The organism is Colwellia polaris (assembly GCF_002104515.1).
GTDB lineage: Bacteria > Pseudomonadota > Gammaproteobacteria > Enterobacterales > Alteromonadaceae > Cognaticolwellia > Cognaticolwellia polaris.
The window spans coordinates 115,344-173,014 of record NZ_NBOE01000004.1; the positions used below are offsets into that span (position 1 = coordinate 115,344).

Consider the following 57,671-nt stretch of genomic DNA (forward strand, 5'->3'; position numbering starts at 1 on the left):
ATCAGACCGAGAAAAAAAGGTGCTAGTAGCCAACGACTAGAAAAAATAAGTGCTTCTAAATTTTTTTCAAACCAATTCATAAAGTTTCATCAAATAAATAAAATTAAGTGTAATTTTGAATAATACTTCTTTAATTAACAAGGGTAAACAAAGTCTCAGCGTATAAAAACTTTAAAATGATACTGATTCAAAATAAGGCTTATAAAGACTTTATATAAAAATCAAAAGAACTATATTGTCTGCGAGAGCTGGAGATATGTTTCCCGTTTTCATCTATCGCATGTACTTCAAATGTATAATAAAAGCCCGATGCTAATTTTTCACTTAAACCATTTAATTTTAGTGACGTGGATGTTGTTTTTGCTCTATTTGACCATTCAAAAAAGGTGTCACTAGTGGTGTAATCAGTAGGACCTTCTTTTCGATAAACTTGAATTAAATAGTGTGCTGCACCAGGGTAAGCTTCCCAACCAATTACCACCTCTTGATCAATGCTTACCTCACTTTTCGGGTTTAGCTTTATAACGGGTTTAACAAATGACAAACTCAAACCAACGCCATCTTTACCGTTACTTACTTTGAAAATATCACTTGAATGAATATTTCTTGGTGCATCAATTAAACCAGATAAATATTTGTTTGCCGTTTGAAAATCAATTTCATACCCATTTATTTGATATTCACCAGCAGGTACATTAACTTCATATCTCCCAGTATTATCGGTCGTTGCCCACTGACTCATCACCTCTCCATTCAAGCCTAATCTAAGCTCAATACCTTTAACTGGCTCACCTTCAGCATAGATAGTACCAATAATTTTTCCTACCCCCGGCGAGAGGGTTTTATTTTTATCGCTAGGAAAATCACCTGAAAATACAGCAGAGGAGCCTAAGAAACCTAACCTTGGTTTAGAAACACTACTGACCTCGGTAGATATTTCTTCGCCCTCTGTGTATGGAGTTCGAGCGTTAATCGAATCAATAAAGAAAAACTGAAAATAAACAACTAATATAACAATAAAAGAGAGCGCAAAGCCTGCACCAAAAACCACGCCATTTATAAATTTTTTGAACACAACTATCTCGCTTATAATTTAATTCACATACTAACGTTGAGTAACAATTTCTTGGATTAATTTTTTAGCATACTCTATGGAATATCCATTTTCATACTCTAAATAATCAAGTAGTGATTTTGCACACTCATTTCCTTCGCAATATGCCTCTAATTTTGCTCCGTGCTTTAACAAAAAAGCGGCATTGTCATGTTTTTTCATCAACATAGAAAACATGATAGGTGTATATCTAGTGCTACAAATATGCGTGGTTGATACTTTTTTATCAATTAAATATGACAATAGCTCTTTGGATTTAGTAGAAGCTAAATGAACGATATTACAATCTACACTGGTCTTAGCTGCGAGTAAGTTTTTGTCTCGTTCAATCAATGTTTTTACAATATTCAACTTATCCCAAGAGATAGCATCAAACAGCTTTATTTTATCAGACTTATCTGACGCTAAAATATCAGGTGAAAAGTCTATAACTTTATCAACATTTGCCGATTGTATGGTTAAGTAGTCACCTACAAGTGAGTAGTTTGGAATGAACAATGGTGAAGAAAACTCACTTACATTTTCCAATGGTCTACCATCTAAAGAGAATGAGATCCCGCTGCAAGGATCTACTAGCACATTGTCATCATAATCTGCCCTTATAGCACAACCACGAATAGGACTTACAGCCAGTAGAACGATGACTGGGTATTGATTAATCAGCTCATGCTTTTGATATGCATCTTTGGTTGAGTGGTAAAGCATAGTGGCTTTTTCATTCCCACTCGTTTTGGCGTAGCTTTGGAATGCACTATCTATATCTTGTGGTGTTATCTGAGTATTATTCTTTTTGATGAGCTGTAATTGTTCTTTTGTCGGCTTTAATACCATTGTTGGCATTCCTTGCCATTCAAAAACGACATGTTTTCCTTCGGGAAGGTTGGCGATATTTATGTTGATTTCATCGTTATCAACAGCATAACTAGAGAAGCTAAATATAAGTAAAAGTAAGAATGAAATTTTCATAAATCTATTTAAATTTTATAGTATAAACAACTTATTGTAGGTTACTTTATATATGCTTGCTAAGAAATTTAACATATAGTCATTATCACTTACTATTACATTTTCACTAATTAAAATGGACTTTATAAAGAAATTTAAAATAGGGTTTTTAATAGCAACTACCATTATTGCTGGCACTTATCACTTGTATAGTGATGATGAGTTGAACCCTGAGGCTAGTAAATGGATTGAATATTATTCAATACCAACGGCTCTAAACGAAAATGCTTTTATTGGATTAATTGCTTTATCGCCTTCTAACGATATATCTACTTCCCAGCTATAGACATATACGAAACTAAATTAGGTAAGTTTAAAAGACACTCATTTAAAATAAAACCTAACTGCATTTCATCGGTATTTAAATATTTCGCCAGCTGTGGCTTTTAAAAAAAACACTTTTAAGCATGTAGATGCTAAATTTATCAAAAAATAAACATAAAAAAACATCAATCACTACAATTGATGTTTTCTAATACCGAGAAGCTAAATTTATTTTAGACTATTTTTTAAATCGGCGAGATGCTAAACCCATAAGACCTAATGCAAAAATTGCAAGTGTAGAAGGTTCTGGTACAGCAGCCACCAAAGTAGTAGCACCTAATGGGTCGTTGAAATGGGTAAAAACTCTAGATGAGTCTGCAACTGAAAACTCTAATGATGCTTCGCCACCATTCTCAAAAAAGTACAACTCAACAGAATGACTGCCAACACCGAGTAATTTAGAACCTTCGAAACGAGTTTCTGGATGTTCGTTCGGATCATTAATAACAAGTTCACCATCTATAAATACAAATACACCATCATCATTAAAAGTTTGAAAGAAATAAGTGTCTGCGGTATTTGTGAAAAACTCGCCAGTAATGCGAGCGAAAAAGGTGTTATTAAGTGGATGAGAATTACCTAGATTTGCGCCGTTTGCCGAAGGCCATGGGCTGCTGCCAGGAATTGCTCCAGCGAATCCTGCAGGATCATCCGTAAAGTCAATAACTTCCGAAAGTGCAGACGAGCTAGCATTGTTAGTATTGGCGTAATTTATTAATAGATTTACGTCTGCTGACCAATAGTCGTCATATTGTTCAACGAGTAACAAGCCTGCATTTGCCGCGTTACACATGGTTATAAATAAACCAGTAATAACTATTTTAAATAATTTAAATCTCATGTTAATCCCTCTTTTAGTTTTAATCCGTGAATGTTAGTAGATAATTGTAATTATTGTGTATTTAAACAATTGTTAAGCAAGCATAAAATAAGCCAAATGAAAAATATTCTTTTTTTTCATTCGGTTATACTTTGAGGTAAGATCAGTTAAAAGCGTTATGTAAAATATCCTGACATACATAAGCTCTTAAATACTAAACCTTTTCATAGCGGATCATTGCGTTAAGAAAAAACTTCTCAACAAAGCGCCAGCTTTCTCTTTTGGTAATAAGTTAATTTCTTTGTTTAGCATAATGCCAACAGCGCATAGCTTTTCTGGCTCGTTTTTATAATCTGTTGGCGTGCCTAGTACATCACCATAAGAGGCATCAAAAGCGATCATTTTATTGATTACTTGGGTAATTAGTTCGTTTTGTTCTGTTGGATCAACTATATAATTATCGACTGATAGAGATTGAATAAGTGAGTTTAAAGCCAGGGTTTCTTTTTCATTAATTGTTGCCGGTACTATACGAGTAATATCATCAGCAATGCTAATATCGAATACCTCAGGGTAAGTATAGAAGGCACATTTGGCGGGATATTTTTCTTGTAAAAACTCCATTTGAGCAATTTGTGAATCCATATATTCTATTACTGCATTATCGCCACCTAACTGCATATAGTGATTTATTCTTTCAACATAAAGGTAATTATTAATAGTGGTTTGAATGGTATTTAAAGGCGTGCCATCTTGAATAAACGCGACCATTTTTTCGCGTACTGCGGCATAACCTTCTTTATCGAATACATTCATGCTTTTATAGATTTCGTGTTTTTGTAACTCTTGATCAATTGTTGTTGGGTTTTGCCAGTCGGTAACGCCACTCATCGCATAGTCTTGCGAGTCGACAATTTTATCTATTACGCGAGCTTTAATTAATTCTTCTTCAGTTGGAGCCCACATGTCATCGGCACTTACCTTAGATACTTTTTGAACAAACCAAGGGGCAACATTGGCTTGTTCAAGTTGCGTAAGTAACTCGTTGTTTAATTCTTTTAGTTCGCTACCAGATACGCCACCAAACGAGGCGCTATGAAAACCTAATTTAGCCCCTTCACCGAGTAGTTTTTCTTTTCCGGCTAGAAAAACAATAGGGCAGGCTGATAAGCACTGAATTTTAGTAAAAGTGACCAAATTTTTATTTTTGACGATAGTTGCGAGCTTATTTGCTTCAACTAAACGGCCACCAATACTGTTTAAATGAATAATTTGTACCTGCGGATTATCAGATAATACCTGTGATAATTGCGCTGCAGTACCAAACTCGAATCCGCCTTGCAGTTCTATTTCTGTGCCATTATTCATCAATCGAATGGTTACGGGGGGAAGTTCTGATTGGCCAACGGCAAGTTTACTGCTTGCTAGCATAAAAGGGATGCCAGTTTGATACATGTCGAAGCAGTAGCGAGTTACGCCAATAAACACCATTATTTTAGCTATCATTGCCCAGCCCTGAGTGCCGCCTCTTGCAGGGTGTTTATCAGCCGAACGATATAGCCCAACGAGTTGCCAAATAGAGATGCCTGTTATAATTATGTAGAAAACGATAATCGCCAAGCCTCTTAATTCAGAAGAGGCATTACTATCCGCTAAAAGTTGAAACAGTGGTGGGGTTATATATAAAAGGATCAGGCCAATGGCAAATACATTTATCCAATAGCTATTTTCTAGTGATAATAAGCCGCGCCAATGCAAGGCAAACCAATTGCCTTTAGGGGTAACGTAGTTTTCACCTGTGTTATTAGTTGCTTCATTACTTTCAATATCAACTAATCGAGAGGCGATTTCTTTTTTAATCTTTTCAGCTATTTCAGGGTAGGCACTTTGGTCGAGTTGCTTATAGCTTTCTTGCAGTTCTTCGAGCGTGTATTCTTGATAATTTGGCACTGTATTCACGTATAATTCCTTTTATAATAATTTTTGTTAGTGATTAATGCGTTTTGGTCGTTTGAGAAAATAGCTGCAATGTTAATTACACGCCATCTTCAATCATCTTCTTAATAATATGCGCTTTAACAAAGTGATCTAATTGATGTGTTTGTATCCACCAGGTTGCGGCTTCCATTAGTAATTCAGGCGTATCATTTTTATTGGCGAAAAAGGCATAAAATGAAAGCCCTACTTCATTGCCTTTACTGGCTATTTTTTTATCGCAGACAGTCATTATTTTTTCTCTTAATGCTTTTCTCATTTTTCACTTTACTTACAAAAGACTTATATTGTAATAATTAATATCACATAAACTTGAAGTTTTAGACATTATTAACTTATTGGAATTCTATATCGTTCTTGTGCAGCGTAATGGTGCAGGCTAGCTAAGAAAGTGTAACCATTATCGCTAGTACTTATCTCAAATAGTCGTTAACATGGTTTTAAAATAAAAATATTCAAATCAATAATAAATAATTTGAAGTAAATTTATGTATAAACTTTTCAAGTGTATTACATTCCTCATATTGCTTTTTCTAGCTTTCTTCACGAAAGCCGCTGATGTTGAAAGATGGCATTGGCACGATAAAATATTTAAAAACTATTCTGTAGCCCAAGGCCAGCCTCATGGCGCTATTAATACTATTTGCGAAGATAAACTCGGCTTTGTGTGGTTGGTAACTACGCATGGCTTAGTTCGCTTTGACGGTACAAACTTCGAAAATGTACCTACTACAGTTAACGATGAAAACTTCAGTATTAGCGGGATGGTGGCTGACCCTAACGGCATAATGTGGATGTCGACCAGTATAGGTTTAATGCGTTTTGACCCTTACACTAGAAATTTTAAATCGATCAAACTATTCGCAAACCAGCTTCCGGCTGTAGGTAAAATCTCCATAGAAACAAAAGATAATACCTCGTTTATTTGGATAGCGTCCGAAATAGGCGTGTTTAAATTTAATACGATGGACCAAACCAGTGAGTTGTATTTTGAAAAGCTATATTTAGCAAATCCAAACTTAAGAATTTTCAGTATATTAAACGCTAAAAACCATACCGTTTGGATTGGCACTAGCCAAGGGCTTTATTATAAACAAGTAGATGAAGCTACATTCTCGTCGTTCGATTTAACCGCCTTTTTACCAAACAGTTTACGTATTTCAGCACTTTTACAAACAAGTGATGAAAGCATTTTTGTTGCTACTCCCCAGAATGGACTTTTAAAAATAGATTCAACATTAGTGGTAACTCAGGCGTTTGCTACTAAAGAGTGGTTATATGCACTTGCCGAGATATCTCCTGGCGTTATTTGGTTAGGCAGTTTTGGGGGCGGGGTTGTTGAACTAGATTTAGCAAAAAATAGTAGCCAAAGAATGCGCCATAATAGATTAATTGATACCAGCTTAGCGAATGATGAAATTTGGCAAATATACCCCGCGAGAAATGGCTTAATATGGCTTGCTACTAATAAAGGCTTAAGTTCGTATAACCCGAAAAAACGCGCGCTTAAAACAATATACGGTGATGTAGGCCATGTTAATGGTTTATCAGATATGAATGTAAATTCAGTCGTAGAAGATAACACAGGTAACATTTGGCTTGGTCTTAGAGAAAAGGGTGTTGATGTTATTAATGCTCAAACGGGGCTTCTAACAAATATTGGTGTTGATGCTGAAAATCCTAATAATGCTTTACCTGGTGGTGCGGTTGAAGTTTTGTCGGTAAAAACTTCAAATAACAATTTTATTGGCAGTAATTGGGGGATTTACCAATATTGGCAGTCAAAGTTACAAAAGTTAGATACTGGAGAGCGAAATAATAGCATTTATACCGGCGCCTTATATTTTAACGATAGTTATTTATGGGCTGGCGGAACAGATGGCCTGTGGCGCTTTAGGGTAGATAAAAATCAACTAACACAATCAAAAAAAATTAATACCTCGACAAATAAATTAACCGATCAGCGTATTTCTGTTATTGGTGAAGGGCGTAATAACGAAATATTAGTTGGCACTTGGCGAGGTATTAATTGGCTTGATGAAACAGGTAAAGTTATTTACCAACTGCCACAAGCAGAGCAATCAAACATAAGGTTTGATCATTTTATTTCGTCATTTTTTTATGATCAACATGACCGATTATGGATTGGCACCGAAGGTGATGGTATTTTTGTATCACAAGACAAAGATCACCCCGTGAACTTTATACAAATAGATATAAAACAAGGCCTTTCAAGTAATGTTGTTCGTGCAATGCAATCGGATAAATATGGCCGAGTATGGGTTAGCAGTGTTGCAGGCATAGACGTAATTGATATTGATAACTTTGCGGTAACGCCTTTATCTGCTCATGATGGCAAACTGTTTGCGCCTTATTACGGTCAAGCGGCCATTGAAACTTCAGCATCTGAGATAGTTTTTGGCGGTAGTGGTGGAATAACCATTATCGAACCAAGCCTTTGGCAGCCAGACAATAGTTTTGCACCTTTAGTGATTATACATAGTGTTGTTGGGGGGCAAACCTACAGCGGCGCACTTTTAACACAAGATAATGCATCACCTTTAATAGTACCAGCCGAAAACAACAAAATTACCATTGAATTCACCTCGCTTGATTTCATTAATAGCCAATTAATAAATTATCGCTATCGTTTACTTGGATTAAGTTCACAGTGGATAATGACAGATGCAGAGCACAAAATAGCTGCCTATACCACGTTACCTCCTGGTAATTACCAACTTGAAATACAAAACACTAATCATTTGGGCCATTGGAACGAACAGTCAAAAATATTGCATTTTGAGGTGTTAGCATTTTGGTATCAAACCCTGATCGCTAAGATCTTACTGGGTGTAGTTATATTAGTTTTAATAGGCTTGTTTATTCGTCTACGGACATCAAGTTTACATAAACGAAAAGTATTTCTTGAAGAGCAAGTGAAGCGACGTACTTTAGTACTTGAACAAACTACTAAAGCATTAGAAATAAAAACACAGGCGCTTGAGCAAGTCAGCGTAACAGATCCACTAACAGGCATTAATAATCGCCGATTTTTAGATCGTAATATGCCTGCGGAAATAGCTTTAACGCATCGAAAATATCATAACTTACCGGCTGAGAAACTCGCGCTTGAAGGAGCTGATTTAATCTTTTTCTTAATTGATATTGATTACTTTAAAAAAGTTAATGATCAATATGGGCATCAAGCTGGCGATGCTGTACTGATTGAATTTACCCAGCGCTTGAAAAAAATAGCGCGTGAAAGTGATTACTTAATTCGTTGGGGCGGAGAGGAGTTTTTGTTTGTGGTAAGAGAAACATCACGAGACTTAGCGACAAAGCTAGCCGCGCGTATTTGTCAGCAAATTAAACAAAAACCTTTTATTATTAACCAAAATATTGAAATTTCATTATCGTGCTCAGTAGGTTTTGTACCATTTCCTTTTTGTGGCCATAATCCAGAAGAAGTTTCTTGGTTAGACTGCATTGATATTGCCGATAAAGCACTTTATACCGCAAAAAATGCCGGCAGAGACACTTGGGTAGGTACAACATTAAAACAGCCATTATCGGCAAAAAGCACTGCAATTGATGTATTAAATTTGCCGTTGAGTATTATTGATTTAGAAAGTAATTTATCGCAATCACAAGTTAATGATACGTGGGAGAAAATACATAAATCTAATGGTTAATTGTTCGGCAATAATAAGTTAATCAGCGTTATTTTTGCTTTCAATTTTGCTTGCATTCTCTGTTGCTATTTTTGCTTCATTCTGCGACTTAGACTTAGTTTTCACTATAGGGAGATATTTATAGCCACTGAACATGGCAGAAACTAGTGCGCTTTTTTCTCGTCTTTCAGCAATAATAACCCCTAAAATATGCAAAGGAATAAGCAATAAAAAACAGTAAAAAGCATATACATGCGCAGTAATAAAAGGTTTTCTTACATCTCGCATGGCTTGAAAAGATTCGGCATCTACATTCTCTTTCGAGTAAGGCTTTATTGCGGCTAAATTATCTTTATCAATGGCAATGCTTTCAGCGAAATAATGCCCAAAAGGTGGGTAGTAAATATCTGTACCGGCAATAACAAGACCTGAAATCATTTGTATTGTCATCACTGAAAGTAGTGCGAATACCATTAATTTACCGGCTGGGTTATGTCCTTTGTAAGTGAGATTTTTACCGTGCTTGAACGTAGCAAGTTCAGTTTTGAAGCCGCGATTGAAGGGCAGGGTTTTATGCCAGCGCTCGTAGCTTTTTCCAATGAACCCAATAACTAAACGAAAGATTAAATTACATCCAAAAACGTAACCTACAATTACATGCACTGTTTTTAACAACACTTTTCCATCGCCAGTGATACCAAAATTTTTGCTAAAAAAAATCATGGTACCTAACGCAATGAGTAAACTAATAGCAACGACATTAATCCAGTGAAAAAGTCTAATATTTCTACTCCAAACGAACACTTGCTCTCTTGCTACACTCATTTTAACTCCAGTATTCAATAGACATATTGTGGTTATATTATAGCGCTGCTAAACGTTAAATTGTAATTTAGCAGGGCGGCAAAGTGACTAATATTTGTGTTAACTTGTTCTATGTCAGTAAAACTGTGGTATTTTTAAAAATAGAAAATGTGAAAGTTAATGCGTGCTTTATGTTCGCGTATCTACAATAGATATTCACATTCCAATATATATCGAATTATCTTACACTCTAACTATCTGACATTACTTAAAATTTTACTATGGCTGCTGATCGCTTTATTCCTTATAGAAAACAAGATATTGTTGAAATGTGTGTGCGTGAGCTTAAGCTTGATGACTCATTATCATTTCGACAATTTTGTGACCTGCTGTCGAACTCATTGCATGTTGAATATCATAAAACCTTAGAGTCGTTAAAAAACGATTACGCACCCTTTGATCCTAATGCCGATACTAAACAGCTAGAACCTTATACCACAGAGCAAAAAGCGCAATGTCAGGCGAACTTTGCCAATAATTTTGCCGATGTTCTTAACGCGGCTAATTTTGAAAAAATTACCGAACAAGACCTACAAGATGCGTTAACAGAAGAGTCACTATTTAAGGTGAGGCTGGAAGTTGAATTTGACGACTTTGAACAAGTGGTTTTCTACCGTCGAGGCGAGTCACAAGTAACTGAAACCATAACTTCATTATTTGGCTTACGAAAACAAACGCTTAACTTTACTAACTACGATCGCGTAGCAATATTTATTACCTTTAAAGACCAAGCGCATTTCGATACGAAGAAAAAAACCTTAATGGGTTTTGAGCCAGGTTCAACCATAGTTAAGCTTTTTCAAAATGTGCCTAAAGCGGATTTAGAAATGTTATTTCCAAACAGCGAGGTGCGTATGCGACCCATTGATAAAGCTTTTATTGGTGCTTCAGCCGTGGTTGGTGGCGCTGTGGTGTTAGTCACTAAACTTGGCGCGTCAATTTTATTACTTGCTGCATTACTGGGATTTTGGATAGGCTGGCGCGAAGAAGCGGTAGAAATGACACAACAGCACTTTATTTCTTTTGCGCTTGGGCTAGGGGTTTTTGCTGGTTTTATATTTAAAGAGTGGAGTAAATTTAAGAACAGAAAAATTAAATTTATGAAGGCGCTTTCAGACAACCTTTATTTTAAAAATCTAGATAATAACGCCGGTGTTTTTCACACCTTAATTGATGCAGCAGAAGAAGAAGACTTTAAAGAAGCAATACTCGCTTATAGTTTTTTATTGAAAAGCCAAACTGGCCTAACGTCTCAAGCTTTAGATGAGGCGATAGAGTTATGGTTTAAAGATAAGTATCAATGTGAGCTAGATTTTGAAATTCCTGATGCATTGAATAAACTCGAGCGTATGCAATTGGTGGTATTAAAAAATGGTGTTTATCATGGTGTTGATTTAGTTCAGGCGAAAAAAACGTTAGATCATCATTGGGATAATATTTTTAACTACGCGTAACGCATGCCTTGAGTTAGCGAATAATGAGGCAGCTAAACGCTTTTTATCAATGAATTTATAGTGGTTTAGTTTTTGTAGATTATATTTTTATAGATGAGGTTTGAGTCGCTGAGTATTGCGCTAACATTAATGCACGTAGCCGAGATAAACCTTTACCTTTATTAACCGTTTTCCAGGCAAGAAATAAGTCAGTGTTTTGATGAACTTGCTCTGTTGTTAATGCCACTAATTCACCACTTATTAAATATGGTAGAACACGATCTTTTGGTAAAAACCCTACGCCAATACCCGCAACAATAGCTTCAATTTTATGCGCTACGCTAGCCACGTAAAAATGTCGGCTTTGGTCAATAATGTTTAATGACATAGGCACGGTATTTTTTGATGAGTCGTGTACGATGACAGTACGATAGTCAGCAATATCATTGTAGGTTATAGCCCGCGTAATATGGCTTAATTCATGTCCTTTAGCGGCAACTAAAACATTACTATGCTCGCTTATTTTTATCGCGCTAATACCTGCTTGAGTCGGCACAGGGCTTGGAGCTCCAATAAGCAGGTCGACTTTGTTTTCAACTAATGCTTCCCAAGAACCATTCATTACATGTTCGCATAGATCAATTTCTACATTCGGGTGCTCTTGAAGAAATAGTTGCAGGCATTGCATTATGGGCTCTATTGCCATAATGGAGTCAAAAGCGACTTTAATGCTGGGTTCCCAACCATGTGCAAGTGTTTGTGTTTGTTCGGTAATTTTACTCACTGCTTCGAGAACTTTTCTACCCTCTAATAGTAAATGTTGGCCAGCGGGTGTTAGTACTGAGCGCCTTCCTTGTCGAACGAATAAGGTTACTGAGAGTTGCTCTTCAAGTTTTTGAACTATGTAAGATAACGCTGAAGGTACTTTGTTTAATTGCTCGGCTGCTGCAGCAAAACTGCCCCTGTTATCAATCGCGTCGAGCACCAGCAAGGCTTCTAACGTTAACAGTGGTCCCTTCATATTTATAACCTTAAATAATTGTTCAAAATTTTTGAATGAATTAGACGAATTTTAGGGGTTATTCAATCTTATTACAACACATAGAATAGCCGCAACTTAAACAAATAAAGAGATTTATAAAGCCATGAACAGTTCAATTATTAAGAAAGTATTACAAACAAACCTCAGTACTTCTACCCTACCTTTACGCCTCATTGCAGGGGTTATTTTTTCGGCACATGGTGCACAGAAGTTATTTGCATGGTTTGGGGGTTACGGTCTCGAAGGCACTGGGCAATGGATGGACTCAATAGGGCTAGGACCAGGCTACTTAATGGCATTATTGGTTGGCAGCACGGAATTTTTTGGCGGTATACTTTTGATCTTAGGATTATTGACTCGACCTACGAGTGCGGTTTTGGCGATAACTATGGTGGTTGCTATTGTTAAAGTGCACTTAGCAAATGGTTTATTTATGTCGAACAATGGCTATGAGTTTGCTTTGGCTTTATTAGCGATGACCTTAGCATTAGCCATTTCAGGCGCTGGCAAGTACTCAGCAGATCAGCTTATTAGTAATCGACTTAAATAGCTCGGTTTTCGGTATTTAATGAAGAGTCCGTTGCTTAATTATCAACGGGCTATTGCCGTATAAAGGTGTAGAAAATGATTAAACATTATCCATTTCAACAGTTAGGTAAAGCTAAGTATGCTTGGTTAGATACGCATCATCATTTTAGTTTTGCACAATATTATAATCCCAGAAGAATGGGGTTTGGTCGTTTACGTGTAATTAATGATGACCGGATCGCAGCTTATAGTGGTTTTCCTGAACATCCGCACAAAAACATGGAAATTATTACCTTTGTACGTTCTGGGGCTATTTCTCATGAAGACAGTCGAGGAAACAAGGGCGTTACGGGGGCGGGTGAAGTACAAGTAATGAGTGCAGGTAAAGGCATTTGGCACTCAGAGTTTAATCAGGGCTCTCAAGCGGCAAGTATGTTTCAGATTTGGATCGAACCTAACAGTCATAATGTTGCGCCACGCTGGGACAGTATGGCATTTCCAAAAAAAGCAACGAATAGCCATTTACCTTTAGTTGTTTCGGGCTATGTGGAAGATCGCCAACAAGCATTATTTATTCAACAAGATGCACGTATATTTGCTGGAAAATTAGTAAAAGGCAGCGAGATAATTCATCAGATAACGCATCAAGCTTATGTTATTGCATCGCAAGGGCAATTTACTTTAGGCAATGGGCAGCAAATAGTTGAAATGGCAAAAGGTGATGGCGCAGAGGTAACTCAGCAAAAATTTGTTACTATTAAAGTTCAGCAAGACTGTGAAATTATTATTATTGATGTAGCTTAATTTTTAAGTTCAGCTACACCTTTAAAGAGTAAAATGGCGTTGCTGTGTAAATAATGATTTTTAGCTTAAGCAAATGTTGTCTTTGATACTTAACGAGGCAATACACTTTTAAAATATAACAGGCATAGATCGAAATAGGGCATGCCATATTTTAGATGAATTTAACGTAAGCTATACTAATACATTAATTTAACGTACTAAAAAACACATCATCAATATGATAGTATTTGTGGGTGTAACCTAACGTTCATTAACATGGAATTATTTTTTGACTTTACTTTTTATTTATTTAGCCGTTGCTATTGGCGTGTCATTTCTGTGCTCAGTGCTAGAAGCCGTATTATTATCAATAACGCCTAGCTTTGTTGAGCAATTGCAAACTAAGAAACCCAAACACGGTGCAGTTTTAGCAAAAGTAAAAACCCGGTTAGAAGAATCTCTTGCCAGTATTTTAATTCTTAACACCTTTGCTCATACCATGGGCGCGGCTGGTGTTGGTGCTCAGGCTATTGGTATATTTGGTGAGAAATGGGAAACCTTAATTGCCGTAATGCTGACCTTGGTTATTTTATATTTTTCAGAAATTATTCCTAAAACCTTAGGTGCCACTTTCTGGCGTAACTTAGCGGTACCTTCTGCCTATGTCATTACATGGTTAATCAGAATTGTTTACCCCTTGGTTTGGTTATCGACTCGCCTTACACGTTCGTTTAAAAAAGGTAAAGAAAACGAAATTACGCGCGAAGAAATTATTGCATTAGCGTCATTAGGTTATAAAGACGGTAGTTTGTTTTCTCAAGAAAATGAATACTTATCAAATATGCTAAATTTGCGAGAGTTGCGCACAGGCGATGTATTTACGCCTAGAACCGTTGTGCACATGTTGCATCAAGATATTACTGTTACCGATGCGCTTAACCACGAGCAAACAAAGCAGTTTACTCGCATACCTGTATACGGCAACACTATTGATGACATTACTGGCAAAGTCATTAAAGGTGATTTGTTTGAAGCTGAACGTAACGGTTTAGGCGGAGAAGCTATTAGTAAGTTTGTTTTACCGCTAAGCGCAGTATCAGAGAAACTACCCGTTCAGCAATTATTAGATTTGTTTATTAAAAATCGTATGCATATCTATGCTGTGGAAGATGAATATGGCCAAACTTCAGGCATTGTTACCTTAGAAGATGCCATTGAAACTTTACTAGGGCGAGAAATTGTTGACGAAAGCGATGCCGTGACTGACATGCAAGCACTGGCGCGCGATAAATATCGTGAAAGATTAAGAGAACTAAAACAAAATAATAATGAATAATCGGCTCCATTGTTCGATTAAAATATTAGTTTGAATACCCGTGCTAAAAATACCGAATTAGCGAGTTAATAACTTGGTATAAGTTAGACTTTATCGGGTATTTAAATTAAGAGTCGTTCACAAGTGAACCAAACTCATAACGATTACGTATAGCTCTTTATAATTTAAGGAGTAGTAAAAATGCGTTTTAAAATTTCTATATTGGTTTTACTTTTTTTATTAACTGGCTGTACTACTCAGTATGCTAATAAAGACATTACCGGTCAAACTTTCCCTGCTGTGGTTGGTACCACATTAGCGCAAAAGCCAGTGTCTATTCCTGGTGACTTTAATGATGAATTAACTTTGTTATTAATTGGTTATGTACAAAACTCTCAATTTGATATTGACCGCTGGTTAATTGCGTTAGATGTGACAAATACCAAGGTTAAGGTTTATGAAGTGCCAACGATTCAAGGCTTATTCCCTGAAATGTTTAGTACAGTTATCGATAATGGCATGCGAGCAGGAATACCAAAACCATTATGGCAAGGTGTGGTAACGATTTATGAAGACGGTGAAAAAATTCAAGCTTTTACAGGTAATGAAAATGCCGCAAATACGCGCGTAGTATTATTAAATAATAAAGGTGAAATATTATACTTTTACGATCAAGGTTTCGCTGTAGATGCCTTGAACGAATTAAGACTAGCGCTAGTGACTCAACAGTAAACCAACAAATAAGTGATAAGATAAAACCGCTACATGACGTTTATATAAAACATCATGTAGCGGTTTTTTTAATTCGATTATCGCATTAAAGAATAAAGTTAACGTAAAGCACTTATTACTATTTATAGGTAAAGGTAACTTTATCCATTTGTGCGATTAAGCCTTGTTGAGAAGGGGTAAAGGTTACTCGTTCAGTTTTGGCAATAGCATTACTGAGAATAATCTCCACATCTCCTTCCATTACGGTTTGACCATCTTTAAAAGATGCATGGCTAGATTTAGTCGATAGGTTTCCGTTGTTAAAGGCAATTCTGACATCGCCTGTATATGTACGAAGTTTACTGTCGGCTGATATTATTTGTGATTTAGCGGTTATTTCCATTTCATTAGCTGTTGAAATATTTGAAAAAGCACCGGATAAAATAAAGGTTGATAGCACTAGTTTTTTAAATAATTTCATCTTGATTCCCCTACCTAGATTCATTAAATACTGCTAAAGCTCAATAACACCATACTAAATTTTCGATGCATTGGTATAGTTAATTTGCAACATTCATAATAACTTCACAATAGCTATTTTAGTGATTGGCTTGTAATGCTTATTTTAAAAGCGCTATAGATATTTTGACGTGCTAAATTGTTTTTTTTACCTCAGAAAAATTTTAAAAATCGAACGCTGAATTAACGAAAGTATATGTGCTTAGCTCGATTGCGCAGTAAAGCCAATTCTAAATCCGCCCCAGTGCTTGCCATTAACATAAATTGGCGCAGAAACGTCATGCATTACTTCACCTGTGTCACGCTTGTATGTTTGTAGCAAAAATTTATTTGTGTGTGAGCCACAGCGGCTACCTGTACTGTCGTCAAATATGCGTTTTGTGCGATTATTCATAGTGTCGGTGGTAATATCACCGGTTAACGGCTTTGAGAAGCATTGATTGTGGGTTGGGAAATATCCGTTTATATCTACGGCTCCAGCGTAAACTATATCGGTGTTGTTTTGTAAAATAGACTCTTGAATGGCAGGTAAGTATTTGTCGGTAAAATCATCAAAACTACTATGGTATTTCTGCGGAGTAGTGTTGGCAATTTTTTGATAAGTAAAGTTAAAAAGATCTTGTTGATTGATGATATTCGCCTGTATTTTCTCAGCAAACATTTCGCCTACTTGCTGTGCTGCGGTTTGTGCTATTTGACAAGTTTTTTCGATATTAGAGCCAGTTTTAAACTCTGAAAGCTCAATAAATATTGACTCTGTACTTTGGCAAAGCTCAGCTGCTTTATCTGAAACAATATGAGTTTCTTGGCTTTTTTCGACTAAAAAATTATGCAAGTTTGTAATGGCTAAAGAAATTTCATTACTGGTAGTATTGTGCTCCTGAAGTGCGTCGCTTATATGATTACTCGCATCAGTCGACTCTTTCATTTGTTGGTTCACATCGCTCAATGAAGTGGCTAAAGGGCCCATGCTATTGACTATACGATGACTTTGCTCAACTACATGCGCCATTACATGGGTTGTTTGAGAGGTTTCTTCATTAATTTGGTTTAACATAGAGCCAATTTTTTCTGTTGCTTCAGCAGTTTTTGAGGCTAACGCTCTGACTTCATCAGCAACAACGGCAAAGCCACGGCCTTGTTCTCCAGCTCTTGCTGCTTCTATCGCGGCATTTAAAGCAAGTAAATTAGTTTGCCCTGAAATAGCATCTATTACATTTGTGATATTTTGAATTTCAGCGGCATTTTGAGACAGTGATTTAATTTTTTCGGCGGCATTATTCACGTCAGCATTTAATTGGTTTATAACTTCTACATTGTCATTCAGTTGCTCAGAGCTTGCCGAAGCTTCGGTCATAGCTTGGCTTGATTGCTTTGATGCGATGATCGAATTTTCGTTCATTACTTTAATGCTTATCGACATTTGATGTGCAGAACTTGCAAGGCGTTCAACATCTTTACTCGATAATTCAATAGCATTACTGAGTTGATCAAGAAAATAGCTGACCTCGGCAGAGTTAATGGCAAGTTTACTGGCTTTGTTATCGATATTTTTACCCGCCAGGCGTGTTTTATTGGCTTGCTGACTAAGGACACTCTGTAATGTGTCGTTAGCTGAAAGATCTAATTGTAAACTTGATATGAGGGTGTTTTGTTGCGCTTGGAGTGTCTTTTTTACACAAAAATTTATACTGAACAGGAGAATAAAAAAACTCACTATTGATATAGCCGCTATTAACAAACTTATGTTTTCGATAACCTCAGTTAATACGAACATGAGTAACGCAATTATAAAGGCGTTTATAAGTGCTAATGACGTGGCTAGGTGTCGAGCTGTAAACATATTATTCACCGCATATTTTTTTGATATATACCTTATTATAGTCTTAAGATAAAAATTGCCATTAGTACAAGCAATTATACTTTAGTCTGGAAAAAATTTATGCGTGAAAAGGAATAATTGGGGCTAGCTAATGTTCAAACTTACCTTGTTTTAGGTAATGGAGAACTTGCTCGATTACCGCGTCATTACGCATCATGAAAACATGGGTAGTGGGCATTTCAATATGATCATTCATGCCCTCGACCTTAGTACTCTCAACTGAAACTTTACCGTCATCTGTATCTGGGATAAGCGATGAGAGAATTAAATTTATACTTTGCGTGCCGGCAATTATGCCAACATCAAAATTAGCTTTACCTAACTGATTAGGTACGCTCAATGCGCCTGTACCTAATTGCATGCCGGCGTCGCCATTAACTAGATGAAACCCAGGTATATTACTCAGTTTATCAACAATCTCGGTGCCTTTATTGGGCGGACCTAACATCACGACTTTATTTAAGTTTTTAACCGTATGATTACTTAAAAATTGTCGCACTAGAATGCCACCCATTGAATGCGTAACAAAGCTTACAGGCATACCCTCGCACTGTAGTAATGCGTCTGAAATGGTTTTTTCTGCCAGTTGCTCAATAGAGTATGAGCGTGAAGGATAATCAATGTTCAACACTTTATATCCTTGAGCGGTTAAGCGTTCTGCCATTTTATCCATGGAATGTGCTGAGCGAGCTAAACCATGCAATAAAATTACACATTCATTCTCTAAGCTGTTTTTATCGTTCACGGGGTGTTCCAATTTCATTGCCATAAGCATGCTAATTCAGCAGGACTACGGCTAAAATATAAATAACAATTTTACAAAACCAACATTAAAATGCCATGTTGGTTTTGCTTAGGAAACTAAAGCGCTAATTCAATTGAAATAGGGCAGTGGTCACTCAAGGTTTGGCTAAGTTCGCGGGTATATTTTTGTTCAAATACTAGCTGTTCAAATGAATTTACCACGTATTGTGCTTTGGCTTTTGGATCAAAAATTATATGGTCGATATAGTCTTTATAATAACCACCCCAACATTTTGATTCAGCCGCAATCGTAGGTGCCCAAAGGGTTTCTGCACCTTCGTCATTAATGGTTTGCCATAGGCCTTGTATTTCACTGAAGTTTAATGAAATATCTTTAACAAAACGACGATTAAAATCGCCTAATAAAATAAAAGGTACACCTTCTTTAGCGCGCGCATCAACCCATGCTTCTAAAGGAATAGCTTGTTTGGCAAGTTCTGCACAAGCGGTTTTGGCATAAACTTCTTTTTCATTGCTGTTTGGCATGCTTGCAATGCTTGTTTGGTCTAGCGCTTTATCAAAACAGCCTGATTTCATGTGTACTGCTAATAACCGCACACTTTTACCATCTTTAGTTAAGGTAACGTCCATACCTCGACGTGCTAATCCTTGATCTAGTTCTTTATATTCAATCGCTGTGGCTTTATAGCCACTGCTTTTTCTAACCGCAACACCTACACGTTGCACCCAGTCTTTAGTGGTAAAGAAATAGTCGTATTCATCACCAAACACTTTTGCCGCCCACTTTGCACTTTCAACTTCTTGCAGGGCAATAACATCAGCATCTAACTCACGAGCATAGCGGGCTAGTTTCTGATAATCAGTGTCTTTACGCTGATTATATTCATGCGAGCCTAACCAAGCGATATTCCATGAGGCTACTTTTAAAGTCTCAGCAAAGCTATTAATACTTACTATCGAGAGTACTAGCACAAATAGGCTAATTAATTTTGTCATGTCATTATTCTAAACGTTACATTGGGCAGCTATAGTAACCGCAGCGCAGTTAAATTCAAATTAACCAATTAAAAAAATTGTAATATTATTTTTCGCTGCAAATTGTTGTCGATAATCTACTTTTATCTAGTTTGAAATTAATTAATTTATTTTAACCCCATTTGTACAAGTTAATCGTTTTACTCATAAGTTAGATACTGGCCACTGACTTAGCGTGTGTTCACACCTCTTTAATTTATATCACTTTAAAATTATCAAATATTGGGGTAAAACGATGAAAAATATAATAACGATAACAGCGCTTGCGGGTGCAACAACCTTTGGTTTATTTGCTTTTATGGCATACTTGGTCAATAACGATCAAGTATTACCACCTGAAGCACAACCGAGCTTAATTGTTGAGGTGGCTCAATTGCCTGAGGAACGTCCGGCTGAAGTTAAGCCTGTATTTAAAAATAATCCTCCGCCAGCACCTAAACCTATGCCAAAAACTTTTGAGCCCGTAATAGAAACAAGTGTTATAGGAGATTATAAGTATGATAATCAGGGGATTAAAGTAGCAAGCTCTAATACTAGCTTGCTACTAAATAATAATAAGCGCGATAGTGATGCTCGACCTATTGTACGCATTAATCCAAAATATCCCCCTGTTGCGGCAAGAGAAGGTATTGAAGGCTGGGTTAAGTTGCGATTTGATATTGATGCCTTAGGCGGTGTTACTAATATTGAAGTTATTGACGCAGAACCAAAGCGTGTGTTTAATCAAGCCGCTAAACAAGCGTTAAGAAAGTGGAAGTATCGCGCAAAATCAGAAGCTGGAGAAACCACTATTCAGCAAGGCTTAACAGTACAGCTAGCGTTTAATATGGAACAACAAAGTTAGGATCATAATTTGCAGTTACCTTCGATGATAAAAGGTTGGTACAACCCAAAATCTAGCCCTGAAAAGTTGCTGGCAAGTTATTTGGCAACCGGTAAAAACAAATATTTGTCTTTGCTGGTTGCACAATTTCATCTGTCGTTATATCACTATGTGTTGAGTCAATCTAATAAAGAGTTAGCTGAAGATATAGTGCAAACAACTTGGCTAAAAGTTATGCAAACACAGGGGCGTAACAAAGCTCAAACCAATGTAAAAAGTTGGTTGTTCACCATTGCAAGAAATAGCCTAATTGATGAGTTTCGTCGTCAAAAAAAATGGCAGGTTCAATTGTTAGATGAAAATAAAGTGCTAACAGAAAACCTGGAGAAATCTATTCAAGCTGCTGATAGATTAACGCAATTTAATGCTGCACTAGAACAATTGCCTTTTTTACAAAAGGAGGCTTTTATCTTTCAGCAAGAGGGCTTTTCAGTGTTAGAAATATCAATGTTAACCGACGATAGCTTTGAAACTATTAAAAGCCGTTTACGTTATGCACGCAATAATTTACACCACTTAATAGGAAGTCAGTCATGAGTGCCGATAGCTTCGATAAAGAGCTTTCTGGGCTTTATCAACAAAGAAAAGATCAAATTAAAGCCCCAGAACTCGTGGGAGATAGCACTAAAAAAATGCATGTAAAGCGCTCCCCTTGGCACACGTTAGCCTTGCTTTTAACTGGTGGGGCAGCGTCTTTTGGTATTATGGCGATAGTCACTCATTTTGCCGCACCACCTGCGCACAATAGTGCTAAGCATTACCAACCACACTCTGTTCGAATAATTGAATTAGGCGAGGTTAAACCTCAAGCTGAAGCATTATTACCCGTTACTCCTAGGTTACCGCCTCAACCAGAGAGTTTGCCACCAAAAACGTTAGGAAATAGCCTTGTTAAGCAAGAACAAATTGTGTTGTTAAAAGCAGAATTACCCGCTCAAAAAGTGTTTAACCCGTTGGTTAAAATACCCAAGATTAATGCAAAATTAGTTGCGATTAACCCGATACATAAAGTGATGCCTGAATATCCTAAATCAGCACTTCATGAACAAAAGTCAGGCACGGTAAAATTGCAATATATTATTTCAGATGAGGGCAAAGCCGTTGATATTACAAATTTAAATAAGCAAGTCGATCGCGTGCTAGTTCGTTCAGCAAAAAAAGCATTAACACAGTGGCGCTACGCTAAAGAAAATAGCAGTAGCCAAATACTTGAGGTTGAATTCGAATTTAATCTTGAAAAATAGCCATTAATTTACCTTAATTAAATCAGTGGCATAGGTTCGTATAAGTAGAGATAGGTATAAAAAACGATAATTTCGTAACATTCACAGTGTTTTATTTTTTAGGCCTTCTATTTTTACTATTTCTTAAAGCGATAATTCCCTTTTCGTAATAAATGTATTGTCCAAATAAGTCCCGTTAAGGTTAGCCACAAGGTGATAAAAGCGAACAACTTAATTTGAACCGTGTTGAAGTTGCCCGCGCTACCGTAATCCATAAAATGTAACATATAGAAAAAATCTGCAAAGCGTTTATCGCTGTTACTATGTCCAATAACACGCCCTGAGCCTTGTTCAACGTAGACACTGGTAGCTAATTTGTCATTAAAATTAACTTGCCAGCTGGGATTTTTGTGCTTAATAAAATCGGCGATAGGTGGGGTGATTAACGTAGCTGAAGTTATGTCACCTGGGCCATTATAACTTGCCTTGGCAATCGCAATAGCTAATGGCTTATCCACTAAGGTTAACTGGCCTGTGACGGCGTTCACGATATGGTAATTATTGCTAAAGTGACGATATAAACCTTGTTGTTGAGTTAACAAGTAATAAGGCTGTGAGAGAATACTGGTTTGATTAAGCTCAATAGTGTTTGGATAAGCGTTTAATAAATGTTCAACCGGTATTAAATTTACGTTTAGGCTAACTGTTGGCGTTAAAGCTTGACGATAAGTATTACCACGGGCTTTTTGATGATCGATTACATTGAATACTAAACCGCTAACGACCCAAATAATAACTTGTAAGCCAACGAGCAAAGAGGCCCATTTATGAATCTTTCTTATCCAGATAATCATGACTTACCTCCAACAGAAGAGCGACTGCTAGGTCTTTTTTTCTTGGATTTACCTAAGGTTTTTCGAGTATTTAATCTTGGTTTTATTGCTTTAAAGTAAGTTAATACTAAGCCACTGAATACGGCAAAAATCGCAAGTATGGCGATAAAAAATAACAGCCAATTGCCAGCGTTTTCTTCGTCACCATAATCCATAATATGTAGGCGAAACATCCAATCAAAAATATACCAAAATCGATGTCGTTTACTGACCACTTTGCCGTTATTAGCTGAAATGAATAATGCAGGCGCAGAGAAGTGATCAAAGTCGACTTGCCAAACCGGTAGGTGCCGCGCCGATAAGCCAAACTCTGGGTTTGCTAAAATGAGTTTGGCATTAAGTACATCTTCCTTACCCGCGTAATGATATTTTGCTACTTCAATTGCAGTACTTTTATTTAACGGGGATAGCTTTTCACCGTTACTTGCATCAATAATAAATTGCTGTTTTGCTATCTTGAAGCGATACACTTCTCGGTCAACCAACAAGCCAACACTTAAATTTTTAGCATCGGGGTATTTTTTAAATAGCTTAGCGGTAGCGTATGTTAAGTTTTCTGGCTTTATGGCCTTTTGATGCGCAACTACCAAGCTATCGCCATGGATATAGTCAATATCAAAAAACACCATATATGCGCCAGTAACGGACCATATAACAAACTGAACACCAATAAATAGCATCAACCATTTGTGAATCTTATGACTCAAATTAAATAACTTAAATGGTCTTTTTATAGATTTAGTTTGGGATTTATTTGTTTTATTAATATTTTTATCCACTACAATTCCATTAAAAGGTGGTTTTGAACTTATATTTCTAATTAGATTTTGTTCACTAAACGGCTATTTACAACAGTCTATCGCTTGTTAATATTGGTTGTAAGTCTATTGTCATCATGATTAAAAAGTGCAATAAATCAGCCACAATAAAATTATAAACAGCTGATTACAAGGTAAACTATATAAAAGTTTGGTTGTTTTTCCGGCGCTTACGTTTACGATAATATAACAACCGCGGTAATTATCCTGAAAACTCGTTATTATATAAATCACTATTTTTATTAGAGCTCTAATACCCATGGATATTATGAATGAAACATTGCCAATTTCTATTAAAGTAAGTGATGCTTTAGCGACAGAAGTGCAAAATATACTCTCTATTACGAATAAACTATCCGCGCAGTTAAATTTTCACACCATGACCGCAAATTGGTATGGCGATGAAGCGAATATTATGTCGATAAATTTTTATCTTGTCGCTCTGGCTGAGCTTACTCACTTAAGCACTGAAAATGAAAAACTTACAGTAGAGAAACTTGCTGATGACGTAATGCTTAGAGCAAACAACAATATATTTGATTGCCATGTTGCCATCACCGAAGCTGAATTAGCCTTGATAACAAAGCAACCGAAGTTATTATCTGGTTACCTCGCGAAAAAACTCACCAAAGTACTTAATTTAATTGCTGACAAACAACAACTCATTCATATTTAACGTTATTGAAAATAATTAATAGATTGTTTTTGTTGGTAAAAATAAAGTTTATATCAAAGATTTAAGAATTTACTTTAAATAAAACTTAAATTAATTGAACTAAATTAGAGTTAAGGGCTCTTACTTAGCAAGAGATTCTCCCCCTCGATTTAGTTTTTATTGTTGTTTTATATTAGTGTTTTTATATTGTAAGCGCACCTCGACTGAGGGGCGCTTTTTTTTGCTTAAAATAATTAACCTGAACTCCGGATAAGCAGCACTGATGGTATCTATTTCTGATGTTCACCTTGCTATAGTAGTTACTTTATCACCTAAGATTATGATTTACTTGAGTATCAAGCACGCATTATCCAGAGTTCAGGTTAAGTAAACAAATGCAGCACACTTAACTTCAACTAAATGCATTAAATAGTTAAGTTAAATTAATTTGAACTTAATCATAAATACAAGCTCTTACTTAGCAAGAGATTTCCCCCCTCGATTTTGTTTTTATTATTTTTTTGTATTAGTGTTTTATGACAAGCGCCCCTCATTTGAAGGGCGCTTTTTTTTGTCTTTAATACTTAAAAACCAGTAACCTCTATCTCTAACTTATCAATAATATTTCAAGACAGGGATAGTCACATATATACATGCATATACATTTTAATAGGTTTTACCTATTGATGTTATAAATTCAAACGATTGTTCCTATTTAAAATTACGACGTATCATTCTCCCAACTTAACAAGAACTCATTTTTTTAAACAAGTGGAGATACACATGTACCAATCAATTATCAATTCAACTATTCAACCATTTAACGCAACAGCATTTAGCAATGGCGATTTTATTGAAGTTTCTGAAGCTGATGTAGCTGGCAAGTGGTCAGTATTTTTCTTCTACCCAGCTGACTTTACTTTTGTATGTCCGACTGAGTTAGGCGATATGGCTGATCACTACGCACAGTTACAAGAAATGGGCGTTGAAGTTTACTCAGTATCAACTGATACACATTTTACTCATAAAGCATGGCACGCTAGTTCAGACACTATTGGTAAGATTCAATATCCAATGATTGGTGACCCAACAGGTAAAATTACTCGTAATTTTGGTGTCATGATCGAAGAAGATGGTTTAGCACTACGTGGTACGTTTGTTGTTAACCCTGAAGGCGAAATTAAAATTGCTGAAATACATGACTTAGGTATTGGTCGTTCTGCAAAAGAATTGGTTCGTAAAATTCAAGCAGCACAATATGTAGCTGAACATGACGGAGAAGTTTGTCCAGCAGCATGGCAGCCAGGTGCAGATACATTAACACCTTCTTTAGACTTAGTTGGCAAAATCTAAACTAAGCATAATATTGCCGCGATATACAGATGTCGCGGCTAAATTTAACGTAAAAGCAAAATACCTTAAATCATATTCATCACAATTTTCGAAGGAATAAACCATGTTAGATACAAACTTAAAACAACAACTAACAACCTATTTGCAAAATTTAACATCGGCTGTTGAATTGTCAGTATTTTTAGGTGACGACGTAAAATCAAAAGAATTAAATTCCTTGGTGACAGAAATTGCACAAATGTCGCCATTAGTGTCTGTTGTTGAAGCAGATGCAAGCAATGAACGTGTGCCATCAATGTTAGTAAAATCTGTTAAAACAGGTGGCGAAATGCGTTTTGCCGGTGTACCTATGGGGCACGAATTTACCTCACTTGTGTTAGCTCTTTTGCACAGTGGCGGACATCCAATAAAACTTGATAAAGCTGTTATCGAACAAGTGGCAGCATTAGAAGGAAACTACAGCTTTGAAACCTATATTTCTTTAAGTTGCCAAAATTGCCCAGACGTAGTGCAAGCGTTGAACATGATGGCCGCCATTAACCCACAGATTCAACATGTAATGATCGATGGCGCTTTATTCCAAGAAGAAGTGTACAAACGTGATATTTTATCAGTACCTGCGGTTTACCTTAATGGACAAGCGTTTGGTCAAGGCCGAATGACAGTAACCGAAATTTTAAATAAAGTAGATACTAATGCCGGTGCAAGACAAGCGAAAGCAATAAACAATAAAGAAGCTTTTGACTTATTAGTTATAGGTGGCGGCCCTGCAGGAGCAGCCTCTGCAATATATAGTGCTCGCAAAGGTATTCGTACCGGTATTGTTGCTGATAAGTTTGGTGGCCAAGTGCAAGACACTATGGCGATTGAAAACTTTATTTCTGTAAGTGCTACCGAAGGTCCAAAACTGGTGGCGAGCTTAGAGAATCATGTAAACGACTACGATGTTGATATTATGAATAATCAACGTGTAAAAAATATTATTGAAAGTGATGTTGAAGGTGGTTTAATCACTGTTGAATTAGAAAATGGTGCAACATTACAAACACGCTCAACCATTATTGCCACTGGTGCGAGATGGAGAGAAATGAATGTAACCGGTGAGCAAGAATACCGCGGTAAAGGTGTTGCTTATTGTCCTCATTGTGATGGCCCTTTGTTTAAAGGCAAGTCAGTTGCAGTAATTGGTGGTGGTAATTCAGGTATTGAGGCAGCCATTGATTTAGCAGGCTTGGTTGAGCATGTTACTGTTTTAGAGTTCGATAGTACTTTACGTGCTGATGCTATATTGCAAAACAAAGCACGTTCTTTGCCGAATATTGACATTATTGTTAATGCACAAACGACTGAAGTGTTAGGCAATGGAAAACATGTAACCGGGCTTAATTACTTGAATCGTGCGACCAATGAGCAAGAAACAATAGAGCTTGCCGGTATATTTGTACAAATTGGTTTGGTGCCTAATAGCCAATTTTTAACCGACACGGTAGCGTTAACAGAGCGTGGCGAAGTTGTGGTTAATCAAAAAGGTGAAACAAATATGGCTGGCGTTTATGCGGCTGGCGATGTTACCAATACACCGTTTAAGCAAATTATTATTGCCATGGGTAGTGGTGCAACGGCGGCGTTAGGTGCCTTTGATTATTTAATCAGAACACCTAATCCACTAGATAACACTGAAAAATTGAGTGAAGCTGCGGCATAATATTCAATAAACTCTTGAATCTTTAAACGTTATTGTGAAAACAATAGCGTTTTTTATTTTTAAAATTACTCAAGTACGAGCACGTTAAGTTAAATGATACATTAAGTGACTATGTGCTAATCGAACAAACCTGTTACGGCTTGGCGAATATGGGTCACTATCGCTCTAACACTTTCCATGCGAGCGTAACCACTTCGACATAACAATACAATTTCACGAATCGGTTGAGGCTCTTGAAAAGGAATATAATGAATATGCTTTTGTGGTGCATAATTCATCGTTGCTAATTGTGGTAATAAGGTAATACCCATATTGCTTGCTACCATGTAACGTAAAGTTTCAAGACTAGTAGCGCGAAAACTATGATCTTCTTCCGCACCGGCACTAAAACAATAACCCATGGCCTGATCTCTTAAGCAATGACCATCTTCTAAGGTGAGAATTTTTTGATTATGTAAATCATCAAAGGTTACAAATGAACGCTCTGCCATTGCATGAGATGCAGATGTAGCCATTACCAGAGGCTCGTTAAATAAATCGTAGCGTTCAAAACGTGCCATTTCGGGTAGCCAAGGCAGAATCAAAACATCAAGTTTGCCAGTTTCTAATTCTTGCAGTAAATCTTGCGTTCTGTTTTCATGAAGGTAAAAGCTTATTTTTGTGAGGTTGTTATTCAGCTCAGGCATAATGTGCGGCAATATATAAGGTGCCAGCGTGGGAATTAAGCCTATATGCAAATCTCCTGAAAGCGGATCTAATAAAGCTTTTGCGGCTTCTTCAAAATTATTTGCCGCATTCAATACTTGTTGAGCTTGCTGTACTAATTTTTCGCCTGCTGGCGTTAACATAACATTGCGAGGTTGCCGCTCTATTAATGTTAATTTAAGTCGTTGTTCTAGCTTTTGAATTTGCCCACTTAATGTAGGCTGGCTGACAAAACAAGCATCTGCCGCATGGCCGAAATGTTTATACTGAGCTATAGCAGCTAGGTATTCTAGATCCCTAATTTTTATCATAGTTAATATCTATCGCAAAAAGTACTTTAATAGTTAGTTGATTTTAACTTACACCTTTAAGTTTGGCTAGATTGAACTAAAACACAGAATAAACTATCGTGCTTTAGTCATTTTTCACATAACAGTGCATGAAGCATGACAAATGTGAAGTTTAGAAAGTAATAACTTTTGTAGTCAGTTTATAGATTTGAATTTACTAAATATGATGACTAGATATTTTGCCTATTTAAAATAAAGCGAGGTTTGCATGGACATAGCCATTAAAATACATCTACTGGTAGTGATCCCGGCTATTTTATTGGGTCTATTAAATTTAGTGTTAAGCAAAGGCACACGATTTCACAAAATAAATGGCAAAATTTGGGCTTGCTTAATGTTATTGACTTCGCTTAGTTCATTTTTCATTATGCCAACAGGTAGTCTCTCTTGGCTGCATTTGTTTGCTATTGTCGTTATTGTTAGTGTTTCAGTTGGAGTTGTTGCGATCCGAAAACGTCGCAAGCGTTTACATATTCGCTGTATGCTAGGTGCTTACATTGGTACTATTATTTCTGCTGTATTTGCCGCAGCTATACCCGGGCGGCTTTTACATGAAGTAGTCAGTAAAAATATATTCTAAGTCTTTTTAACGCTTTAGGCGTTCGAGCGCAGGAATATTAATATAACTATCATCCCCTTTTTCAATTGCCTGTTTTAAGTTAGCTTTTCGTTTTTTACGTGCAGCAATGCTTTCGTTAAACACCTCGAAATGAGCTTCTTCCATTAAGTCAGCAGCATTTTTATGTGAAATAATACCTAATACTTTACCCGCTTGAATAAACCCTTCAGTACGAAATTTTTGCTGATCATCTTTTTGATGATTCTTAGCGAGCTTAAAAATTGTAAGTAACTGAGTTTTACAACTTGCTAAATACTCTTCTTTATTCATTAAATCCACTCAACTTGATAATCCATTAATAAAACCAAAAAAATTAATCATTCATTTATACACTTAAACCCATAAGTTATTTTGAGCGGTAAGATCAGTTGTTTCACCGCCGGTATTTACCACACCTTTAGGCTCAATAATCATAATTTTACATTCTGTAGCCGCAACCGGCTTGTGTTCAATACCTTTTGGGACTACAAATAATTCACCTGAAGACAAGGTAACAACACCCTCTCTAAATTCAATGTTGAGTTCGCCTTCAATAACAATAAATACTTCATCAGTATCTGGGTGGTCATGCCAAACAAACTCACCTTCAACTTTAACCAATTTAAACTGGTAATCATTCATCTCAGCAATTACCCGAGGAGACCATTGCTCGGAAAACTTAGTGAATTTGTCTTTAAAATTAATAGCTTTAGATTGCATTGTGGCTCCGAAGGAATTTTAAAATAGGTAACCTGAACTCTGGATAAGCGGCACTTGCTCAATGCTCCCTTTAAACCCGTTATCTGGGTTAAAACGTCAATAAATAGCGCACTATTCATAAACGTTTGCCTTGGAAATGGCATAAAATGAAGCATTGATGGTGACTATTCGTGATGTTCACCTTGCTATAGCATTTACTTTAGCACCTAAGCTTTTGATGCACTTGAGTATCAAGCACTCATTATCCAGCACTCATTATCCAGAGTTCAGCTTAGGTAACATTATATTATTCAATAATCTTAAAACCATAAATAGCTAATTCAATCTTTTTATCACCGACCCAATTATCTTATTGGCGGTCTTTTTAGTTCTTAAAGCGCTAGCTTTTGTAGTTTCCAATTAAGCTGTAAAATTATAAATGAATAAAAACAACAGCTTAAAATCTCTTTCCATTTAGGGATTATCGGTTTTTCCAGTTAAGGGTGGGTCTATAGCCCAAAATTCTAGTTAAGCTTTTCAACCAAAAACGGGCAGGAAAAATGAAGTCACTTCGTTATTATTTAACGTAGCACAAGTTTTTAATTAGGAATAGTTATACAGGGTAGATCAGAAGGGAGGTTTTAAAATTACAAACAAAAAGCGGCGAGCTTTTGAGGCTCACCGCTGGTTAAAATTAAGAATCTATTTAAAGCTTTTTTGAGGTTTTCAGTGTTCTCATATAAGACGATATTATATTCATTCACCAGTAAGTTGCGTTCGAGATCTGGCTGAGAATCTAAATATTTAACTAGCGCCTTTAGCTTCACATCATGAATTTTTATCCACCGATTTAAAAGGATATATTTTGTAAAAAAAGCTGTTAACTTTTCCTGTGATACATAGCTATATTTATATTTAACTTCAATGTCAGACAAATCAAATTTTGTTTTCAAAGCATGATATTGATCTGGTTTAAGAAAACACATTTGTCTAATTTTTGCGTTCGAGACTTGTTCATTAAAACTAGGAATGAACTGCTCTTCTAATAATGTCGTGATGTCATCTCTATCAACATATAGTTGATTAAATGATATCGTAACAACAGGTGAGCAATAATAAAGCTGTACAGAATTATCGATCAGAATTGATATTAATTTCGCCAAGTCCGTATTAAAAAACTTTAAACCTTTTCTTAACTTTTCCATAGAAATAAGGTTGTCAACATCACCAACATGGCTTTTAACTATGACCGATTTTGTGAGCATCTTTATAAATAAATCAATCTCATATAAGTGGACAAAAGCGCCATTTAAACTACCTGTTTGTTTTGTGAATTTGACTTTTTTTGAGTCTATTAAGTAGTCAATCGCTTTAATATCTAGCTCAAGTAAAGTCGAAACCGTATCTTTAGACACTTGGTAACAGTATTCTGTGCCATCAATAAGAAACCGTTCTCTAGCTTTATTAATGTACTTGTTATCCACTATGGGTGAACACTTCCCATTTGGCACTATATTTTGCACATGTCTTGGTACCGGAATACTTGGCAATAAAGCTAATCTATTTACCTGTTTGTTCGTGAGAAAAAGTAACTTTTCGTCAGCTAACAATCTAGCTTTTCTAATATCATTCAATTCACTGCGAAACCGTTTTGATATTAACAAGTCAAATGCTTGACTGAGTTGGTGCACAATATCAACGTCACTATCGGGCATTCTACGTAAAGGCTCAAATGCACAATCGTAAGGTCTGGATACTATGACTAGTGCCTTATACAAAGCAGATATATATTCCTCTTTTTCTGCATTAGAAAGTGACTTGAATGCTAATTGATAATTAGGAATATCTGTTGGTATTGCAGAGTAATCCTCCCACTGTAGTCCACACTTTGAACAACCACAGAGTATTGTGGCATTAGAATGTAGTGGGAACTGGCAACAGGGACACTTTTCAATGAGTCTTACCTTATGAATTTCGCAATGCGTGTGGTGTGCTAAGTGCCAGTCCTGTTTGATATATCGACTTTCTTCATGACTACAGCATGTAGTACACACTCTAGGAACTGGTCGTACTATTTTTTTGATGAATCTGTTGTTATCAAAAATAGGTAAAGGAAATGGTTTAAAAAACGCATCTAATTGCTCCGTCTCCAACCTGACACTTTTACTTAAGTTCTTAGCTATGTTTTTATAACGTGGACTGGCGACTTCGTATATCGAATCAGCTAAATTGACACCTAAAACGCTCGCAATGCGACTTCGAGTATCTCGACCATTTAATAGCCCTAATCTCAGTAAATAACCATCAATACTTTCGTTATCTAAAGGTCGGGGACGCACCGGAAATTCCAACGCTATTTTATTATTTTTCATATAAACCTCTCTTTTTTAATTGTTTAATTACAGTACGCATACTCGTATATTCATCGAAAGGGTTTGCGTGTTCTATTCCGTTAATTGAATAATTATATGCTGTTTCTAACACCTCCATATCTACGACTTCATCTTCTTGGGTTTGATAAATGCACTCTGTTAATAAATCAGACGTTAATCGCAATTTCCCTTTGGTTGCTAGGCATAAACGAAGTAACAACCCTCGGTTCTTTTTAACTAACGAAAGCTCGGGTTTTCCTTTTTCATTCGTTGATTTTTTGACAAAATTCATACCTTTCACTTTTCTCGGAAATTTCGATAGCATGCTCTCGATTAAGGCTCCAAAATTTAATATCCCTTTAGCTCCTACGCAGTTAAAAATTGGCAAGGTTTGGAAGGGTAAGCACCTATCTTTAAGTTGTTCATCTATAAAGATGTCTTGAGAATCCTCTGTCCCTAAAATTAAAAAAGGGATCTTCCATTGATTGAGACAACTTTTGAAAAAAAGGTAGACTTCAGACTTAGGGGTGACACCTGATTTAGGTATCCAATCTTGTATTTCATCAAGAATAATTAACTCAACTTTCATCGTTTTCATTAGCGTGCTTACCTCTAGCATGCGTTTGGCAATTGTGCCGCTATTAGGTGTAGGAGCACCTAATTGACTCAATAGTGAAGTTAAAACACTACCAATTGTTGAAGCCAATGAAACATCTACATATGCAACCGGGAGGATTGAAATGGTGTCACTGATAACGGGTGGGCGAGTTGCGCGAACTTGCTCTGAAACGAAAGTTTTACCCGCGCCCGTGGAGCCTTGAACAAGAATTAGTTTAGGCTTTATTCCACGATAGCGTTCAAGTTGCTCGATTGCATTCCATGCTTTTACATAGGCAGGGTGCTTACAAACGACTTTGCTAAATGCTACTGCTTGTTCATGAATTACGTTATTGCTCATTATATTTCCTCATTTAAGCTTATGTAGTTTGGTGTTTATTCTGTGTCAAAAAAGTCGACTGGTCTCTCCCAGTCATCATGAGATCGGCGTTCAGTAACTATTGACTTATCAGTATGATTTTGACCAAATCGGCTTTTATTTTTGTCAATATGTTCACCCATACCACTCGGTTCCTGTGATGCTAACGCAGCTTTTTCTTTTTTCTTCGCCTCAGCTTTTCTGAGTTCAGCAGCCTCACGTTTCTCTCTCATTAACCTATCTTTTCGTTCATTTGGTCCAGTCAGGACTTTATTAAAGGGAGTAAAGGGAAAGTGCATATTTTTTGTGATTTTCTCTGGTAACCCACTTTTAAATTCCTTTAAACTCATACCGCCGCGAACGTTTTGGTTTTTAGCGCTGACTTGAAACATCGTGGCGTCAAGATCATTAATGACGGTAATTTCTGAAATGTCGTTTTTATCATAAAAATAGGTAACCTTAGGGCTGCGAGATTTTTTGGTTGTTGCTAATTCACGTCCCAGTTTTTGCAATTGAGGTGATGAATAAAAAACACCGTTTTTTTGAATGCCTTTGCTCGGTTGAATAGCGCCTTCATCTTCAGAGCCTTTTATGACTTTTAGCATACTCATATCCTGTATCATTTTTGGGGCAAAATTCTCTAATGCTTTTTCGCAATAGTTTGCTGGGGTATCACCATATAGTCCCGAATGAGGGTTTTGGTGATAGTGATCTAAAATAAAGACATCCAATGCATCAATAAATTCTGTTATTGTTACTGTCGCCATATTTTGGATAGTTTGATCATAATTTTTTTCTTCATCGTGTCTCATATACCCCGGCATTGAATCGCAAAACTGACCACGAATAGTTCTATTAAATGACTCTACAAAAGGTTTTTTCCACGGTGATTTGGTCTCAGTGGTGATGTAATGTGTATTCAATTGAGCCATCAGTAATGTAACTTCTTTTGCAACGAACGCGCTGCCAGCGTCACCAAAGATGGCGTAAGGAATGCCTGTTAGCGGCCAGTCATTCATTGCTTTGGGGGATTTAGATTTAGGGCTGACACATTTTTTGATCAGCTCTGTTACCGCAGACGACAGTTCGCTCGGTGACTCACCATAAGAAATGACGTATGCAATGATGCAGCGCGTATAAGTATCAATAGCAATGTAGATGATTGGTACACCAATGAACTTAAGCGTACCGTCGCACAAAAGCCCAACTTTAGTATGAACAGCATCAATCTCAACGCGTTGAAGTGGAAAATCAAGTACGTATTTTCCGCCAGATTCACGGGCCAAACGTCTTGCAGCATCATGGCCTTGGCGACATCGGATCACTTCTAAAGGATCGAGCTTCTTTATCATGTTGTAAAATTGTGAGGAACTGATGCATTTATCAGATAACCCGGCATTGGCACATTCGCTAATGATTGTTTTCAAAACCTGAGAAGCTTTTAACCCGTTTCGTTGCAAATAAAGGTCATAGATGCACTTTTCAGTGATTTTAATTACTGATTTATCTAATCGAGGTGCACGAGCTTTTATTGGCATCTTAATGACTGCGGCGATATCGAGCTCTTGTTCGACATAAACTTTATATTTTCTGCGAAGAGTGGTTCCGCTTGGTGCATCATCAGGAGATATATTATTTTTCTTACATACTCTAGCTATCACTTTTAGAGCAGTCGCCAGAGAGTTTTTGTGGGCTTGATTATGTAACTCGATTAAAAAGGGTTCGAGTAATTCAGCTGCTTTGATGTCTTCTGGCAACGTTAATCCTTGCATTAGGACGGCATTTTCACGCTTTTTAACAATAAGCTGCCCAATTTTAAATGCATGATTTAACTGTTTGGGTGTAAGCATTGTGGCTGCTTTATTTTCAAATGTGATCACTGCAAATTCTGGCTTTATTGCTTCTATTTGAGCATTTTCGCCAAAGTATTTGATACGCATGCCTTCACTGAAAATCATTTGAGAGTTATTCATTATTAAGCTCCTATACGGCTATAATTAATAGAAATTAAAGTCGATTTTGTTAGCATATTTTCGTAATCGAAATTAAAGTAACCATGAGCAATAAGCGCCCAAGCGTAATGAGGGGTTTGGTTGAATCTACTGCATACATCTTCTAGTGTTTTAACGGTGCTTTCTTCAGGCAACGCTTTCACAATCTTTTCAGAGGTATTGAAATCAAGCGGTACTCTTAAAAAGCAGTACAGTTGTTGAAGGTTTTGAATGAGCTTTCCTACACGAATATCTTTTTCAGTTAAAATTTTAAAAGGTACATTCAGTTCCTTTTCAAAATATTCTTTAATCTGCTGAAACTTTTTCTTTTGACTTTCATCTTCTTGAATTTTGTAGGCAGGCTTCACCTCTAAAAAGAAGTAATCGCCATTTGTATCTTCGACTAGGGCGTCTGGGGTGTAGCGAGTTTTTCGATTATTTATTTTTAGTGAAAATGTACAAGGCTGCGTTAAATAACGCTTTACCGTAGGTTCAAATTCTAATCGTAGGTATGCGTCAGATTCTAGAATGCTTTCCGCATACTGGAGTGCTTTTAACTTGTGTGAATAATAGTTAATACTGGGTTTAACTCGGCTAGTTTTAGCGAGTTTTCTAGTCAGCGTCAGTTGTTCAGCTTGTAAAAACTTCTCTTTATCCTTCTTTGAGCTGATATTTTCTATAAAGTTTCTTAAAGTATAATTCACATTCGCCTCGATGTTTGTTTTTCGTGTAACTAGTTTGTTAGTTATTGTTGTAAAAATGACCGTTGTCAAGTAGGTGTAGTTGACAGTGAAATTAATTAATACATTGTTTATTAAGGTTTTATATACCATCTATTAATTCAATTTTGTAAGCTTTTGAACTTTAAGATATTTCAAAGTTGTATTTATCCCTTGTTGTGTTTCCTTTTTTTCTGAAACTGTTAAAACTGTGTTTTTATACAAGTAAAAAAGTTTTATTTTTATTCCTGTAATCCATTCAAAATTGCTGGTTCCAGTCATCTCTTAAGTGTTTCTTCATCAACCCTGTCATATTTTTTGCCATTAATAGTGCTTTCACTCCTTAAGGGCTTAAGAGAGTACAAGCCTTATATCTTATTGTTTTATATGATTTATAATCATTTTGTACATTGAGCATTCTGTAAGCGACTACTCATTAATAATTTGTTAACCCCATACCCTATTAGGGCTTTGAGGAGTACATCATTGTTTTGTAACGTCTTTTTGTGACATCAATAACTAACGAGCGCTAATGCCATGACGAAACGACGACCAATTAATAATTGTTTACCTCATACCCTATTAAGGCTATGAGGAGTACATCATTGTTTTGTATGGTTTTTTATTTAATAACTAATGAGCTTTAATGCCGTAACGAAACGACGACTCACCAATAATTATTTACCTCACACCCTATTAGGGCTTTGAGGAGTACATCCTGTTTTGTATCGTCTTTTCTGTGTCATTAATAACTAACGAGCGCTAATGCCATGATGAAACGACGACTCTTTAATAATTGTTTACCTCATACCCTATTAGGGCTTTGAGAAGTACATCATTGTTTTTAATGTGTTTTCTGTGTTATTGATAACTCACGGACTCAAATGCCGTAACGAAACGACTACAAGACAAAAATTCTCACCGTATACCCCTTTAAGGCTAGTGAGAGTACAAAATTGTTTTATAAGGGTTTATATTGCTTGGTAATTTTCGAGGTTTAAGTGCTTAGGTTAAGTGCTGAGCAAGGAATAGGTGTTTTCCCTGTTTTAAAGGGTAAGAGGGATGTGGCTTTGTTCTAGTGAAGATTGGTCAATGCAGGCACTGTATTAATGAGTAAAAATAGAAGTGAAAGAGGTTGAAGTGAATAATAAAATGACAAAGGAATCTGATTTATTCCTTAGGGCGCTGGTTAAAATAACCCGCGAGGAACATGTAAAAAGCATGATTGAGAGAGAAATACAAAAGCGCTTAAGTAGCTACCCTTTTCTCAAAGACTTACAGTCGAGGCGATTAGACTGTGTTTCACAGTGGAGTGAACTAAATGGCTTCCAATTTCAATCACCTTTAGGGTTGCGTGCCAAGGAAAAATTAAAAAAATGGGAACAATATGGTGATGCATATCTTTTTAGGTACTGGCGCAATGCGACGATTAGTTATTGTCGAAGAATTCTTAAAGGAGGGATGAAAATAGCGGAAGATACAAATACAAACGTGAATGATGAAAGTGAAATAAACCGAGTTAATCAACTCACGAAAAAACGCGAAAAATTAGAATCTTATTTAGACCTCAAGGTGCATAGTGAAAATAAAATTCAGTGTTTTTTAGACAGGTTAGACGGGATGACCTTCTCTGCGATGATTCAAAAATATGAACCAGAGAATTTTTATAAGGACAAAAAAGGTCAGAAATATATTCGACGATTCGCGAGGTTTGTTAACGACGAGCTAGATATTAAAGACGAGGTTAAAGAGTATTTTGATTTGTTAAAGCAAAAGTGAGCACATCAACGATACAACCTATAAATTATGCGAAACATCAAAAATGATGAGGATTTTTAATCAAATTCTTGGGGGTTTTAGTTAGATTAGGAGGCATTGGTAGATACCTAATCCTAATCTTAGTTTCAAGCTTATTGCGACATAAAGCATTCACTAAAAGCCATATGAAATAAGGTCAGCAATGATACGAAAGCGGACATTCCTATATCTATTTTAATCTATCTTGTAGGCTAGTTTTGGGGAGTCACTACACAGCGGATAATAAATATTTTGGCTAATATCACTCTAAATATAATCAATAAAGCACAAAAGCTAATGTCGACTATTAGCTATTGTTTCAAATCGGACAATAGTTCTAATTCAATATGGACTTAAAGTAAGTAACATACTTCTCACCCCACGTTCAAGCAGCTATTCCAAATTAATGAAGGTTCATCGCATTTGTAAATATATTTAAATAGTTTTTATTTTAAAATATATTAAAATATATTTTATTTTGTTAGGATAATATTATTGTTTGAATCAGTAAGGCTATCGAGATGGGCTCAGAGGCAGTTTTTATAAAGCTAAAAGAGGAAAAATTCACGCTGTGTTTTGATTTAATGAATATAAATCGTGATTATAAGCATCATTGGTTGAAGCTGGCTAGTTCAGTTGTAGATATGCTTAATGAGATTTGTAGTAAAACAGATTCATACTTGGGTGATGTTTATTTCGTCCATCGGAAATATAACAATTACAGTTCATTGGACTTTAATCATATTACTGTATTTTGTGAGAGTGGGTGCTTCGAAGTCGATAGAGCGTTTCTTGGTTGGGGGTATGGTGAACCAGTGTTAAGTGATTCAAACTATGAAAATCATACAGTAATTTACAGACTGTTGCAGAAAATTAAATTTGTAAACTTTATTACATAAGGTGCTATTTTGGGTAGAAAAATGTCATTTACTGAGCTGGATATTATTGAAGCTTGCAATCAATTAGAATTAGAAAATAAGACAATAAACGGCACTAACTTGAGACTGCAAATTGGAAGTGGAAGCCCAAAAGTATTATATGATACATATAATACTTTACTTGCAAAAGGCCGAATTAAGTTAATAGCTGATAGTCGAGTAGAAGAACTGGAACTTCAATTAGAAGCCCAACTTGAGGCTCTCCACAAGCAAGAAGAAACTAACAGGGTATTAAAGTCCGCATTAGAATTAGCGCTTGCATCAGCAATGGACTCAGCTGATTACCTTGAGAGATTTGTTGATGCTTCATGGCCACTTAATCCTTTCGAGGAAATGAAAGAAGAACTAAACCGGGGTATAAAGGGGGCGGGGCTTTCATATAAGGATGTTCATGAAAGTGGATTAATAACTTATAAAAAATCATTAGTTGAGAAACAAATTGGATTACTTGCGTCGGTGACAGGAAATGCTGATGAAGAGCTTTGTATTCTTAAGCAACGTTTAGCAGCAGCTATGTTTGTTAACGAAACGAAAACGAGTATTGATTATAGTGATGATATAATACAAATAAAAAATAAAATTGAATTAAGGACTTCTTACTTAGAAAATATTAAGAAAACCGAGAGTATCGAGCGTAACAAAGCTATAGAAATCAAAATACTTAAAAAAAGTGAAAAAGATAGAACAAAAGAAGAAAAAATATTTTTGTTAAAACTTGCCGCATGTGGGTATGAAATGGAATTAGGGTTAGAGTTACTTTTGATTGAATCAGGTATGAGTAATAAATGAATGTGCGGTTTGAAGATAATTATTCATCAAATGCCTAGTAGATGAAACCTACAATTAACGGATTTAATTTAATAATAAAAGGGAGAAATTAGATAATGTCACAAGCACCGGAACGTGTAATTACTATTGCTATAGAGTTTGCAAAAAATGTAAATGAAATTCATCCATTGAGACTTGCCGAAATCAATGAAATCTTTGCCTCAAAAGACGCGTCAATTACAGCGAGGCAAAGCACTTCTGATTCAATAGATACCGGTTTTTTATTTTTAATTCAATGTGTGAGATTTAGGCTCAAGGGAATACTTAATAAATCAACAGATTTTCAGGTAGCTAAAGAAAATTTTCGTGAAGTTGAGTTTTTATTTGAACTGGTACAGCACTTTGGAAGAACCTTTGTTTTAGCTGAAGATTTTGACATTAAAAGGTTTTTTGATTTAGCAGACGCTATTATAGAATTTAACAGTCTGATAGATGACTATCGCCTATTTATGTCAAAATTGGATAAATATGAGGTCGAGAAGGGTGGCGTAGATTGGTTTACACTATTTTTCCGTTATGAGTTAGCTATGAGAAACTTAGTTAAAGATCCTGAGGGGGCATTTAAAGAATTACAATATACAGCTAATAAATCATGGCCTAAGAGTTTTTATAACGTAGGTTATTGCTACTCTATTGGGCGTGGAATTACTCAAGATACAGCCAAAGCTATAAACTTTTATCAACTAGCTTGGGCAGCTACTAAGAACGATGTATCGGCATTTAATATGGCAGTAAATATGTGTGAGCTTGATGATCAACTTAACGCTATGCGTATTTTTGAAATGATTGCTGATTCTGATACTCAGATAGATTTTATAAGGCTAGAGTCAATAAAGCATTGTTATCACTACTTTCATAATCGAGCATTAAATAATCTTCGAGGGGAAGACATGCTTAAAGCTAACAGATTTGAAGCCTTAGCAAAAAAGCATAGCTTAGAAATTGAATATGATTAAAACCCAATTTACTTAATTTACGTTACAATTTGAACACTAAACCATCCATATCGAATGGTCTTTTTATTTCGTTCTAAATAGATGGCTTAGCTTGTTCCTTCGTAACTATATTTCAACGAACTTTCGTTTTAGAACAATTGTTTTCTTTTGAGCTGTTATGTACCAAAGGCTAATATTAAAAAACTCAATGTTTAGAGACTATATCGGAGAAGCCTTAGATAGGTTTAAAGCCTGTATAATCGCAGTGGTGGCAAAGTGTTGGTTATACAGATAAATTCAGGTCTAAATTAGATGGTTTTTTTGACATAGAGTGACGCGTTTCATTTTATTTATGACGCGATATAATTTTGTTATTAATTTTACAATTTTTATCACAAAAGTTCTTAAATTACACTTTTGACTATTTACTTCTGTTATTTGAATGAGGAGAATATGCGTTAAAGGAATTGACAGGAGAAGTATCGCCATGAATGGTGAATCCACATACAAACCAGATTTTATTACGGTTGAAAATGAGCAAACATTAGCATCAGATAATAAAGTAGAAGCAAATAATAACGAAAATCTAACGAACGACCTGCAAAACTCTAGTGCCGATCTAACTGATAGTGAAGTTAAATTGATACACAAACAACGTCAAAAACTTCGACTATTCGACCCAGAAGATGTTTATAACTTTAGACATATTGAGATTGGGTATTTTCAATCTTTCCTACATGTAATAAGTCTGTGCATTTCAATATTTTCAATCATCGGATTTTCTTACTTAATTATTAATAATTCCCAACAATTAGTTAAAGGCATTGGCATGATCAGCGATCTCAATGTGCTAGATAAGCTATGTATGTCCTTCATCGCACTTTATAGTCTGTTCAAAATAAAAAAAACGTTAACTACAAAGGCCACTAACTTTGATAAGCGGTATCGTATAGCAATATGTGCCAATTCTCTGAACCTCATTGTTCTGAACTATCTAAAACTATCATTATTATTTTTAGCACTGATGTTGACGTTCATACAAGTTGAGTACACAGATGAAACGGTAAGCTCTGCGGTTTATATTTTTGAAAATGGGGTGGTGGCTGACTCACTCTCAATTATAACTTGGTTTATATTTATCGTTATGGTGGTTAAAGCATTCAAATATTGTGGTAAAGGTGAAATAAAATGAAGTATTTAATTGGATTAATATTTTGCTTAATGATCCAAGTCAGTTTTGCAAAAGAATCGTTACCCAAGGATTGCTCACACCTGCAAACTGCTATGGAAGCAGATTTTGTATTACTGAGTAAAAAAGAGTTTATTGAACTTGGCGAGTGTTTAGCTGTTAATTTAATTAAGAAAAGAACCCCTTTAAATGTTGTCGAATCATGCAATGAAGTGGATGAGGATAGAAGAAACTTACTTGGCATCTTTTCACTTTCTAAGTTAGAAGCAATTTTGATTGGCCAATGTATGGGAACGATTAATTATATCTACGAACATTATGATAATGAGCCTGTATTAAGTTATAACTATCAAACCAAAATATATCAATGTACAAAGGGAGTTCAAGCAGTCGATATTCTTCGACAAAGCAGAGCTAAGTCATATAGTAGAACTGTCCTTAGAGATCTACTTTGTCGTGAGAGGTAAGTTATGTCTCTTGCTATAGAGCCTTTATCATTTTTAGAAATTGCTCGTCGCGAACTCAGTAATGACTTTAAGAGTACGGACCAATTACCGGACCCTATTAGGAACTGTTTAAATACTATTTTTACTAAAAAAGCGAATGCTAATTTATATCGGCCAAAAGTGATTAATGAAAAAGTTATCGATCAAAAGCAAAATAAGCATCCTCTAAAATTAGGAACAAAGCACTTTGTTTATAATGTGTTAGTGATTTGGTACTTGTTTAATAGTGAAACAGGTAAAACTAAAAGCCTTCTTCAAGAGTATGCGAAATTTGGTATATGTGATGGAACATTAAATGAGTTAATAGAGCTTACAAAAAAGCAATATTTAGAGTTCTTCTGTCTAGGGGTTATTAGAGAAAACGTACAACAGATAATTGAACTCTTAAAATCACATGACTTTGATCTGTTTACAAAGAAGCTACCTTCTCCATTTTCATCTAACAAAAGTAGTGATTACGATATTAGCCCTATGCTTGCAATTTACTCCGAAGATATTCCTTGGGAAAGTTATATGACTCAATATCAATTAGCTGAGGACTGCTTTGAGAATAAAGACTATGTAAAAGCAAAACAAACACTTGTAAATTTAGAAGCAATTGCAGTTATTAGGCTCCCTGTTATTGAGTCACTAAACAAAAAAATCAATGCCGTAGAGCTTGAAACTAAAGAGGCTTGGGATTATTTCCAAAATATTTTAAATTAACTGTTGTTTGTGCGCAGCACAAAATGATTATAGCTCCATTGAATTAATTGGAGCTATTTATGAAAACCATTCACTCACTGTTTAGCAACATTCCATCTTCAGATGTTGATAAATACATTAAAAAAGCATTACTTATTGAGCGTGGATTATGCTCAGGCCTAGAATACAAAAAACTAGGGGGAAGAAAGCTTCATTTAGCTAAACACCTTATACGCTTTAAGCTTGGTCACTACCGTCTAATTTTCAAATTCACCAGTTCTGGCTTTGCTCTTGAAGCCTTGATACAACGAAAAAGTCTTAACCGTTTCCTTAAACGAAGGTAATACAGAACTGTATTGCATTCACATTTATAACGTTAAGGAAATATATAGTGACTAAGAAAATTAAGCCATCTGACAACACTGCTAACCAGAAAAATCGAAACAAAGGTACAGCTGGTACTAACCTCCAATACGATCAAAAACATGGTAATCGCAGTAAACAAAAGCAGCAACAGCAAGGAGGAAATTAGTATGAACTTGTTAACTCATAAAGCTATAAGTACTGTACAAGGCAACTCTAGTAAACAGTTTAAATTAAGTGCATCTGATGAAATCAACTCATTAGTGAATACTATTAATTTTGACAAACTGAAATGGAAACTCACAAAATCAACAGAAGCCACTTGGACACAAGCAATATGCGAGTTTGCAGAACTTGAGTATAAAAAATTTCTAACACTGAAAATGCTTTACCCTAAAGTATCATTCGTACCAAGTAAGCTTGTAGATAAGTTTTGGCATGAACATATTTTAGATACTAAGTCTTACGCTGAAGATTGCAAAAAGCTATTTGGCTCGTTTGTCCATCACTACCCGTATTTCGGCATTTATGGTGATGAAGACCAAAAAGCTTTGCAAGCAGCATTCGAAGAGACAATTAAATTATACGAATCTCATTTTGGCTCATACCCAACTGATGAGTTATTTGGCCAGAAAAGTACTGAAGCGGCACGTTGTGGTGATCATGCTTGTCATGTGCCTACTAGTTGTCGTTGTCGAGTGCCGGGGGCATGTAACTAATAGTAGATTAAACGAAAATGGCCGTGAACCTAGACTTGTTAGCGGCCGCATAAACTAGTAGAAGACGTTAGATACATAGTAGATAACGTCTTCTTTGTGCGGTTATTCTTTCACTCTCTACTATAACAGCACAGGTTTTAGTGCATATTGTCAAACAAATCAATGAAGGGCTATACTCTATTAAGTTATATAACTTCATCATATAAAAATGTCAGAGCGTATTTAATGATCAAGCTAGAACAAAAACAGATGATAATTAAAAAAGTCAAAGAATGGGCTGGCGGAGAAGAGCAGGCATTGCACTGGTACAAAAACGAAATAATTCCAGCAATGCACCTAACCCCAGAGCAAGCGATTGAGCAAGGGCATTATGACACATTAATGGATTACCTAGAGTCAATTAGCTTGGGTGGTTACGCTTAATTAGCTATAAGTGGTAAAGACCTCTTACTCAAAATTTTTAAATTACCCCATCAAACTAAGCAATCAAAGAGCTTTCTCATTCACAAAGCGGTATGTTGTTTTTGCATTTTCGTAGCTAGGATGTGCTAATTTTTTTAAATTGGTAAACGGTTTATATTTACCGGGGCAAATATCCTTCATCTTAAAATTATTCCTAAAACTACTAAAGAAAACATAGCTATTAACTTGGCAAAAAGGAAAGTATTCTCCCATTGTGTGTCCGATAAGGTAGTTTAAATCACCAACAAATTGTATATCTCTGTCTTCGAATTTATGTTGCTTTACCGTATTAATTGGCTTAGTAACTAACTTTGCTGGCCAGTCAATAACCGATGAGTGACGTTTTCCCCCGATTTTAATAAGGGGAGATACATAGCCTTCCTTATTTAAAGGAAAGGGAAACGTAGAATAATAAAAGGGATCTGATTCTTTGTTATTTGTATTGTAATTTACTACATCCTTAGGGTAATAAAGGTGTAGCTTGGATTTTACTTGAGAAAGCTGTTTCACAAAACAATCCCCAGTTTTTGGTAATTTATCGATGTAATGCTTGGCCTCTATTAGGTATTTTATTTTTTTTGAAATACTTTTAACTCTCATTACTTGAGTGTGTTTTTTAGCATTTGATAAGCTTTTGTTTAGCTTGCTTAGGTCGTCACTTATTTTCTCAATACATTCATTTACGGACAGTACATTAGCCTTATATTTTGGTGTTAAATAAGGCTTTGTTACCACGTCGATTAGCTCAACTTCTTTGGTGTAAGGCTCTAGTCCATTAACTGTTAAAGCCATTAAAGGAGCTTTGTAAAAAGGAGAATGTACTTTTGAATTAAGGCATTGTAATTCATCGCTCATTTTCGCTAAGGATAATAAATCATTTTTTATATCACCTTGATAACCCAGAATAAGATGTTGTGACGTTGTAGAAATGCCTTTGAGTAGCTTGTAAGCTTGTTTTTGCTGCACCTTTAGTGGGGAAGATAATTGTAACCATTTATTCATTGCCGCCTGCTGTAAAAGGGCAGATTTATTGTTATCTACTTCGTTATTTATACACATGAGCTCTTTATACATTAGAAGCCCTTCTTCAGGCGAAAGGTACTCATTCCCTCGACTAAAAAGCTCTCTTAATATTTCTGGATTCTCTGCATTTCTTCTCGTCATTTCAAATACAACGTACGGGTCTATACCTTTATCAATATCCACAAACTTATTATCTATGATTCGTGACTGTTTTTTCAGTAAAGGTTTAGCCGTTAAAGTATCGTCTAGAAAGCATGTTTTCTTCCTTAGATTTTCAATTAATTGCTTTTGTTGAGTCAATAAATCTAAATTTTGCATATAAGAGGGGAATTTTTGTAGTAAGTCTTGATTTATATTGAATGAATAATTCATCTAAAACAATAGATTAAAATTAATTTTATTTAATTGACTTTTCTTAGATGGGTGCCAGTTTTATAGGTCGTAATCTATACCTACGCCGTGCACAGCGAATTAAACAATAACTTAAATTACTTTAGTAGGAAGAGAATAATGAACATAAACGTTGTATTGAAAAACAAATCAAACCTAATCAAAACTGTGCGCAGCTACGATGAATTGTCTCCATTTAACCCTAATTACTTAATTACCCAAAATGGGCAATATGAGTCTTTTTACGCACCATTCGATTACATAAATAAAGGTGCGAAACTCGTTATAGTCGGTATTACACCGGGTAGCACTCAGGCCCATCAGGCTTTAATGACATTTAAGTGCCTTCTACAGGAAGGTGTCGATATCGATAAAGCGTTAAAGCAATCCAAATCTGTTGCCTCCTTTAGTGGTGCGTTGAGAAAAAACTTAGTTAATATGCTAAATCATGTTCGTATAAACGACTTGTTAAATGTCAATGATTGTAGTGAGTTGTTTAATCAGAATAATGAGCAAGTACATTTTACTTCTGTATTAAGATACCCAGTATTAAAAAATGGCGTACCACTAAGCTCTGGTCAGGGGATATTAAACATCAAAGAATTAAATGAGATGTTTGAAAATAATTTTGTGCAAGAAGTGAATATATTGCCCGATGCTATCTATTTGCCGTTAGGTAACGGTGTATCAGAACTACTGCACGTTTTAGTTGGTAGAGGATTAATTAAACCTGAGCAGGTTCTGGATGGTTTAACACATCCTTCTGGTGCCAATAATGAAAGGATTAATTACTTTCTCGGACTAAAGTCAGCCAATGACTGTAGCGTAAAAACAAACCCTAAGCGTATTGATGAAGCGAAGCAACTTTTATTAGAAAACATCAATGTGCTACTAGCGAATAAGGAAATAGCATCATGAGTTATTCAATAGTGAGTGCAAAGGTCACTAGAAATGAATTTTTGCTCGGTGTTAGATTATGCTGGTGCCCCCTACTGTGTCGATATTATTCTAACGTCAAAAAGGGACGTTTATCTTTAATACCAATGCGTTATTTACACATGAAAATGCTTGGCAGGTTTTAACTAAGCACTATCCTTTTAGAGTTGTACTTGAAGTTAACTGTAATTTATTGAGAGGTTCGAGTTATATAAACATTTGTTGTGTCTATATAACTCAATAAAGTCTTAAATTAATTAAGATCTTTTTTTAAAAAACTGTATCACCTGTGTATTCAGTAGCCTGAAATATTCAACCAAATATTGTCATTTTCAGTAATTATAAGAAAAAGTTTTTGTTCAATATTTCAGAAAAAGTACATATTTAAACAAAAAATCGTGATCTTTTTATTTGATAGTGACTATCGAATAAATGTAAGTTTTTAACCGGGAGCATCTTGTTCAAGAGATAAATATAATATAGTCTTATTGTACAAATAAGATGTAATAGATTGTTTTGGAATACATTTTAATTCAAGGATGGCAATTGATACAATCATTAACAGTGTTTTTGTTAATTTCTTATTAAAATACTCTCCCCACTATTATATTTATTAGACTTTTCTTTTATTTGAGTTCAGTAGTTGAATAGACTGCTAGTAGGTTTTTTGAATGGATACGGATTTCAATAAGTTAAAAAAATACTTCGAAGGGATTGCTACAGGGATAAAAATCTCACCTCCTGCTTTTGACATTTCCCCTTATGCACGTTTAATCAAAGCAATCGAATATGATCCTGATCTAGAAGTACTGACGGTACAAGATCTATTAATTTTGATTAGGCATGCACTGCTATATTCTTTAGAAAAGGGGATAGACAATCCTAGTTTGACTATTCCTAATATAAAGGGGTGGCCAACCTATAGAGAACTTAAGCAGCATAGTTTAGTTATTGTTCGTAGTTATTCATTTGGACTTTTAATAAAAGCTGATAAATGGTTACCTACTTGGTTGAATGATAAAGACATATTTAAAAGGGCATTCAAAGAAGATAACTTTAGAGAGTTTAGTGATATTCCAATTGACCCTGTGCTTCAAAAAATAACAGGCTTTTCAACTTTTAGCTCTGAGGGACAAAAAACAGTTATTCGCAGAGTTATGAATATGAATTCAGGAGACACTTATTTAATTAACTTACCAACGGGTTCAGGAAAAAGTTTAGCTTTTTTTACTCCTGCTTTGCTGAATCCGATAGGTAGTCTTGTGGTTGTAGTAATTCCCACCATAGCTCTAGCGCTAGACCAAGAAAGGCAATTTCGGAGAAGTCTTCATAGATTAGAACCGCACAATAACTGGAATAGTAAACATTTTGCATGGCATTCAGGATTAATTGATGTAGATAAAGCAGCAATAAGGCAGTCAATAAATGCAGGAACGCAAAAAATATTATTTTGTTCACCGGAAAGTATTGTTGGAGCATTGCGTGGACAGCTTTTCGAATTAGCAAAAGATGGGCTTTTAAGCCACTTTGTCGTTGACGAAGTTCATTTACTATCCGGGTGGGGGGATGAGTTTAGGCCTGCATTCCAATCATTAACTTCTGTATGGAAGGGCTTGTTGTCTAACTCTCCAAAAAACTCACTGCCTAAAACATTATTATTGTCAGCAACAATAACATCAAATACATGCGATACAATTCAAAGCCTTTTTTCTCATCCTTCTAGCAAATTTGCCATGCTCTCTTCTGTATTTTTAAGGAAAGAGCCTGATTATTGGTTCCATAAATGTGAAAGTGAAAAACTTAGACTTGAGAGGGTTGTTGAATGTTTAATGCACTCGCCTAGGCCCGCCATAGTTTATGTAACAAAAGTTGCCGATGCAGAAATCTTATTAGATATCATCAAAAAATCAGGAATATCTCGTGCACAAAAGTTCACTGGTGCAACAAAAACGGACGAACGTGAATATATCATAAGTAAATGGAACAAAGATGAATTAGATGTAATTGTTGCTACTTCCGCATTTGGAGTGGGTATGGATAAGGAGAATGTTAGGACTATTATTCATGCTTGTATTCCAGAATCGATAGACCGATTTTATCAAGAAGTTGGTAGAGGTGGTCGTGATGGAAAAGGCTGTACATCTCTTGTTTTATTCTGTGAAGACGATTGGAGAGTTGCACAATCTTTAAATAGAACGACTTTAATCTCTATCGAAAAAGGCCATAAAAGGTGGAGTAAAATGTGGCACTCATCTCAACCGATTAAAAATATTGCCAACTACAAAAGTAATTTTTATAACGTCGATCTCAGAGTGGTCCCTTCTCATTTAGAAGGAGGGAGTGATTTATGTGAAGCGTGGAATATGAGGACCCTTTTATTAATGGCAAGGTCAGGTTTAATAAATCTACAGGCACCGAGTCCTCCAGATAAAGCGGATGAAAATGATATAGATAGCTTAGATATAGAAAATGTTAAAGCATATTATAGCCGCGTAGTTGTTGAAGTTTTGGAAGGTCATTTAGATAAAAATATTTGGCACGATAAGCTTGATAGTTACTCCAATAGATCTTTAGAAACTCAAAAGGGTGAATTAAAGCGCCTTCGAAATATCCTAGAGTCTACATCAGAGGTTGGTAAAGAATTAGCTTTTACCTATGGATTTAAAGCTCAAAACGGGTTATCTGGCTTTACAGTAGATAGTACTTGTGGTGGATGTCCTATATGCAGATTAAAAGAAAATGAGAATAAATTTATTCATTCAAAAGCGCCAAGAACTATAGCTTCTAACTCTATCGTTTTACCCAATTTAGAAAATAACCTTCGTAGCTCAATGGGTATATCACATTTTCATAATATTTGGGCTGTCCCGTTTGAAATTAAGGATAAACCTGATGAGTTGTTAGTGTTGCTAATATTAGCTTTAAAGCGCCGAAAGTTAATTAACAGAGTTGTTGTTCCAGACCATTGGATTTCCTTTCTTCAAAGCGAGGAAAAATTTGAATTTAGGTACTGCGGTTACCTATCGATAACTAGATTTACAGATTGGGAAAAAGAACATTGGGATTACCCTAGTGGAGAGGCAATACTTCTGATTCCATCAGATGAAGCTGATTTGCAGAAAGATGTACTTTCAAAGTTTCCCAAATTACTTTGGATGCTTTTATCCTCAAAAACAAAGCATTTAACTCACCCTGAGAGATTGTTTTTTGATGATTTCGAATTTCAGATAAGCATGAATGCATTACAAGCGAGATTAAATTAATGTCTATTTTAAATATAACAGCTGATGGGATACCTAATATTTATGAGATGGTTTTTCTGTATTTAGCTAAGCATGGCCCTATTTCAGAAGAAAAGCTAATGTCAAAATGCGCTCCTTCTACAATTTGTGATTCTAAGATGTTTAATAATGTTTTGAATCGCTGGTCGCAATTCGGAGTATTTATAAAAGATGAACAGGAATTGTGGAGTGTTGTTGAATCTGAAACATTATGTCCTAAAAAAAGGGCATTAAATGCAATATTTGATAATTCGAAGTGCCTTGATGTTTGGTCTTCTGAATATGCATGTGACTTTATTCGGGCATTGATTTGGATACTAGCGCAAGATGTCACTAAACTAAAATTCGATCTGGAAAGTATGCAGAATTTAGAAAGTGAACAATTTTCAATGGTAAAAGAAGGTAGTCCAATATACATGCTCCGAAATGATACACGCCTGAACGGATTTAAATTTTGGGCATCATTTTTAAATATATTGATTAAGTCAGGTGGAGATCAAGTTGATCCTACAGATTTAATTAGAATGTACTTGAAAGAGATTTTTAGTGGCTCTAAAGAATTAAGTGTTGACGCATTTTATGAGCGCTTGATAAACATTTTACCAATTTTTCCAAATGCCTACCTTTATGAACAAGTAACGTCGAAATTAAATGATGGACGTTGGCCTGCACCAAGAAAATCTCAAAATGAATTGCCTACATCATTATCTAGAGCAATATTGAGGTTGGAAATTGAAGGAGATATTGTAACAAATGACTTTAAAGGCGATGGCAATAAAATGAAATTAATGTACGCGAGTGACTTAGCTGGAAAAACTATTTCTCATATCAAGTTAGGGGCTAAATGATGCTTACTAATTTATTACCTTATTGGCCTGACTCCTCTCAAGTTAATGAGTGTATTCGAGGAATGGCGGAGAGTGATAACGACATTGTTTTATTGGCAGCGCATAAACAAATGTCAATATTAAGAAGCTCGCTTGGTAGAGATACAACAAAACCAAAAAAGTTGAAAGAAACAGATCTTTTAAAGGCATTTCTAGCTGAAACTCAAGATGGATTTTTACTTTTACCTATTACAGGTGAGTCTGGGCTAGGAAAGTCTCATATGATTCGCTGGTTAGAATCACATCTTCGATTTCTCCCTGCATGTGATGAAAAATATCATATTGTTAGAATTCCGAAAGGCGTGAGTATGCGTGAAGTGCTGAGTAGGATCTTAAAGGATATAGATGGGGTAGAATTTGTAAAATTAAGATCTGAAATTGATAATTTAATGGAAGAGCAAGATGAAGATACTGTTAAACAAATGCTTCGTGCGCATATTTTAACGCAGCTTATTCATTTTAATAAAAATCTAAAAGATAAAAGAAGCAGGTTGCACCACCTTTCAAATAAAGAACAACTTCAGCTTCAACTCTCATCAGCAGATCTTTTGCAAGCATATTTATCTGATAATGAACTCTCGGACATTTTTATGAATGATTCTGGATGTATCTCACAGCTAGCAATAAGTCATATGAGAGGGTCAAAATTAGATGAAATAAAAACGCAATTCTCAATCGAGGATTTGAAAATTGATGACATCGAACGTATTAAGTCATCTTCAAAGAGGACACAATTAGCCTTTGATGAGTTTAATAATAATAATAGATGGGCCGAAGCGGTAGAGTTGCTAAATTTAGTTATTGATAAGGCACTTAATCCATTAACTAATGTTGGTAATAAGTCAGCAGTAGATTTATTTATAGATATCAGAAAAGCACTTCTTAACTCAGGAAAGGAGTTAGTTTTACTTATTGAAGATTTCGCTGCGATGGCGGGCATTCAAGAGGTTATATTAGATGTAGCTATTAGGGAATCTGACCGTGGAGGTGAGGAAGCTGAGTTGTGTGTAATGCGGACAGCAGTTGCCATGACAAGTAATTATTTAACTAACAGGGATACAATAAATACGCGAGCACAATATGAGTATATTGTTGATTTTGCTTCAATTAATAAAGACTCTTCAGCATCAGATGCTTTTACAGAATTAAAAGATCAAGTGGTCGACTTTTGTGGCAGGTACATGAATGCCGCAAGGTATGGAATGGAGCAATTATCATGCAGAAAAGATGAAATTGTTAAAGGTCAATTAGTACCTTTTAATGCACCATCCTTATCAACTGAATGTGAAGATATTTTAAATACCTTCGGTAAGACAAGAGATGGATATCACTTATTTCCTTTGAATGAAGCTTCAATTGAAGAGCTTATTAAATATTACTTATTCGATGGTAAGTCATACAAATTTAATCCAAGAACTGTGATAAATAAAATATTGAGAGATATTCTTAAAGAGCAAAGAGATAGCTTTTTTGAAGGTACATTTCCTACATCAGCATTACCAGAGTCACGCTTTCCAGTAGAGATGGATAAAGAAATCTACAATATTTCTAAAGATGATCATAAAAGACTAAGTTTATTACTTTGGTTTTGGGGGGGAGCACCTCATGACCTATCTGATGTAAATATTTGTAAAGGAGTTTTTGACCATTTAAAGTTACCTTTTGTAGGAGCGGGATATTCTCCCGAGAAACACCAAGATTCTGTAAGCTATCCTCCTACCCATCCAGAGGAACCTAATCCAACATCCGAGCCTAATCCAGTGCCTGTGGATAAAAACGTAGAGGCATACTTATTATGGAAAAAAAAGTTAGATGAATGGTTAAAGCCCCGCGGTATTCTAGTTACAGCCCAAGATGCTAATACTATTCGTAAGTGGATATTAGATAGCTTAAAGGAGCAAATAGACTTTTCTCGTACCTCAACAGTATCACTCAGAGCACTAAAAAGTCAGTCAACTAATTTTATTATACTGCCAAATGCCAGAGGAAATACTGAAAAAGAATCAGAAAAAATCATCAATATTTTATCAATTGATGAGTTAAATGATGAAAACCCTGAAAAAAGACATAAATTTTATGATTTTATAATTGCAAAGGTGAGGTTTGAGTTATTAGGTGCTAAGTCATGGAGCTATGATAAAGGCCATATTGACTACCTTAATTTCACCTCGTTTGTATTTCAGTTAAAAATACCTTTTATAAATAGCTACCAAGCTTGGTTAAGCGATCAAATTGAAAATGTAGTTAAAGTGTTATTTAAAAATTCTCTGATATTAGGTCAAGTAAAGAATAAAAATACTGGTGCATTAATAGATGGGATGATGAATAGTAATAAAATAATAGTATTGGAAGAGCCAAATGAAACACAAAATTGGCAAACCATTAAGCACTCTAGCCTAAGAAACAGAAGCGAATTACAAAAAGTAGTCATGAAAATATTTGGTCGATATCAAGGCGAATCAGGTGATATTTGTTATGGCTTGGATACAGATTCGATTATTACTTATCTTGACAGCGATTTTAAAAAAACATTGGAAATGTCAGATATAACTATTTTTGACCATTTAACTCAAAATACACAGACTTTATATTTAAAAAAATATCAGATAGAAATAAGAGTTAAGCGGGAATTTAATATGGCTCTTAAGCAGAAAGTCACACAATTGAAAGGCATTCTAAATGAGTACGAAAAATTAGTTGGTACTCATACTAAACAAGAATTAATTGAGTTAATAAATGGGGTTATAAATAGATTTATCGAAAGTGGTTTGAAGGTGCAAGGACGTTCAAATGAACAAATTTCTAAAGAGGTGACAACCCTAAATAAACTTTCTATTGGAGAATGTTTAACAAATTTCCAGCCCTTAACAGCAGATGAAGATGTTTCTAAATCAGACTTAATAAGAGCAGTGTCTTTAATAAATGCAGATATATTAAACGCGGCTATTTCTTCACTTAATATAATATATAATTATTTCATGAGAGTTAGTGAAAGGATGTCTGAGGCAGACTCAGCACAAGATTCTGTTGATAATGTTGAGGAAAATATAAACAAGACAAGAGATGAATTGATTAACCATACAAACCTTATAATAAGAAACTCTGAAAAGTTTAAGGTGAAATTTTGATGAATTTAGCCAATTTAGCAACAGATTTAACTAGCAGAATTGAAAAGTACAATATTAATCAAAAGCTAGAACAGAGAGCAGAAGACCTTCAACCTATACAGTTAAGGTGGGATAGCTATAACGAGACTATAAGCATTGATTTACTAAAGCTCACGGTTCTATGTGACAGAGAAATAGCTTTTATTCCACAAACACTTCTTAATAAAGCACATTCAGTGTCGAAATTATTAGAAGAATCTAAATTAGTGGAATTAATTGATTTATCTAATGGTAGCAGTTTAAAAAAAATAAATAATGAGCTCCAACAATTGAGTAATAGTTTATCAGATGAGTTACAGAATTATTGGGGTGAGTTCAAAGAACAAATAATACCTATTTTACCCGATAATATACAAAGAGGCTTGGGGGATAATGACTCCCTTTTACATAGGTTTAAAAGAGCAGAATCAGATCTACATAAAGTTAGTCAAAACTTACCAAATGAAGCTGAAAAATTGATAAATGTTATAAATCAAATGCAAGAGATGTCTAGTAATATGATAACAATAGTTGGAAAGCTCCAAACTGATTGTCCAGACTACATGAATGCTTTTTTTAATACGGTTGCGAATGGCTTCAAGTTAAACCAACTTACACCAGAAATGTTGAAATGGTTAATACAGAATGGTGATGCAGAAAGTTTTGAAATCAAGAAAAAACGATATAGCGGGTATTAAATTTATGCTCAATGATAATGTTTTTTTAGAGAAAGTATTAGATTCACTTGAATCTTTAGAGTATCAACTACTTAGTTGGGGGGTTATAAATAGTTATTTTTCAGAGATAGAAATTTTAAACTTGATAGAGCAGCAATTGGACAAATTAGACCCTGAAGGTGATTTGCTAACCTTTAACTCTTCAGAGTCAGTTTTGCAAAAGTTATGTAATAAAAATTTAGTTTTTAAGCTACCTGATCAGAGTGAGTCGAAATATAGAACAAGGATGGCCGAGTCCGTTAGATTATACAAAGAACTTAGGCAAATGTTTCCAAAACATAAAGAAGGTAATGAATGGACTTCAGCTTCTACTTTGGTTTCTGATTTAAGGTTTTTGAGAAAAAAGAGGAGTTATCCTTTCAGGGATCAAAAGGCTGAATTTGTTCTTGAAAACTTATCCGATAAAATGGAAATTTCTGATAATGAGCGTTTAATTTTCTCTGAATTATTGAAATATGCAGGTGGTCTCTACAACCTGTCAGCTTTTCAACTTCGGTCTTGTATCAACATACTATCAGAAGCCAAAACACCTAAATCTTCGACTGCCACTATAGTTTGTGCAGGCACTGGTAGTGGGAAAACCTTAGCATTTTATCTACCAGTATTAACAAGTCTAGCTGAAAATATTTGTAATAATTATTCTGGGTTTGTACAGGCAGTTGCAATTTATCCCCGTAACGAGTTACTTAAAGATCAATTTATTGAGACTTGGTTGCAAGCGCGTAAGATCGACAGTTTCTTAAATCAGCAAAATAAACGAAAAATATTGATTGGGGCTTTTTTTGGGCCAAGTCCCAATGACCATAAAGAAAGTACATTGATTAAAAAGGAATCATGGAAGCGAAAAGGTGATGGTTTTATATGTAGTTATATAAGATGCCCAAAGAGTCATGGCAATGTTAGCTGTAAAGGGAACATGGTATGGAAAGATGAAGATAGATTAGGAAATATTGAAAGATTGGTGTGCGATTTTTGCGCCCAATCAATTGAGCATGATGAAGTAATCCTTACAAGACAGAGAATGCTAAAAGAGAAGCCTGATATCTTATTTTCAACTACAGAAATGTTGAACATGAATATGGGAACAACTGAAGTTGGAAAGTTATTTGGTATTGGACGATATCAAAAATCACCTTTATTTTTTCTTTTAGATGAAGTTCATACATACAATGGTATCAGTGGCGCTCATGTTGCGTTATTAATCAGAAGATGGCGTTATTTATCAGGATCAAAATGTCATTTTGTTGGGTTGTCTGCAACCTTAAAACAACCAGCAAAGTTTATGGCTTCTTTAACAGGTATTGATGAGTACAAAGTTCAAGAAATAGCCCCCTTTGATAGTGAAATGGAAGAAGATAGTGCAGAATATATGCTCGCATTAAGGGGAGACCCTGCATCTCAAACCAGTTTGCTTTCTACTACTATTCAAACATCGATGTTGACTAAAAGAATACTAGATAATTCGCTCTTACCTAAAAGTGGAGGGATATATGGCACTAAAAGCTTTGTTTTTACTGATGATGTAGATGTACTACAGAGGCTGTATTATCAACTCTTAGATGCAGAAGGAAGGTATTCTAACGGTAACTTTAATCCTAGGAAAGAACCACTTGCATCGATAAGGTATCCGGGTGGTTCACTACAACGAATCACTGGCGGTCAAAGTTGGGATATGTCGTTAAAAATAGGTCATTCACTCGACTCTAATGACCGTTCTGATATTAAGCGAACAGCAGCAATGGATTCAGGCGTTGATCAATCAGCAGATATTATTGTGGCTACGGCATCTTTAGAGGTTGGTTATAATGACCCTAATGTAGGAGCAGTTGTGCAACACAAAGCGCCTCGAGATAACGCACAGTTTTTACAAAGAAAAGGTCGAGCAGGTCGAAGTAGAAAAATGCGCCCATGGACCGTAGTTGTATTATCTGATTACGGAAGGGATAGAATGGCTTTTCAAAGTTATGAAACTCTATTTCTACCTGAATTGAAGGCACGCACCCTCCCTCTAACAAATGGATATGTTCAAAAAATTCAAGCTGCATTTTCCACTATGGATTGGTTATCTCAACAACCAGAAATTTTAAAAGTGAATATGCCTAAATGGAGTAAAAACAGCCTTTGGGAAGATTTAACAACTCCATTAGGCACTAATAACGCATGCTTATCTAAAAGGCAGAGTGGTTTACTAGCGAAAATTGAAAGTATTCTATCCTCACCAGATGAAACTAAACAGTTGAAAATACATCTAGAAAATTCTCTAATGATAAGTGAAGTGCAAGTAATGTCACTATTATGGGATTCTCCACGAGCGATAATGACAACATTTTTGCCTACGATTAAAAGGCGACTAAAAAGCCTCTGGTGTAGGAATGGGCAAATAAAAAAGGATAATATAAAAAAATATCATCCAATGCCAGATTTTGTTCCATCAGCCTTATTTAATGACCTCAGTCTGCCTGAGTTGGAAGTGTGTTTACCAGAGGAGCATTTTGACAATAAAATGATGCCAACACTTCAAGGAATGCGGGATTTTGCACCCGGTAGGATTAGTAAACGGTTTGCTTCTGAAAGTATTAAACAGAGACACTGGATTGTTCCGGATAGCTTTACTCCAGATGGGGGGTGTTTCAAATTCCCTATTACCGAATATTGTGAAGAAAATAACCTAGAGTTTTTAACCAAATGTAAAATTGTTAAACATGATGGCCAAATTCAAGAAATATCATGTTATCGACCACACTCTGTATTAGTGAAATCTCCTCTTGAAGAGTGGAATATTAGTGAAACTAGTAATGCTTATTTAAACTGGGATACAAATTTAATTACTCCTGATGTAGGGAATGTCGTTGATATTTATCAACATAAACCTTGGGATACTATTTTTGATAAAACTAAACCTATCGAGTTCTTTACACATCAAAATCATTGTCCATTAGAGATGATCAGATTTTCGACAGGTTCTAAAGGAGAGTTGAAGTATTCCTCTTCTAAAGAGTCAACAAAAATAGAATTTGAGTTTGAGTTAGAAAATAAAGTGACAGCACTTGGCTTTTCTTTATGGGTAGATGGAGTATCATTCCGTTTTAATAAGCCATCCCTGA

52 protein-coding genes (2 of these 52 cut by a window edge) are annotated in these 57,671 nt (G+C 35.6%); 30 read left to right on the forward strand and 22 right to left on the reverse strand.

The features are described 5' to 3' along the window. The 6 genes from B6A32_RS08875 to B6A32_RS08905 all read right to left on the reverse strand — a co-directional run. Positions 1–80, reverse strand: partial view of a TIGR00645 family protein gene (locus B6A32_RS08875; RefSeq protein WP_085303050.1) — the 5' end (the start) only. 433 nt of this gene lie to the left of the window's left edge; only the first 80 of its 513 coding nucleotides appear in the window; it begins with the start codon at positions 78–80; its stop codon lies beyond the left edge, outside the window. A gap of 119 nt (positions 81–199) precedes the next feature. Then, on the reverse strand, positions 200–1,075 hold the full coding sequence (locus tag B6A32_RS08880) for a flagellar hook assembly protein FlgD (protein ID WP_085303052.1): 876 nt from the start codon (positions 1,073–1,075) through the stop codon (positions 200–202). Positions 1,076–1,105: 30 nt separating this feature from the next. Continuing rightward, the gene (locus B6A32_RS08885; RefSeq protein WP_085303054.1) at positions 1,106–2,080 is read right to left on the reverse strand and encodes an ankyrin repeat domain-containing protein; all 975 of its coding nucleotides are present in this window, start codon (positions 2,078–2,080) and stop codon (positions 1,106–1,108) included. Between the two features lie 541 nt (positions 2,081–2,621). Next, a complete protein-coding gene (locus B6A32_RS19335; RefSeq protein WP_085303386.1) occupies positions 2,622–3,284 on the reverse strand; it encodes a PEP-CTERM sorting domain-containing protein in 663 nt (220 codons plus the stop codon). A gap of 213 nt (positions 3,285–3,497) precedes the next feature. Beyond that, entirely contained in the window at positions 3,498–5,222 is a 1,725-nt protein-coding gene (locus B6A32_RS08900) for a COG3904 family protein (RefSeq protein WP_085303058.1), read from the reverse strand. Positions 5,223–5,298: 76 nt separating this feature from the next. Next, entirely contained in the window at positions 5,299–5,517 is a 219-nt protein-coding gene (locus B6A32_RS08905) for a DUF6500 family protein (RefSeq protein WP_085303061.1), read from the reverse strand. Positions 5,518–5,746: 229 nt separating this feature from the next. On the opposite strand from B6A32_RS08905, the gene B6A32_RS08910 reads away from it, so the two are divergent. Next, positions 5,747–8,950, forward strand: coding sequence for a ligand-binding sensor domain-containing protein (locus B6A32_RS08910; RefSeq protein WP_085303063.1), 3,204 nt, complete (start codon positions 5,747–5,749; stop codon positions 8,948–8,950). Positions 8,951–8,968: 18 nt separating this feature from the next. Here the strand turns inward: B6A32_RS08910 and B6A32_RS08915 are convergent, their stop codons facing one another. Continuing rightward, positions 8,969–9,754 carry a cytochrome b/b6 domain-containing protein gene (locus B6A32_RS08915; RefSeq protein ID WP_085303065.1) on the reverse strand — a complete coding sequence of 262 codons (786 nt, stop codon included), beginning with the start codon at positions 9,752–9,754 and terminating at the stop codon, positions 8,969–8,971. Positions 9,755–10,014: 260 nt separating this feature from the next. Between B6A32_RS08915 and B6A32_RS08920 the strand changes: the two genes are divergently transcribed. Then, positions 10,015–11,247 (forward strand): TMEM143 family protein, encoded by a 1,233-nt coding sequence (locus tag B6A32_RS08920; RefSeq protein WP_085303067.1) that lies wholly within the window; start codon positions 10,015–10,017, stop codon positions 11,245–11,247. A gap of 79 nt (positions 11,248–11,326) precedes the next feature. Here B6A32_RS08920 and B6A32_RS08925 read toward each other — a convergent pair whose 3' ends face one another. Further along, the gene (locus B6A32_RS08925) at positions 11,327–12,247 is read right to left on the reverse strand and encodes a LysR substrate-binding domain-containing protein (RefSeq protein ID WP_085303069.1); all 921 of its coding nucleotides are present in this window, start codon (positions 12,245–12,247) and stop codon (positions 11,327–11,329) included. A gap of 124 nt (positions 12,248–12,371) precedes the next feature. On the opposite strand from B6A32_RS08925, the gene B6A32_RS08930 reads away from it, so the two are divergent. From B6A32_RS08930 to B6A32_RS08945, 4 genes are all read left to right on the forward strand, one after another. Next, positions 12,372–12,818: a DoxX family protein gene (locus tag B6A32_RS08930; protein WP_085303071.1), complete on the forward strand. Its 447-nt coding sequence runs from the start codon at positions 12,372–12,374 to the stop codon at positions 12,816–12,818. A 74-nt stretch (positions 12,819–12,892) separates the two neighbouring features. After that, a complete protein-coding gene (locus B6A32_RS08935; RefSeq protein ID WP_085303073.1) occupies positions 12,893–13,600 on the forward strand; it encodes a pirin family protein in 708 nt (235 codons plus the stop codon). A 268-nt stretch (positions 13,601–13,868) separates the two neighbouring features. Then, positions 13,869–14,915, forward strand: a complete 1,047-nt coding sequence (locus B6A32_RS08940) for a CNNM domain-containing protein (protein WP_085303075.1) — start codon at positions 13,869–13,871, stop codon at positions 14,913–14,915. A 180-nt stretch (positions 14,916–15,095) separates the two neighbouring features. Next, positions 15,096–15,626, forward strand: a complete 531-nt coding sequence (locus B6A32_RS08945) for a hypothetical protein (protein WP_085303077.1) — start codon at positions 15,096–15,098, stop codon at positions 15,624–15,626. Between the two features lie 118 nt (positions 15,627–15,744). Here the strand turns inward: B6A32_RS08945 and B6A32_RS08950 are convergent, their stop codons facing one another. From B6A32_RS08950 to B6A32_RS08965, 4 genes are all read right to left on the reverse strand, one after another. Beyond that, positions 15,745–16,086, reverse strand: a complete 342-nt coding sequence (locus B6A32_RS08950; protein WP_085303079.1) for a hypothetical protein — start codon at positions 16,084–16,086, stop codon at positions 15,745–15,747. 240 nt (positions 16,087–16,326) lie between these two features. Beyond that, entirely contained in the window at positions 16,327–17,967 is a 1,641-nt protein-coding gene (locus B6A32_RS08955) for a methyl-accepting chemotaxis protein (RefSeq protein WP_085303081.1), read from the reverse strand. Positions 17,968–18,094: 127 nt separating this feature from the next. Continuing rightward, entirely contained in the window at positions 18,095–18,751 is a 657-nt protein-coding gene (locus tag B6A32_RS08960; protein ID WP_233131360.1) for an esterase/lipase family protein, read from the reverse strand. A gap of 116 nt (positions 18,752–18,867) precedes the next feature. Continuing rightward, positions 18,868–19,767, reverse strand: a complete 900-nt coding sequence (locus tag B6A32_RS08965) for an endonuclease/exonuclease/phosphatase family protein (protein WP_085303085.1) — start codon at positions 19,765–19,767, stop codon at positions 18,868–18,870. A 274-nt stretch (positions 19,768–20,041) separates the two neighbouring features. Between B6A32_RS08965 and B6A32_RS08970 the strand changes: the two genes are divergently transcribed. Genes B6A32_RS08970 through B6A32_RS08980 form a run of 3 tightly spaced genes read left to right on the forward strand, consistent with a single transcriptional unit; the run spans position 20,042 to position 21,933 of the window. Further along, positions 20,042–20,650, forward strand: coding sequence for a TonB family protein (locus tag B6A32_RS08970; protein ID WP_085303087.1), 609 nt, complete (start codon positions 20,042–20,044; stop codon positions 20,648–20,650). A gap of 9 nt (positions 20,651–20,659) precedes the next feature. Further along, a complete protein-coding gene (locus B6A32_RS08975) occupies positions 20,660–21,226 on the forward strand; it encodes a sigma-70 family RNA polymerase sigma factor (RefSeq protein ID WP_233131361.1) in 567 nt (188 codons plus the stop codon). After that, entirely contained in the window at positions 21,223–21,933 is a 711-nt protein-coding gene (locus B6A32_RS08980; RefSeq protein ID WP_085303090.1) for an energy transducer TonB, read from the forward strand. Before B6A32_RS08975 ends, B6A32_RS08980 begins: the two co-directional genes overlap by 4 nt. 116 nt (positions 21,934–22,049) lie before the next feature. Here B6A32_RS08980 and B6A32_RS08985 read toward each other — a convergent pair whose 3' ends face one another. Together B6A32_RS08985 and B6A32_RS08990 are read right to left on the reverse strand one after the other, a co-directional pair. Next, positions 22,050–22,766, reverse strand: a complete 717-nt coding sequence (locus tag B6A32_RS08985) for a PepSY domain-containing protein (protein ID WP_085303092.1) — start codon at positions 22,764–22,766, stop codon at positions 22,050–22,052. Beyond that, positions 22,763–23,512, reverse strand: a complete 750-nt coding sequence (locus B6A32_RS08990; protein ID WP_233131362.1) for a PepSY-associated TM helix domain-containing protein — start codon at positions 23,510–23,512, stop codon at positions 22,763–22,765. The genes B6A32_RS08985 and B6A32_RS08990 overlap by 4 nt, the downstream gene beginning before the upstream one ends. A 370-nt stretch (positions 23,513–23,882) precedes the next feature. Between B6A32_RS08990 and B6A32_RS08995 the strand changes: the two genes are divergently transcribed. The 3 genes from B6A32_RS08995 to ahpF all read left to right on the forward strand — a co-directional run bounded on the left by B6A32_RS08995 (position 23,883) and on the right by ahpF (position 27,336). Then, the gene (locus tag B6A32_RS08995) at positions 23,883–24,299 is read left to right on the forward strand and encodes a hypothetical protein (protein WP_143327891.1); all 417 of its coding nucleotides are present in this window, start codon (positions 23,883–23,885) and stop codon (positions 24,297–24,299) included. A 762-nt stretch (positions 24,300–25,061) separates the two neighbouring features. Continuing rightward, the gene (gene ahpC / locus B6A32_RS09000; protein WP_085303096.1) at positions 25,062–25,631 is read left to right on the forward strand and encodes an alkyl hydroperoxide reductase subunit C; all 570 of its coding nucleotides are present in this window, start codon (positions 25,062–25,064) and stop codon (positions 25,629–25,631) included. Between the two features lie 103 nt (positions 25,632–25,734). Continuing rightward, positions 25,735–27,336: an alkyl hydroperoxide reductase subunit F gene (gene ahpF, locus B6A32_RS09005; protein WP_085303109.1), complete on the forward strand. Its 1,602-nt coding sequence runs from the start codon at positions 25,735–25,737 to the stop codon at positions 27,334–27,336. 116 nt (positions 27,337–27,452) lie between these two features. Here ahpF and oxyR read toward each other — a convergent pair whose 3' ends face one another. Further along, positions 27,453–28,352: a DNA-binding transcriptional regulator OxyR gene (gene oxyR, locus B6A32_RS09010; protein WP_085303111.1), complete on the reverse strand. Its 900-nt coding sequence runs from the start codon at positions 28,350–28,352 to the stop codon at positions 27,453–27,455. 247 nt (positions 28,353–28,599) lie between these two features. Between oxyR and B6A32_RS09015 the strand changes: the two genes are divergently transcribed. Next, positions 28,600–28,971 carry a DUF2306 domain-containing protein gene (locus B6A32_RS09015; RefSeq protein ID WP_085303114.1) on the forward strand — a complete coding sequence of 124 codons (372 nt, stop codon included), beginning with the start codon at positions 28,600–28,602 and terminating at the stop codon, positions 28,969–28,971. A gap of 6 nt (positions 28,972–28,977) precedes the next feature. On the opposite strand, the gene B6A32_RS09020 is transcribed toward B6A32_RS09015, so the two are convergent. The 6 genes from B6A32_RS09020 to B6A32_RS09045 all read right to left on the reverse strand — a co-directional run bounded on the left by B6A32_RS09020 (position 28,978) and on the right by B6A32_RS09045 (position 35,731). Beyond that, positions 28,978–29,280: a hypothetical protein gene (locus B6A32_RS09020; RefSeq protein ID WP_085303116.1), complete on the reverse strand. Its 303-nt coding sequence runs from the start codon at positions 29,278–29,280 to the stop codon at positions 28,978–28,980. A gap of 63 nt (positions 29,281–29,343) precedes the next feature. After that, on the reverse strand, positions 29,344–29,709 hold the full coding sequence (locus B6A32_RS09025; protein WP_085303118.1) for a cupin domain-containing protein: 366 nt from the start codon (positions 29,707–29,709) through the stop codon (positions 29,344–29,346). A gap of 626 nt (positions 29,710–30,335) precedes the next feature. Continuing rightward, positions 30,336–32,060: a TniQ family protein gene (locus B6A32_RS09030; protein WP_085303120.1), complete on the reverse strand. Its 1,725-nt coding sequence runs from the start codon at positions 32,058–32,060 to the stop codon at positions 30,336–30,338. Further along, complete coding sequence (locus B6A32_RS09035) at positions 32,050–33,018, reverse strand: TniB family NTP-binding protein (RefSeq protein WP_085303123.1); 969 nt, start codon at positions 33,016–33,018, stop codon at positions 32,050–32,052. The genes B6A32_RS09030 and B6A32_RS09035 overlap by 11 nt, the downstream gene beginning before the upstream one ends. 35 nt (positions 33,019–33,053) lie before the next feature. Beyond that, on the reverse strand, positions 33,054–35,009 hold the full coding sequence (locus tag B6A32_RS09040) for a DDE-type integrase/transposase/recombinase (protein ID WP_085303125.1): 1,956 nt from the start codon (positions 35,007–35,009) through the stop codon (positions 33,054–33,056). A gap of 2 nt (positions 35,010–35,011) precedes the next feature. Next, positions 35,012–35,731 (reverse strand): TnsA endonuclease N-terminal domain-containing protein, encoded by a 720-nt coding sequence (locus tag B6A32_RS09045; RefSeq protein ID WP_158088473.1) that lies wholly within the window; start codon positions 35,729–35,731, stop codon positions 35,012–35,014. 1,167 nt (positions 35,732–36,898) lie between these two features. On the opposite strand from B6A32_RS09045, the gene B6A32_RS09050 reads away from it, so the two are divergent. The 11 genes from B6A32_RS09050 to B6A32_RS09095 all read left to right on the forward strand — a co-directional run bounded on the left by B6A32_RS09050 (position 36,899) and on the right by B6A32_RS09095 (position 44,128). Then, positions 36,899–37,525 carry a hypothetical protein gene (locus B6A32_RS09050; RefSeq protein WP_085303130.1) on the forward strand — a complete coding sequence of 209 codons (627 nt, stop codon included), beginning with the start codon at positions 36,899–36,901 and terminating at the stop codon, positions 37,523–37,525. A gap of 539 nt (positions 37,526–38,064) precedes the next feature. Beyond that, positions 38,065–38,442 carry a hypothetical protein gene (locus tag B6A32_RS09055; RefSeq protein WP_085303132.1) on the forward strand — a complete coding sequence of 126 codons (378 nt, stop codon included), beginning with the start codon at positions 38,065–38,067 and terminating at the stop codon, positions 38,440–38,442. Between the two features lie 21 nt (positions 38,443–38,463). Next, positions 38,464–39,270: a hypothetical protein gene (locus tag B6A32_RS09060; RefSeq protein ID WP_085303134.1), complete on the forward strand. Its 807-nt coding sequence runs from the start codon at positions 38,464–38,466 to the stop codon at positions 39,268–39,270. Between the two features lie 95 nt (positions 39,271–39,365). Next, positions 39,366–40,265, forward strand: coding sequence for an SEL1-like repeat protein (locus B6A32_RS09065; RefSeq protein ID WP_085303136.1), 900 nt, complete (start codon positions 39,366–39,368; stop codon positions 40,263–40,265). Positions 40,266–40,731: 466 nt separating this feature from the next. Beyond that, the gene (locus tag B6A32_RS09070; protein ID WP_085303138.1) at positions 40,732–41,436 is read left to right on the forward strand and encodes a hypothetical protein; all 705 of its coding nucleotides are present in this window, start codon (positions 40,732–40,734) and stop codon (positions 41,434–41,436) included. Further along, positions 41,433–41,900 carry a hypothetical protein gene (locus B6A32_RS09075; RefSeq protein ID WP_085303140.1) on the forward strand — a complete coding sequence of 156 codons (468 nt, stop codon included), beginning with the start codon at positions 41,433–41,435 and terminating at the stop codon, positions 41,898–41,900. Before B6A32_RS09070 ends, B6A32_RS09075 begins: the two co-directional genes overlap by 4 nt. A gap of 3 nt (positions 41,901–41,903) precedes the next feature. Beyond that, entirely contained in the window at positions 41,904–42,644 is a 741-nt protein-coding gene (locus tag B6A32_RS09080) for a hypothetical protein (protein WP_085303142.1), read from the forward strand. Positions 42,645–42,703: 59 nt separating this feature from the next. Then, a complete protein-coding gene (locus B6A32_RS09085; RefSeq protein WP_085303156.1) occupies positions 42,704–42,967 on the forward strand; it encodes a hypothetical protein in 264 nt (87 codons plus the stop codon). Between the two features lie 47 nt (positions 42,968–43,014). Next, positions 43,015–43,155, forward strand: a complete 141-nt coding sequence (locus B6A32_RS19340; RefSeq protein ID WP_198946895.1) for a hypothetical protein — start codon at positions 43,015–43,017, stop codon at positions 43,153–43,155. A 1-nt stretch (position 43,156) separates the two neighbouring features. Further along, on the forward strand, positions 43,157–43,705 hold the full coding sequence (locus tag B6A32_RS09090) for a glycine-rich domain-containing protein (protein WP_233131363.1): 549 nt from the start codon (positions 43,157–43,159) through the stop codon (positions 43,703–43,705). Positions 43,706–43,930: 225 nt separating this feature from the next. Continuing rightward, positions 43,931–44,128 (forward strand): hypothetical protein, encoded by a 198-nt coding sequence (locus B6A32_RS09095; RefSeq protein WP_085303163.1) that lies wholly within the window; start codon positions 43,931–43,933, stop codon positions 44,126–44,128. A gap of 63 nt (positions 44,129–44,191) precedes the next feature. Here the strand turns inward: B6A32_RS09095 and B6A32_RS09100 are convergent, their stop codons facing one another. Then, positions 44,192–45,508: a hypothetical protein gene (locus tag B6A32_RS09100; protein ID WP_143327892.1), complete on the reverse strand. Its 1,317-nt coding sequence runs from the start codon at positions 45,506–45,508 to the stop codon at positions 44,192–44,194. 192 nt (positions 45,509–45,700) lie between these two features. Here B6A32_RS09100 and B6A32_RS09105 point away from each other — a divergent pair, with 192 nt between their 5' ends. The 6 genes from B6A32_RS09105 to dpdJ form a co-directional block, all read left to right on the forward strand. Further along, positions 45,701–46,498 (forward strand): hypothetical protein, encoded by a 798-nt coding sequence (locus tag B6A32_RS09105; RefSeq protein WP_085303165.1) that lies wholly within the window; start codon positions 45,701–45,703, stop codon positions 46,496–46,498. 689 nt (positions 46,499–47,187) lie between these two features. Then, positions 47,188–49,779 carry a protein DpdF gene (gene dpdF, locus B6A32_RS09110; protein ID WP_085303166.1) on the forward strand — a complete coding sequence of 864 codons (2,592 nt, stop codon included), beginning with the start codon at positions 47,188–47,190 and terminating at the stop codon, positions 49,777–49,779. Further along, a complete protein-coding gene (gene dpdG / locus B6A32_RS09115; protein WP_085303167.1) occupies positions 49,779–50,645 on the forward strand; it encodes a protein DpdG in 867 nt (288 codons plus the stop codon). Before dpdF ends, dpdG begins: the two co-directional genes overlap by 1 nt. Beyond that, positions 50,642–53,812: a protein DpdH gene (gene dpdH / locus B6A32_RS09120; protein WP_085303169.1), complete on the forward strand. Its 3,171-nt coding sequence runs from the start codon at positions 50,642–50,644 to the stop codon at positions 53,810–53,812. The genes dpdG and dpdH overlap by 4 nt, the downstream gene beginning before the upstream one ends. Continuing rightward, a complete protein-coding gene (locus B6A32_RS09125) occupies positions 53,812–54,528 on the forward strand; it encodes a hypothetical protein (protein WP_085303172.1) in 717 nt (238 codons plus the stop codon). The genes dpdH and B6A32_RS09125 overlap by 1 nt, the downstream gene beginning before the upstream one ends. Further along, positions 54,476–57,671, forward strand: partial view of a protein DpdJ gene (gene dpdJ / locus B6A32_RS09130; protein WP_233131364.1) — the 5' portion only. It continues 1,430 nt past the right edge of the window; 3,196 of the gene's 4,626 nt are visible here — the first part of the coding sequence; the start codon lies at positions 54,476–54,478; the stop codon falls past the right edge of the window. The genes B6A32_RS09125 and dpdJ overlap by 53 nt, the downstream gene beginning before the upstream one ends.

Bases quoted from the DNA above. Each gene is read 5' to 3' on its own strand.
- B6A32_RS08920 (WP_085303067.1), top strand. From the start codon at position 10,015: ATGGCTGCTGATCGCTTTATTCCTTATAGAAAACAAGATATTGTTGAA.
- B6A32_RS08955 (WP_085303081.1), bottom strand. From the start codon at position 17,967: ATGTTTACAGCTCGACACCTAGCCACGTCATTAGCACTTATAAACGCC.
- ahpC (WP_085303096.1), top strand. From the start codon at position 25,062: ATGTACCAATCAATTATCAATTCAACTATTCAACCATTTAACGCAACA.
- B6A32_RS09080 (WP_085303142.1), top strand. From the start codon at position 41,904: ATGTCTCTTGCTATAGAGCCTTTATCATTTTTAGAAATTGCTCGTCGC.
- B6A32_RS08910 (WP_085303063.1), top strand. From the start codon at position 5,747: ATGTATAAACTTTTCAAGTGTATTACATTCCTCATATTGCTTTTTCTA.
- B6A32_RS08980 (WP_085303090.1), top strand. From the start codon at position 21,223: ATGAGTGCCGATAGCTTCGATAAAGAGCTTTCTGGGCTTTATCAACAA.
- B6A32_RS08915 (WP_085303065.1), bottom strand. From the start codon at position 9,754: ATGAGTGTAGCAAGAGAGCAAGTGTTCGTTTGGAGTAGAAATATTAGA.
- ahpF (WP_085303109.1), top strand. From the start codon at position 25,735: ATGTTAGATACAAACTTAAAACAACAACTAACAACCTATTTGCAAAAT.
- B6A32_RS09060 (WP_085303134.1), top strand. From the start codon at position 38,464: ATGTCATTTACTGAGCTGGATATTATTGAAGCTTGCAATCAATTAGAA.
- B6A32_RS19335 (WP_085303386.1), bottom strand. From the start codon at position 3,284: ATGAGATTTAAATTATTTAAAATAGTTATTACTGGTTTATTTATAACC.
- B6A32_RS08965 (WP_085303085.1), bottom strand. From the start codon at position 19,767: ATGACAAAATTAATTAGCCTATTTGTGCTAGTACTCTCGATAGTAAGT.
- B6A32_RS09090 (WP_233131363.1), top strand. From the start codon at position 43,157: ATGAACTTGTTAACTCATAAAGCTATAAGTACTGTACAAGGCAACTCT.
- B6A32_RS08905 (WP_085303061.1), bottom strand. From the start codon at position 5,517: ATGAGAAAAGCATTAAGAGAAAAAATAATGACTGTCTGCGATAAAAAA.
- B6A32_RS09035 (WP_085303123.1), bottom strand. From the start codon at position 33,018: ATGAGCAATAACGTAATTCATGAACAAGCAGTAGCATTTAGCAAAGTC.
- oxyR (WP_085303111.1), bottom strand. From the start codon at position 28,352: ATGATAAAAATTAGGGATCTAGAATACCTAGCTGCTATAGCTCAGTAT.
- B6A32_RS08970 (WP_085303087.1), top strand. From the start codon at position 20,042: ATGAAAAATATAATAACGATAACAGCGCTTGCGGGTGCAACAACCTTT.
- B6A32_RS08950 (WP_085303079.1), bottom strand. From the start codon at position 16,086: ATGAAATTATTTAAAAAACTAGTGCTATCAACCTTTATTTTATCCGGT.
- B6A32_RS09100 (WP_143327892.1), bottom strand. From the start codon at position 45,508: ATGCAAAATTTAGATTTATTGACTCAACAAAAGCAATTAATTGAAAAT.
- B6A32_RS08925 (WP_085303069.1), bottom strand. From the start codon at position 12,247: ATGAAGGGACCACTGTTAACGTTAGAAGCCTTGCTGGTGCTCGACGCG.
- B6A32_RS09020 (WP_085303116.1), bottom strand. From the start codon at position 29,280: ATGAATAAAGAAGAGTATTTAGCAAGTTGTAAAACTCAGTTACTTACA.
- B6A32_RS09030 (WP_085303120.1), bottom strand. From the start codon at position 32,060: ATGAAAAATAATAAAATAGCGTTGGAATTTCCGGTGCGTCCCCGACCT.
- B6A32_RS09075 (WP_085303140.1), top strand. From the start codon at position 41,433: ATGAAGTATTTAATTGGATTAATATTTTGCTTAATGATCCAAGTCAGT.
- dpdF (WP_085303166.1), top strand. From the start codon at position 47,188: ATGGATACGGATTTCAATAAGTTAAAAAAATACTTCGAAGGGATTGCT.
- B6A32_RS09070 (WP_085303138.1), top strand. From the start codon at position 40,732: ATGAATGGTGAATCCACATACAAACCAGATTTTATTACGGTTGAAAAT.
- B6A32_RS08930 (WP_085303071.1), top strand. From the start codon at position 12,372: ATGAACAGTTCAATTATTAAGAAAGTATTACAAACAAACCTCAGTACT.
- B6A32_RS09040 (WP_085303125.1), bottom strand. From the start codon at position 35,009: ATGAATAACTCTCAAATGATTTTCAGTGAAGGCATGCGTATCAAATAC.
- dpdH (WP_085303169.1), top strand. From the start codon at position 50,642: ATGATGCTTACTAATTTATTACCTTATTGGCCTGACTCCTCTCAAGTT.
- B6A32_RS08985 (WP_085303092.1), bottom strand. From the start codon at position 22,766: ATGATTATCTGGATAAGAAAGATTCATAAATGGGCCTCTTTGCTCGTT.
- B6A32_RS09065 (WP_085303136.1), top strand. From the start codon at position 39,366: ATGTCACAAGCACCGGAACGTGTAATTACTATTGCTATAGAGTTTGCA.
- B6A32_RS09095 (WP_085303163.1), top strand. From the start codon at position 43,931: ATGATCAAGCTAGAACAAAAACAGATGATAATTAAAAAAGTCAAAGAA.
- B6A32_RS09125 (WP_085303172.1), top strand. From the start codon at position 53,812: ATGAATTTAGCCAATTTAGCAACAGATTTAACTAGCAGAATTGAAAAG.
- B6A32_RS09105 (WP_085303165.1), top strand. From the start codon at position 45,701: ATGAACATAAACGTTGTATTGAAAAACAAATCAAACCTAATCAAAACT.
- B6A32_RS09015 (WP_085303114.1), top strand. From the start codon at position 28,600: ATGGACATAGCCATTAAAATACATCTACTGGTAGTGATCCCGGCTATT.
- dpdG (WP_085303167.1), top strand. From the start codon at position 49,779: ATGTCTATTTTAAATATAACAGCTGATGGGATACCTAATATTTATGAG.
- B6A32_RS08945 (WP_085303077.1), top strand. From the start codon at position 15,096: ATGCGTTTTAAAATTTCTATATTGGTTTTACTTTTTTTATTAACTGGC.
- B6A32_RS09025 (WP_085303118.1), bottom strand. From the start codon at position 29,709: ATGCAATCTAAAGCTATTAATTTTAAAGACAAATTCACTAAGTTTTCC.
- B6A32_RS09085 (WP_085303156.1), top strand. From the start codon at position 42,704: ATGAAAACCATTCACTCACTGTTTAGCAACATTCCATCTTCAGATGTT.
- B6A32_RS08935 (WP_085303073.1), top strand. From the start codon at position 12,893: ATGATTAAACATTATCCATTTCAACAGTTAGGTAAAGCTAAGTATGCT.
- B6A32_RS08995 (WP_143327891.1), top strand. From the start codon at position 23,883: ATGGATATTATGAATGAAACATTGCCAATTTCTATTAAAGTAAGTGAT.
- B6A32_RS08885 (WP_085303054.1), bottom strand. From the start codon at position 2,080: ATGAAAATTTCATTCTTACTTTTACTTATATTTAGCTTCTCTAGTTAT.
- B6A32_RS09050 (WP_085303130.1), top strand. From the start codon at position 36,899: ATGACAAAGGAATCTGATTTATTCCTTAGGGCGCTGGTTAAAATAACC.
- B6A32_RS09055 (WP_085303132.1), top strand. From the start codon at position 38,065: ATGGGCTCAGAGGCAGTTTTTATAAAGCTAAAAGAGGAAAAATTCACG.